This is a genomic window from Streptomyces sp. WAC00040 (genome assembly GCF_056835925.1).
Genome location: NZ_JAKQZE010000001.1, coordinates 4,030,423 through 4,084,745, shown reverse-complemented (window position 1 = coordinate 4,084,745; position 54,323 = coordinate 4,030,423). Strand labels below are relative to the sequence as shown.

62 protein-coding genes and 3 pseudogenes (2 of these 65 only partly in view) are annotated in these 54,323 nt (G+C 69.6%); 29 read left to right on the top strand and 36 right to left on the bottom strand.

Going from position 1 to position 54,323, the window contains the following annotated elements:
* From MDN94_RS18800 to MDN94_RS18780, 5 genes are all read left to right on the top strand, one after another.
* Positions 1-427, top strand: the 3' portion of a protein-coding gene (locus tag MDN94_RS18800; protein ID WP_482726894.1) for a DUF6238 family protein. Its footprint begins 23 nt before the window's first position; only the last 427 of its 450 coding nucleotides appear in the window; its start codon lies beyond the left edge, outside the window; it ends in the stop codon at positions 425-427.
* Between the two features lie 26 nt (positions 428-453).
* Positions 454-1,959 (top strand): ATP-binding protein, encoded by a 1,506-nt coding sequence (locus MDN94_RS18795; RefSeq protein WP_482726893.1) that lies wholly within the window; start codon positions 454-456, stop codon positions 1,957-1,959.
* Positions 1,960-1,991: 32 nt separating this feature from the next.
* Entirely contained in the window at positions 1,992-2,687 is a 696-nt protein-coding gene (locus MDN94_RS18790; protein ID WP_482726892.1) for a hypothetical protein, read from the top strand.
* Positions 2,688-2,817: 130 nt separating this feature from the next.
* Positions 2,818-3,285, top strand: coding sequence for a hypothetical protein (locus tag MDN94_RS18785; protein ID WP_482726891.1), 468 nt, complete (start codon positions 2,818-2,820; stop codon positions 3,283-3,285).
* A 193-nt stretch (positions 3,286-3,478) separates the two neighbouring features.
* Positions 3,479-4,240, top strand: a complete 762-nt coding sequence (locus MDN94_RS18780; RefSeq protein WP_156207563.1) for a hypothetical protein — start codon at positions 3,479-3,481, stop codon at positions 4,238-4,240.
* An 82-nt stretch (positions 4,241-4,322) separates the two neighbouring features.
* Here the strand turns inward: MDN94_RS18780 and MDN94_RS18775 are convergent, their stop codons facing one another.
* The 3 genes from MDN94_RS18775 to MDN94_RS18765 form a co-directional block, all read right to left on the bottom strand.
* Positions 4,323-4,547 (bottom strand): hypothetical protein, encoded by a 225-nt coding sequence (locus tag MDN94_RS18775; RefSeq protein ID WP_482726890.1) that lies wholly within the window; start codon positions 4,545-4,547, stop codon positions 4,323-4,325.
* A 276-nt stretch (positions 4,548-4,823) separates the two neighbouring features.
* Entirely contained in the window at positions 4,824-6,233 is a 1,410-nt protein-coding gene (locus MDN94_RS18770) for an IS701 family transposase (protein ID WP_482726889.1), read from the bottom strand.
* A 91-nt stretch (positions 6,234-6,324) separates the two neighbouring features.
* Positions 6,325-6,792 carry a hypothetical protein gene (locus MDN94_RS18765; RefSeq protein WP_482726888.1) on the bottom strand — a complete coding sequence of 156 codons (468 nt, stop codon included), beginning with the start codon at positions 6,790-6,792 and terminating at the stop codon, positions 6,325-6,327.
* Between the two features lie 76 nt (positions 6,793-6,868).
* On the opposite strand from MDN94_RS18765, the gene MDN94_RS18760 reads away from it, so the two are divergent.
* From MDN94_RS18760 to MDN94_RS18685, 16 genes and pseudogenes are all read left to right on the top strand, one after another.
* Positions 6,869-7,126 (top strand): hypothetical protein, encoded by a 258-nt coding sequence (locus MDN94_RS18760; RefSeq protein ID WP_482727125.1) that lies wholly within the window; start codon positions 6,869-6,871, stop codon positions 7,124-7,126.
* 158 nt (positions 7,127-7,284) lie between these two features.
* Positions 7,285-8,010, top strand: a complete 726-nt coding sequence (locus tag MDN94_RS18755) for a hypothetical protein (protein ID WP_482726887.1) — start codon at positions 7,285-7,287, stop codon at positions 8,008-8,010.
* Between the two features lie 91 nt (positions 8,011-8,101).
* A complete protein-coding gene (locus tag MDN94_RS18750) occupies positions 8,102-8,767 on the top strand; it encodes a hypothetical protein (RefSeq protein WP_482726886.1) in 666 nt (221 codons plus the stop codon).
* Positions 8,768-8,862: 95 nt separating this feature from the next.
* A pseudogene (locus tag MDN94_RS18745) lies at positions 8,863-10,651 on the top strand (type IV secretory system conjugative DNA transfer family protein).
* On the top strand, positions 10,648-10,878 hold the full coding sequence (locus MDN94_RS18740) for a hypothetical protein (RefSeq protein WP_482726885.1): 231 nt from the start codon (positions 10,648-10,650) through the stop codon (positions 10,876-10,878). Before MDN94_RS18745 ends, MDN94_RS18740 begins: the two are co-directional and overlap by 4 nt.
* On the top strand, positions 10,875-12,047 hold the full coding sequence (locus tag MDN94_RS18735; RefSeq protein WP_482726884.1) for a DnaB-like helicase N-terminal domain-containing protein: 1,173 nt from the start codon (positions 10,875-10,877) through the stop codon (positions 12,045-12,047). Before MDN94_RS18740 ends, MDN94_RS18735 begins: the two co-directional genes overlap by 4 nt.
* A pseudogene (locus MDN94_RS18730) lies at positions 12,044-12,310 on the top strand (hypothetical protein); the annotation flags it as partial. The gene MDN94_RS18735 and the pseudogene MDN94_RS18730, both read left to right, overlap by 4 nt.
* A 121-nt stretch (positions 12,311-12,431) precedes the next feature.
* Positions 12,432-13,328 carry a DNA cytosine methyltransferase gene (locus tag MDN94_RS18725; protein ID WP_482727110.1) on the top strand — a complete coding sequence of 299 codons (897 nt, stop codon included), beginning with the start codon at positions 12,432-12,434 and terminating at the stop codon, positions 13,326-13,328.
* Between the two features lie 93 nt (positions 13,329-13,421).
* The gene (locus MDN94_RS18720) at positions 13,422-14,021 is read left to right on the top strand and encodes a DUF4913 domain-containing protein (protein ID WP_482726883.1); all 600 of its coding nucleotides are present in this window, start codon (positions 13,422-13,424) and stop codon (positions 14,019-14,021) included.
* On the top strand, positions 14,018-14,797 hold the full coding sequence (locus MDN94_RS18715) for a glycosyl hydrolase (RefSeq protein ID WP_482726882.1): 780 nt from the start codon (positions 14,018-14,020) through the stop codon (positions 14,795-14,797). Before MDN94_RS18720 ends, MDN94_RS18715 begins: the two co-directional genes overlap by 4 nt.
* On the top strand, positions 14,794-15,270 hold the full coding sequence (locus MDN94_RS18710; RefSeq protein WP_482726881.1) for a type II toxin-antitoxin system RelE family toxin: 477 nt from the start codon (positions 14,794-14,796) through the stop codon (positions 15,268-15,270). The genes MDN94_RS18715 and MDN94_RS18710 overlap by 4 nt, the downstream gene beginning before the upstream one ends.
* Positions 15,267-15,932: a hypothetical protein gene (locus tag MDN94_RS18705; protein ID WP_482726880.1), complete on the top strand. Its 666-nt coding sequence runs from the start codon at positions 15,267-15,269 to the stop codon at positions 15,930-15,932. Before MDN94_RS18710 ends, MDN94_RS18705 begins: the two co-directional genes overlap by 4 nt.
* On the top strand, positions 15,929-16,396 hold the full coding sequence (locus MDN94_RS18700) for a hypothetical protein (RefSeq protein ID WP_482726879.1): 468 nt from the start codon (positions 15,929-15,931) through the stop codon (positions 16,394-16,396). Before MDN94_RS18705 ends, MDN94_RS18700 begins: the two co-directional genes overlap by 4 nt.
* A 116-nt stretch (positions 16,397-16,512) precedes the next feature.
* Complete coding sequence (locus tag MDN94_RS18695; RefSeq protein WP_482726878.1) at positions 16,513-16,755, top strand: hypothetical protein; 243 nt, start codon at positions 16,513-16,515, stop codon at positions 16,753-16,755.
* A 24-nt stretch (positions 16,756-16,779) separates the two neighbouring features.
* A complete protein-coding gene (locus MDN94_RS18690) occupies positions 16,780-17,619 on the top strand; it encodes a winged helix-turn-helix transcriptional regulator (protein ID WP_482726877.1) in 840 nt (279 codons plus the stop codon).
* 115 nt (positions 17,620-17,734) lie between these two features.
* Positions 17,735-18,684, top strand: a pseudogene (locus tag MDN94_RS18685) (SPDY domain-containing protein).
* A gap of 549 nt (positions 18,685-19,233) precedes the next feature.
* Here the strand turns inward: MDN94_RS18685 and MDN94_RS18680 are convergent.
* The gene (locus MDN94_RS18680; protein WP_482726876.1) at positions 19,234-19,497 is read right to left on the bottom strand and encodes a hypothetical protein; all 264 of its coding nucleotides are present in this window, start codon (positions 19,495-19,497) and stop codon (positions 19,234-19,236) included.
* Between the two features lie 214 nt (positions 19,498-19,711).
* Here MDN94_RS18680 and MDN94_RS18675 point away from each other — a divergent pair, with 214 nt between their 5' ends.
* From MDN94_RS18675 to MDN94_RS18665, 3 genes are all read left to right on the top strand, one after another.
* Positions 19,712-20,059 (top strand): SPDY domain-containing protein, encoded by a 348-nt coding sequence (locus MDN94_RS18675; RefSeq protein WP_482726875.1) that lies wholly within the window; start codon positions 19,712-19,714, stop codon positions 20,057-20,059.
* A 100-nt stretch (positions 20,060-20,159) separates the two neighbouring features.
* Positions 20,160-20,372 carry a hypothetical protein gene (locus tag MDN94_RS18670; RefSeq protein WP_482726874.1) on the top strand — a complete coding sequence of 71 codons (213 nt, stop codon included), beginning with the start codon at positions 20,160-20,162 and terminating at the stop codon, positions 20,370-20,372.
* 100 nt (positions 20,373-20,472) lie between these two features.
* Positions 20,473-20,790, top strand: a complete 318-nt coding sequence (locus MDN94_RS18665; RefSeq protein WP_482726873.1) for an esterase — start codon at positions 20,473-20,475, stop codon at positions 20,788-20,790.
* A 299-nt stretch (positions 20,791-21,089) separates the two neighbouring features.
* Here the strand turns inward: MDN94_RS18665 and MDN94_RS18660 are convergent, their stop codons facing one another.
* The 13 genes from MDN94_RS18660 to MDN94_RS18600 form a co-directional block, all read right to left on the bottom strand.
* The gene (locus tag MDN94_RS18660; protein WP_482726872.1) at positions 21,090-21,866 is read right to left on the bottom strand and encodes a TatD family hydrolase; all 777 of its coding nucleotides are present in this window, start codon (positions 21,864-21,866) and stop codon (positions 21,090-21,092) included.
* On the bottom strand, positions 21,863-23,152 hold the full coding sequence (locus MDN94_RS18655; RefSeq protein ID WP_482726871.1) for a 7-cyano-7-deazaguanine synthase: 1,290 nt from the start codon (positions 23,150-23,152) through the stop codon (positions 21,863-21,865). Before MDN94_RS18655 ends, MDN94_RS18660 begins: the two co-directional genes overlap by 4 nt.
* Entirely contained in the window at positions 23,152-23,928 is a 777-nt protein-coding gene (locus tag MDN94_RS18650; RefSeq protein ID WP_482726870.1) for a hypothetical protein, read from the bottom strand. The genes MDN94_RS18655 and MDN94_RS18650 overlap by 1 nt, the downstream gene beginning before the upstream one ends.
* A complete protein-coding gene (locus MDN94_RS18645; RefSeq protein WP_482726869.1) occupies positions 23,928-25,775 on the bottom strand; it encodes a KAP family P-loop NTPase fold protein in 1,848 nt (615 codons plus the stop codon). Before MDN94_RS18645 ends, MDN94_RS18650 begins: the two co-directional genes overlap by 1 nt.
* A gap of 684 nt (positions 25,776-26,459) precedes the next feature.
* The gene (locus tag MDN94_RS18640; RefSeq protein WP_482726868.1) at positions 26,460-26,864 is read right to left on the bottom strand and encodes a hypothetical protein; all 405 of its coding nucleotides are present in this window, start codon (positions 26,862-26,864) and stop codon (positions 26,460-26,462) included.
* Between the two features lie 105 nt (positions 26,865-26,969).
* Positions 26,970-28,742 carry a relaxase/mobilization nuclease domain-containing protein gene (locus tag MDN94_RS18635; protein WP_482727109.1) on the bottom strand — a complete coding sequence of 591 codons (1,773 nt, stop codon included), beginning with the start codon at positions 28,740-28,742 and terminating at the stop codon, positions 26,970-26,972.
* Positions 28,742-29,407, bottom strand: a complete 666-nt coding sequence (locus tag MDN94_RS18630; RefSeq protein WP_482726867.1) for a plasmid mobilization protein — start codon at positions 29,405-29,407, stop codon at positions 28,742-28,744. Before MDN94_RS18630 ends, MDN94_RS18635 begins: the two co-directional genes overlap by 1 nt.
* A complete protein-coding gene (locus MDN94_RS18625; protein ID WP_003972986.1) occupies positions 29,404-29,628 on the bottom strand; it encodes a hypothetical protein in 225 nt (74 codons plus the stop codon). Before MDN94_RS18625 ends, MDN94_RS18630 begins: the two co-directional genes overlap by 4 nt.
* Before the next feature lie 102 nt (positions 29,629-29,730).
* Positions 29,731-30,798, bottom strand: a complete 1,068-nt coding sequence (locus MDN94_RS18620) for a DUF2637 domain-containing protein (RefSeq protein ID WP_482726866.1) — start codon at positions 30,796-30,798, stop codon at positions 29,731-29,733.
* Entirely contained in the window at positions 30,795-31,361 is a 567-nt protein-coding gene (locus MDN94_RS18615) for a WhiB family transcriptional regulator (protein WP_482726865.1), read from the bottom strand. Before MDN94_RS18615 ends, MDN94_RS18620 begins: the two co-directional genes overlap by 4 nt.
* A gap of 117 nt (positions 31,362-31,478) precedes the next feature.
* Positions 31,479-32,183, bottom strand: a complete 705-nt coding sequence (locus tag MDN94_RS18610; RefSeq protein ID WP_482726864.1) for an ATP-binding protein — start codon at positions 32,181-32,183, stop codon at positions 31,479-31,481.
* Entirely contained in the window at positions 32,183-33,202 is a 1,020-nt protein-coding gene (locus MDN94_RS18605; RefSeq protein WP_482726863.1) for a hypothetical protein, read from the bottom strand. The genes MDN94_RS18610 and MDN94_RS18605 overlap by 1 nt, the downstream gene beginning before the upstream one ends.
* Position 33,203: 1 nt before the next feature.
* On the bottom strand, positions 33,204-33,530 hold the full coding sequence (locus MDN94_RS18600) for a transcriptional regulator (protein ID WP_482726862.1): 327 nt from the start codon (positions 33,528-33,530) through the stop codon (positions 33,204-33,206).
* A gap of 431 nt (positions 33,531-33,961) precedes the next feature.
* On the opposite strand from MDN94_RS18600, the gene MDN94_RS18595 reads away from it, so the two are divergent.
* Positions 33,962-34,408: a Secondary metabolite protein gene (locus MDN94_RS18595; protein WP_468833270.1), complete on the top strand. Its 447-nt coding sequence runs from the start codon at positions 33,962-33,964 to the stop codon at positions 34,406-34,408.
* Between the two features lie 43 nt (positions 34,409-34,451).
* Here the strand turns inward: MDN94_RS18595 and MDN94_RS18590 are convergent, their stop codons facing one another.
* A complete protein-coding gene (locus MDN94_RS18590) occupies positions 34,452-35,297 on the bottom strand; it encodes a helix-turn-helix domain-containing protein (RefSeq protein ID WP_482726861.1) in 846 nt (281 codons plus the stop codon).
* 353 nt (positions 35,298-35,650) lie between these two features.
* Between MDN94_RS18590 and MDN94_RS18585 the strand changes: the two genes are divergently transcribed.
* The 3 genes from MDN94_RS18585 to MDN94_RS18575 are packed head-to-tail and all read left to right on the top strand — an operon-like array spanning position 35,651 to position 38,551.
* On the top strand, positions 35,651-36,196 hold the full coding sequence (locus tag MDN94_RS18585; RefSeq protein ID WP_482726860.1) for a regulator component: 546 nt from the start codon (positions 35,651-35,653) through the stop codon (positions 36,194-36,196).
* On the top strand, positions 36,193-37,368 hold the full coding sequence (locus tag MDN94_RS18580) for an MAB_1171c family putative transporter (RefSeq protein ID WP_482726859.1): 1,176 nt from the start codon (positions 36,193-36,195) through the stop codon (positions 37,366-37,368). The genes MDN94_RS18585 and MDN94_RS18580 overlap by 4 nt, the downstream gene beginning before the upstream one ends.
* A gap of 4 nt (positions 37,369-37,372) precedes the next feature.
* A complete protein-coding gene (locus tag MDN94_RS18575; protein ID WP_482726858.1) occupies positions 37,373-38,551 on the top strand; it encodes a cytochrome P450 family protein in 1,179 nt (392 codons plus the stop codon).
* A gap of 17 nt (positions 38,552-38,568) precedes the next feature.
* Here MDN94_RS18575 and MDN94_RS18570 read toward each other — a convergent pair whose 3' ends face one another.
* From MDN94_RS18570 to MDN94_RS18485, 18 genes are all read right to left on the bottom strand, one after another.
* A complete protein-coding gene (locus MDN94_RS18570) occupies positions 38,569-39,339 on the bottom strand; it encodes a 3-deoxy-manno-octulosonate cytidylyltransferase (RefSeq protein ID WP_482726857.1) in 771 nt (256 codons plus the stop codon).
* Between the two features lie 31 nt (positions 39,340-39,370).
* A complete protein-coding gene (locus MDN94_RS18565) occupies positions 39,371-39,931 on the bottom strand; it encodes an NUDIX hydrolase (protein ID WP_482726856.1) in 561 nt (186 codons plus the stop codon).
* Entirely contained in the window at positions 39,928-41,049 is a 1,122-nt protein-coding gene (locus MDN94_RS18560) for an adenosylhomocysteinase (protein ID WP_482726855.1), read from the bottom strand. Before MDN94_RS18560 ends, MDN94_RS18565 begins: the two co-directional genes overlap by 4 nt.
* 31 nt (positions 41,050-41,080) lie before the next feature.
* Positions 41,081-42,079 (bottom strand): NAD-dependent epimerase/dehydratase family protein, encoded by a 999-nt coding sequence (locus tag MDN94_RS18555; protein ID WP_482726854.1) that lies wholly within the window; start codon positions 42,077-42,079, stop codon positions 41,081-41,083.
* A gap of 35 nt (positions 42,080-42,114) precedes the next feature.
* Complete coding sequence (locus tag MDN94_RS18550) at positions 42,115-42,951, bottom strand: aminoglycoside phosphotransferase/kinase family protein (protein WP_482726853.1); 837 nt, start codon at positions 42,949-42,951, stop codon at positions 42,115-42,117.
* Positions 42,948-43,604, bottom strand: a complete 657-nt coding sequence (locus MDN94_RS18545; protein ID WP_482726852.1) for a histidine phosphatase family protein — start codon at positions 43,602-43,604, stop codon at positions 42,948-42,950. Before MDN94_RS18545 ends, MDN94_RS18550 begins: the two co-directional genes overlap by 4 nt.
* A complete protein-coding gene (locus MDN94_RS18540; RefSeq protein ID WP_482726851.1) occupies positions 43,601-44,359 on the bottom strand; it encodes a phosphotransferase in 759 nt (252 codons plus the stop codon). Before MDN94_RS18540 ends, MDN94_RS18545 begins: the two co-directional genes overlap by 4 nt.
* Positions 44,356-45,204: a class I SAM-dependent methyltransferase gene (locus MDN94_RS18535; protein WP_482726850.1), complete on the bottom strand. Its 849-nt coding sequence runs from the start codon at positions 45,202-45,204 to the stop codon at positions 44,356-44,358. Before MDN94_RS18535 ends, MDN94_RS18540 begins: the two co-directional genes overlap by 4 nt.
* Before the next feature lie 31 nt (positions 45,205-45,235).
* A complete protein-coding gene (locus MDN94_RS18530) occupies positions 45,236-45,745 on the bottom strand; it encodes a P-loop NTPase family protein (protein WP_037876755.1) in 510 nt (169 codons plus the stop codon).
* Positions 45,746-45,841: 96 nt separating this feature from the next.
* On the bottom strand, positions 45,842-46,894 hold the full coding sequence (locus tag MDN94_RS18525) for a glycosyltransferase family protein (RefSeq protein WP_482726849.1): 1,053 nt from the start codon (positions 46,892-46,894) through the stop codon (positions 45,842-45,844).
* Complete coding sequence (locus MDN94_RS18520; protein WP_482726848.1) at positions 46,891-48,609, bottom strand: carbamoyltransferase family protein; 1,719 nt, start codon at positions 48,607-48,609, stop codon at positions 46,891-46,893. Before MDN94_RS18520 ends, MDN94_RS18525 begins: the two co-directional genes overlap by 4 nt.
* Positions 48,610-48,617: 8 nt before the next feature.
* A complete protein-coding gene (locus tag MDN94_RS18515) occupies positions 48,618-49,568 on the bottom strand; it encodes a thymidylate synthase (RefSeq protein WP_482726847.1) in 951 nt (316 codons plus the stop codon).
* Positions 49,565-51,412 carry a hypothetical protein gene (locus MDN94_RS18510; RefSeq protein WP_482726846.1) on the bottom strand — a complete coding sequence of 616 codons (1,848 nt, stop codon included), beginning with the start codon at positions 51,410-51,412 and terminating at the stop codon, positions 49,565-49,567. The genes MDN94_RS18515 and MDN94_RS18510 overlap by 4 nt, the downstream gene beginning before the upstream one ends.
* Positions 51,409-52,101 (bottom strand): HAD family hydrolase, encoded by a 693-nt coding sequence (locus MDN94_RS18505; RefSeq protein ID WP_482726845.1) that lies wholly within the window; start codon positions 52,099-52,101, stop codon positions 51,409-51,411. The genes MDN94_RS18510 and MDN94_RS18505 overlap by 4 nt, the downstream gene beginning before the upstream one ends.
* Positions 52,102-52,132: 31 nt before the next feature.
* Entirely contained in the window at positions 52,133-52,615 is a 483-nt protein-coding gene (locus MDN94_RS18500; RefSeq protein WP_482726844.1) for a DUF6082 family protein, read from the bottom strand.
* A gap of 95 nt (positions 52,616-52,710) precedes the next feature.
* Complete coding sequence (locus tag MDN94_RS18495) at positions 52,711-52,965, bottom strand: hypothetical protein (RefSeq protein ID WP_482726843.1); 255 nt, start codon at positions 52,963-52,965, stop codon at positions 52,711-52,713.
* A gap of 130 nt (positions 52,966-53,095) precedes the next feature.
* A complete protein-coding gene (locus tag MDN94_RS18490; RefSeq protein WP_482726842.1) occupies positions 53,096-53,470 on the bottom strand; it encodes a recombinase family protein in 375 nt (124 codons plus the stop codon).
* Between the two features lie 191 nt (positions 53,471-53,661).
* Positions 53,662-54,063 carry an ATP-binding protein gene (locus MDN94_RS18485; protein ID WP_482727108.1) on the bottom strand — a complete coding sequence of 134 codons (402 nt, stop codon included), beginning with the start codon at positions 54,061-54,063 and terminating at the stop codon, positions 53,662-53,664.
* A 248-nt stretch (positions 54,064-54,311) separates the two neighbouring features.
* Here MDN94_RS18485 and MDN94_RS18480 point away from each other — a divergent pair, with 248 nt between their 5' ends.
* A protein-coding gene (locus MDN94_RS18480) for a helix-turn-helix domain-containing protein (protein ID WP_482726841.1) crosses the window boundary here: on the top strand, positions 54,312-54,323 show its 5' portion. Its footprint extends 1,236 nt past the window's final position; 12 of the gene's 1,248 nt are visible here — the first part of the coding sequence; the start codon lies at positions 54,312-54,314; its stop codon lies beyond the right edge, outside the window.

The following is a 54,323-nucleotide window of genomic DNA, read 5'->3' as shown; positions in this document are numbered from 1 at the left end:
CGCGCAGGACTTCGTGCCCTTCGCCACCGCCGCGCTCGACTTCCACCGGGCGCTCAACATCCCGGGCGGCCCGCTGGTCACCAGCCGGGCCGAGCTGGACGCCCTGCACGCCCACCTCGTCGCGCTGTACGGGCTGCTCGACGCCCACACCGGTCGCACCGGGCAGCTTGTCGCGGTCGAGGGCGACCAGCTCCGTACCGCCCGCACCCGCATCTGGCAGGCCGCCGAGCACCTCCACGCCGCCTACCACGCGGCGCCCCGGCCGGACTCCGGCGAGATGCCCGCACCGGAGGCGTGCCAGGCCGGCCTTCCGGAGGGAGCACCGGGACTGACCATCTGCCAGCGCCATCAGCGCACCGCTCATCTCGTCCGGCGGCGCACCACCCCGGCCGACCTGCACGCCCCGTTCACCGGCCTCCGCCGCTGACCCACCCCTCATCTGGAGAAACGCTCATGCCCCGTACCCGCGCCAGCGCCTCCCCTCTGTTCGTGCCCCGTAAGACGACACGCGCCGAACAGCGGGCCGCCCGAGCCGGTTTCACCGAAGCCCGCCGCCAGGCACGCCTCGCCGGAAACCCGCCCAAGCACCGCGCCGAGCAGACCCTCGACCCGGATCTGCGGCCCACCTACCCGCTCGCCGGTCGCCCCGGTCCGGCCTCCGCCCGCGGCGGCAAGCTCGCCCTGCCCGCCCACCGGATGACCACCGCCACAGCCAGCGGCGCATACCCGTTCGTGGCCGAGGGCGGCCTGGGCGCCGAAGGGGTGTTCATCGGCCGCGATGTGCATGCGGAAGCGGCTTTCTGCTTCGACCCTTTCTCGCTCTACAACAGCGGCAGGGTGGAGGGCTTCACCAACCCCAACGCGGTCCTGGCCGGCATCATCGGCATGGGCAAGTCCGCGCTGGCGAAATCGATCGCCACCCGGTCGATCGCCCACGGCTACCGGATCTACATCCCCTGCGATCCCAAGGGGGAGTGGACCGGTGTCTCGCAAGCCCTCGGCGGCTACAGCATCGCCCTGGGCCCGGGGCTCCCTGGACGGTTGAACCCGCTGGACGCCCCGGCCCGCCCCGCCTCCGTGAGCGAGGAGGACTGGTTCACGGAGGTTCGCAAGCGCCGTCTGCTGCTGCTGGCCAGCCTCGCCCGCACCGTGCTGAAGCGCGACCTGCTGCCGATGGAGCACACCGCCCTCGACCTGGCCCTGGATCTGGTCGTCGCTGACGCCGCCGCCCGGGGCACGGTGCCGCTGCTCGGCGAGATCGCCCACGTACTCGGCTCCCCCGAACGCCTCGACCAGGCCCTCGGTCACCAGGCGGGGCACCTCGGTTCAGCCGCCCAGGACCTCGCCCATGCCTTGCGACGTCTCGTGCACGGCGACTTGAGCGGCATGTTCGACGCGCCGAGCACCGTGTCGTTCGACCCGACCACACCGATGCTGTCCATCGAACTCTCCCGTCTCGGCGGCTCCGGTGACGACACGGCACTGGTGCTCGCGATGACGTGCGCGAGCGCGTGGATGGAGTCAGCCCTCAGTGATCCCGATGGTGGTCGGCGCTGGGTGATCTACGACGAGGCGTGGCGGCTGATGCGGCACGTCGGGCTGCTGGAGCGGATGCAGAGCCAGTGGAAGCTCTCCCGAGGGCTGGGCATCGCGAACCTGATGGTGATCCACCGCCTCAGCGATTTGCTCTCGGCGGGCGACGCCGGGTCGCGCGGCCGGGTCCTTGCCGAGGGGCTCCTCGCGGACTGCAGCACGCGCATCATCTACCGCCAGGAGCCTGACCAGCTCGCCGCCGCTGCATCTCTGCTCGGCCTGACCGGCGTCGAGACCCAGGCGGTGTCCGCCCTGACCAAGGGCCGAGGTCTGTGGAAGGTCGCCGGCCGCTCCTTCATCACCCAGCACATCCTCCACCCGGCTGAGCGGGAGCTGTTCGACACCGACGCCCGCATGGCCGCCTAGCCCAACGACCAGCACAGCAACAGGAATCGATCATGTCTGCTTCCTCCACTCCTTCCTCCGGTGACAACCAGCCGTCGCAGGCCACCGACCCTTTGGCGTGGCGACGGCACCTCCCGGCACTGGCCTCGGCCGCCGCCGGGATCAACGAGGCGCGCGACGCCTGGGACGCGGTTTCGGACTCACTCTGCGACGCGGACGGCTGGCCGCTGGACGACAAGGTCTACGGGGACGGGAAGGTCAAGCGGGACGCCGAAGCGTGGAAGCACGCCGAGGTGTTCCTCGACCACGGACCCGAGGTGCTGGCCGGGGTCCGCGCCGCCGCCGACGGCCCCGACTACGTCGAGGGGCCGATCAGTGACGACCTCCGTCGGATACGCGGGATCGACACCATCCTGTTCCGGGCGGAGGAGCTGCGGCACGAATGGGACGGCGTCATGGCGCTTATGGACGGTTCGCAGCCGAGCGTGCTCCACCTCTACAAGGAGCGTGCCGAGGAGCACCGCAACACCGAGGGCTGGCACTACTCACACGAACTGGGCTCCAAGGGACCGGCGTTGGTGCGCGCCGGCGAATACCTAGCTCACCGGGCGGACACCGAACGGCCGGCGCAGACCGAGCGGGCTCGCGTCGCCCTGACCCTCTCGACGCACAACACCCCTGCCGTATCACCTGCTTCGCCCCAGGCCCCGCCGGCATCGCATCCGCCGGCTCCCGGTCGCTCGCGGTGATCCCTAGCACGCAGTCACGGCAGCGCCAAACTGCCCGATCACCGGATCCTCAATGGACCCCGCACTCCTTCAAGCTCCACGCCCCCGGCGGCTCCCGCCGTGCGGCGGGGCGTTCGCAACGGAGAACTCCATGCACCACGCAACCCCGCCCCCGACCGCCGCGTCCGATCCGCGTCGCCTTCAGGCCGCCCTCTGTTCCGCGCTCGGGCAGCGCGGCCTGGAGTGCACCGTCGAGTACGGCCTCAGCGACTACATCGTCCACGCCGAGCTTCCCGACGGCAGTTCGCTGATCATCTCGCCCCCGCAGGAGCCTCCCTCCGAGCACCCCGAGTCCCCGGAAAGCTGGATGGTCACCCGCCACCGGTCCGTCGAGCCTGCCGTCTACGAGGTGATCTACGACTCCGAGCCGGACGGTCCGCATGCGCGCCACGGCGGCAGCGTGCCGGTTCTCCTCTCCGCTGTCGACGCCCGCCTGGACCAGCTTGGCGTACCGCCACGCCAAGAGCAGGAACGTTCCGGCAAGGCGCGCGCCGCCACCGTGCTCCCGCCCGACTCCGCTCCATCCCGGGCGAGTGTCGCTCTCGCCTCTTCGCCGTAAGTCGGCCAGCGCGTGCTGCCGACCGGTCCGCCGCCGGAGTGTTCCGCGCGAGCCGCGCCGCCGTCGGCTAGTTCCTCATCCGCTCCCCGGCTCTGACCGACCGCGATCCAGGAGTCCTCCGTGCACCGCACCCTCAGAACTGATCCGCCCGGCGCCCGCACCTGTAACCGCACCCGCCTCGGATGGATCTGCCATGCCCAGCCACTACGACGTGCTGCCCGACCTGGCCTTCGGCCACCACCCCGTCCACGGCATCGTCGCCGCGAACCCGAAGAACCTCGCGGCCAGCACCTGGATGCTCAAGGGATTCGACTTCCATCCCGTCCCCGACCAGCCGACGTTGTACGCGCTGGCCGACCAAAACCGTGACGGACACGGCCGTACGAGCCGGGCCATCGAGCTGCTGCGCAAGGCCGGCTACCAGGTCGATGTGGACGTCGCACTTGACCCTGCACTGGCGCCCGACACGGCACAGGTACGCGACCGCGGTCCGCTCGGTGAACCAGACGTCGCCTTCGCCGATCACCCGCAGCTCGGCATCGTCGCAGCCCTCGACGACCGTGTCTCCGGCCTCAGCGGGCTCGCGCTGGTGGAGGACGGCTGGCGGCACAACTCGAGCCTGGACATCTACACGCTCCCCGCGACCACCGATCGCGTCGAGGCGCTGGGGAAAGTCGCCGACGCCACGGTGGCCCTGCACCGTTCGGGGCTCCAGGTCGCAGTGCAGCCCCGCCTCGCTCAAGAGGTGACGGCTCGGCCCCGCCCTGCTGCCACGCCGGCCGTCGGCCGTGAGCGCGGCCGTGGTCCCGCTCGCGCGTCTCCGTTGAGCGCCGCCGCGCTCGCCGCCAGCCCGGCCCGTGCCGGTATCCCGGGCAGGGCGCCGGTCCCCGCCGCCGTCACCACACCGGCGGTCCGGCCGGTTGACCCTCGCATCGCGTACTCCCGCGACCGCTGATCCAACTCCTCAAGGAGGCCCTTCCATGGCCGTTATTGGTAACTGCGGCTAAAGCAACTTGATGAATGCCTCTGCCGAGGAGCTAGCGACCTCTGAGGAAGTCCTCGTCGGGCTCCCAGTCCTCCTCAGGGATCTTCTGGGTCTCAGGTTCGAAGTCGAGGAAGACTCGGCGGTTCGTCTCCACCAGCGTCTCCTTCCCAAGGTCTCCCAGTTCCTGGAGCTCTTCGCCTTGGACCTGTAGGTCACAGGCAAGGCACCAGAAGGTGCCAGGGGTGAATCGGGCTAGCTTCGTCTCCTCGTTGAGCATGGTGGTGCCGTGCAACCACGCCCTCGAATGACAAGCGGGGCAGGGTTTCTCGACGCAGTCCCTTGCGCGAGCGGGACGGCGGGTTGCGGCGGCCAGGACCGCGATGCGCTCCTGAGGGCCGAGGTGTCCGAAGCGGTGCTCGAACGTGGTTCGTGCTTGAGCAAGCTTCTGCTGCAGCTGAAGGGTCGTGTCCTGGATCCGCTCTCGGATCAGTTCGTCATGAAGATCCTGGTAGGGGCCCCAGTAGCGGTAGTTCGTTAAACCCGGCGGTAGAGATCAATGCCGTGTCCGGTGGTGACCGCGTCGATCAGAGCCTGGAGTTCGGAGGGCGGGTCCTTGTCCGTCCAGGCTCGCCACCAGCGGTTCAGGCTGGTGGCCGGGGTGAGCCAGGAGCGGATGGAGCGTAATGCCCTGGGCCAACAGGGCGGTTGGGGCTGGTGGGGCGAGGCTGGGCCCCCTCTCTGGCCGGTCGTTGGGGCACGGGTCCGGCGGGGAGGCATCCACGGGTCCTGGTGGGGCGAACCACTGGTCCCAGCAGAAGGAGAAGGCGCAGTTGACCAGTGTCTGGTGGCGGCGGATGGCACGGTCGGAGCGGACTTGGAAGTCGGCCCAGCCGAGTTCGTCCTTGATCTGCTTGTAGCTCTGCTCGATCCACGGCCGCAGGCCGTAGAGACGGACGATTTCGGCGAGGTCGGCCGGCGGGTGGGGGCTGGTGGCGGCGTGGGGTGCGTCGGGGTGGGGCAGGTTGGTGGCCAGGTACCAGGTGGCCTTCGGCGGCAGGGTGGCCGGGTCGGTGGTGGCCACGATCAGGCGGCAGGGAGAGTGGGGGCCGTAGCCGCCGAGGCGGGCGTCGGCGGCCCACCAGGTCTCGGTGTGCCCGTCGCGGAAGTGGCGCTGCACGGGCGCCCAGGCGCCGGGATGGTCGGCATCCCTCCAGGTCAGGGCGCGGGCGGCGTCGATGGGGGTGTGCGGCTGGTCGGCCGGGGCCCAGGTGCCGTTGCGGGGTTTGAGGGCCACCACGTAGGCCAGCTCGGCGTCACGCAGCGCGAGGTACCAGTCGTCGCTGACGGAGTAGGCGCAGTCGGCGACCACGGCCCGGCAGCCGAAGCCCATCTCCTTTCCCCGGGCCGCGAGGGCAGCGGCCAGCTGAGGCTTGGTACGAAAGGCTGGATCGGACCGGCGGCGGGCGAAGTGATGGGCGGGCGTGTAGGGCTGTGCGTGCAGCGGGTAGTACACACGGCCGTCGGTCCACACGGTGGTCACCGTGACGATGCCGTTGTCCGTCTTGCCCAGCCGACCCAGCCACTGCCGGCCCACATGCGCGGTGGCCTTGCCGTCCTTGCGGTCCCCGGAGTCGTCGATCACGATGACTCCGCCGTCGTGCGGAGCGGTAGCCGTCTGCTCGCGTAGCAGCTCAAGTCGGCGGTCGTTGACCTGCTCGGCGTCCCAGGTGGACTCGGACAGGAAGTACTGCAGCCGTTGCACCGCCGCTGTCCCTGCGGCGGTTACCGGCTCCGCCCCTGCCAGGCAGGTGACCGTCTTGTTCCGCTCCCGCGGCGCCAGCAGCCCGGTCAGGTACTCGCGAAACCCCCGGCGCTGGGCGAGACTGACGAAGAGGTCATCGAACCGGGCCGCGTACTCTTCCAACGGTCCCGGCGCGGGCGGACACGGACGGCGGCCGGTCATCTCTACTCCCCAGCAATGCAGTTGACTCCTACCACCGCCCTACGACCAACCCGCCCTACCGTCAACCCCCGCTACCGCCGGGTTTAACGAACTACCGGTAGGCGGCGGGAGAGATGTTCAGCTCAACCAGGAGCGGGTCTAGCAAGCGCAGGCAGGTGGTGAACACGGTGCGGACGTCCGTGACCTCATGGAGGCCGCTGTGCGCGACTCCATTTCGTGCGTTGGCTAGGGGAAGCAGGTCCTGCTGGCTAATGGGGATCTTGTTCCGGAGGATCCGGTAGGTGCGGGAGTGTGCCTCGACCAGCCCAATTGTCTTGACCTTGGTGATTGGTGCAGAAGCATGTCCACCCTGCCCAGCGGCGTGCAGAAGGGAGTCGAAGTCCTTCCCCTCGACCACCAGACTTGGGTGCAAAGAGACGAGGAATGCCTTCAGTAGGTGCTCGGCGGCGATCCCGGCATGGTGGACCGCGAAGTCGTACGACTCCGAGCCGTGGGAGAACGCAGCAAGAGCCGCTGCCATCCATCTCTGCGAAGAGACCTGAAGTCGTTCAGCATCCATGCATTGGACCCTAGGACCCCTGGTGCCGGTGGGGCACCGGGTTTCTTGATCAAGGGCTTGAAGATCATGTCCGAGGATGAGGCCGGTCGGGGAGTTCTGCCGCGTATCGAGTCCAGTTGCCGCCGACCTTCGTCCAGGCTGTGGCGGTCTCGATGCTGATCCCGAGCAGGGCACGACCAGCGAAGCGGAGTGGGGGGAGATCGAGGAGAGCGCCCGTACGGTGACCCGCGCCGAGTGGTGGATAGACCAGAGGTCGTCCGAGCCCGAAGACCTCACCGAACTGCTCCGAGCCGCCACCGGGGCCGACCGGCCGACAGAGAATCCCTTCTTCTGACCGACCGGGTGCCCTGCTGCGGCGGGGCACCCGGCTGACCGCCACCGTGCGGCCTCTACCAGCGATTCTCGGCCGGACCAAACCCCGGATTTGCCGGACGCTCTGCCCACTGGCCCACCTCCAACGGGTCCTTCGCTCCCTCTGCCCCGGAGACTTCCGTGCCTACCTCGATCACCATCACGTCCGAGTTCAGCGGCAGCGTCGTTGCCAAGGGGGCTACTGATGACCTCTCCGCGCAGTTCCTCCGTCACGCCGGTTTCAAGCAGATCGACGACTGGCACGGCCGACGCCATCGCCTGCCCACCACCACTCCGCTCGCCGACCAGGTCGCCATCGCCAGCCATGCGGCCGAGATGCTTCGAGCCGCTCGCTATGACGTCACCCTTCCGCCGTCTCTCGACACGGCCCGGATGAGCCCTCCGGTGCATGCGCTGGGGCCCTACGCCGCCGGAGCCGAACTTCTCAGCATCACGGACCAGATCCGTGCGGCCGAAGACGGAGCCAGCCTTCAGCGGGCAGTTGACCACCTCCTTCACCCCGAGCATGGTGCGCTGGAGCGTGTCCGGGAGGCGCTGGAAGCGGCGGGAGAACAGGTCAACGACTTGGACGACGACGCGTATGCGCTCGCCGACCGGTTCGGCTTCGCCTCTGAGTTCGTCAGCTCGGCCCAGTCTGAACTTGTCGATTCCGAGGCCGAGCTACGCCGCGTCGGCGCCGCTTCGACGAGTTACTCGGCAGCACGGACCGTCCGTGATCACCGTAGTGCCGCTCTGGCCACTTCTCCTGCGGCGAACCAGGCCAAGGTCTCCTCGGCGTCCAGTTCCCAGACGGCGCCGCTCACTACGACGGGTCTCCCGCCGCGCGCCGCAACCCCCCGACGGTGACCCCGGCGGCTCTCTTCGCCGTCGGCCACCAGTACGTCGCGCGTCCCCGCTCGACTCACCCGTCAAAGACCACTCACCCGAAGAGGTAAACGTGCCCGAGTACTACTCCAGCATCGGCGAGGCCGTCGGTGCGGCCATGCAGCACAACATCCGGCTCGCCCACCGCAGCGCGGCATCGGGCTCCGACAAGCCGCTGCAGGTCAGGCGCCTGCCCAGCGCTTCCGCCGATCCGTACTCGGTCCGCGGAATGATCTCTCGCCTCCACGAGGACGCCTCGCCCGATGAGGTGGCGGGCATCATCGAGGAGGTCAACGGCGCACTGGTCGGGGCTCTGCCCGAGCTGACCGAACTCGTCACCTCTGCCGCCGACTGGACTCGCGCCCGTCTCGACTTCGACGACCCGCATCACAATCCGACTTTCGAGACGTGGACACGACTGGCAGCCGCGTACGGGATGCTCCAGGACGTCCGTGAGCAGTTGGAAGTCGCCGAGGACGGTCTCGCTGCCTGTCCCGCAGAGCGCACGGACCCCCGGCACCACCAGATGGTCAACGTCTTGCGCAGCCGGGAGTTGCTCGACGATGTCCTCGGTGCCGAGGCTGCTCCTGCGCCGTCCTCTGCCCGGAACGTCGATTCAGACCGGCAGCGGGCGGCCCGCGCCTCCTCGCCGCGCGCCGGAACATCGCCGTCGACCGGCAGTCCGCCAACCACCGCAGCACCTCCGCCCGCGCCTCGTTCTGCCGGCCGACCCCGCTGAAACGTTCCGCCTCAGACGTCCAGGAGTACCCCCATGAGCTGCACGAGAGCCGAGCGCGCCCCGCCCCTGCCCGCTCGCACACCCAAGGAACCGCCGTGCCTTCCCCGCGCACCAGCGCGCCCTCGACCACCACCGGGTCGGACGCGCTCCTCTACCTCCTGTTCGGCATCCTCGGCGCCGCCATGGCCTTCGGCTCCCTGGCCTGGCTGACCGGAAATCTCACCAATACCTTCGTCGGGAGCGGGACATGGGCCCCCTTCCGCGTCACGGACGCGCTGCTGCACCCGGAGGTGCTGTGGCCGACCTTGAGCACCAGCATGCTGCTGGTCGGCGCCCGCGTCGTCCCCGGCTTGTTCACCGTTGCCCTGGTCGTCACCGCTGCCGTGCTGTGGATGCGCTGGCGTGCCGGGTCCAAGTCCGGCCTCGCCCGCAAGGCGGACCTGGCGCCGCTGCTGGACAAGGAGATCGTCGCCAAGGCGAAGAGCCTCCGCCCGAGCCTGGGCGGCCGGGAGAGTAAAAGAGGTCCTGCCCGCTGACCGCGGCATCCTGCTCGGCACCCTCGATCCCGGTCGTGCGGAGGTCCGCGCGTCCTGGGAGGACGTGATCGTCGCGATCATGGCCCCGCGTTCCGGCAAGACGTCCGGGCTGGCGATCCCCGCGATCCTCTCGGCACCGGGCCCGGTCCTGCTCACCAGCAACAAAGCCGCGAACGATGCCTTCACCACCACGGTGGACGCCCGTGCCGAGGTCGGCACGATCTGGACCCTCGATCCGCAGCAGATCGCCCATCACCCGCGCGAGATGTGGTGGGACATCCTCGCTGACGCCCGCGATCTCGCCGGGGCGAAGAGGTTGGCGGGGCACTTCGTGACGGCGAGCGTGGACGAGTCCAGCGGCTCCGACTTCTGGTCCACTGCCGCGAGCAACACCCTCGGCGCCCTCTTCCTCGCCGCAGCGTCCCACCGGCGGCCGATCACCGACGTCCTGGCCTGGCTCGCGATGCCGGCCGACCGCACCCCGGTGGACCTGCTCACCGACGCCGGCCACCATGCGGTCGCCGCCCAGCTCCAAGGCACCGTCTCCGGCGCAACCGAAACGCGTGACGGGATCTACGAGACCGCGAGGCAGTATGCGAGCTGCCTGCTCGACCCGGACGTCGCCGCCTGGGTCACCCCGAACGACGACCTTCCCGAGTTCCAGCCGTTCGCCTTCGCCACGTCCCGCGACACCCTGTACCTGCTGAGCAAGGACGGCGGCGGCAGCGCGTCCGCGATCATCGCGGCGGCGGCCGACGCCGTGATGCGCGCGGCCGTGATCGTCGCCGAGCGCTCCGGCGGGCGACTCGACCCGCCCGCTCTGTGTGTCCTCGACGAGGCGGCAAACGTGTGCCGCATCTCGGATCTCCCTGATCTCTACAGCCACCTGGGCAGCCGAGGCGTCATCCCGATGACGATCCTGCAGTCCTACCGTCAGGGCCAGCGGTGCTGGGGCGAGGCCGGTATGGACGCCCTGTACTCCGCCGCCACCATCAAGATCATCGGATCTGGCATCGATGACGCGGACTTCGCCGACCGGCTCAGCCGTCAGGTCGGCGATCACGACGTCCAGACCACCTCGGTATCGACCAGCGAGGGCGGCAAGTCCACCTCGGTGAGCATGCGCACGGAGCGGATCCTTCCGCCGGACGCCATCCGCGCCCTGCCCAAGGGCAAGGTACTGCTGCTGGCCACCGGCATCCGGGTCGCCATGCTCAACCTCAAGCCCTGGTACAAGGAGCCCTCCGCCAAGGTGGTCGGCCCGGCTTCCGCTCGCGCCACGAAGGCCATCACCGAGCGTGCCCTCGCGAAGAGCATCGGCCAGGACGATCTTGGACTGTCGGCATGAGCGCGCCCACACCACAGCAGGGGCGGTTGGCCCACGCTCCGGTCGTCCTGCGCGGTGGCCGGTGGTGGCTTGACGGCGGGGCCCGCTCGGTTCCCGCCTCCGATCCCGCCTTCACCGCCGTCCTGGACGACTTCGCGCTGTCGATGGCCGCTGCCGACCAGGCAGTCGCCAACCTCCTCGTCCGGCAGGACAAGGCGGCCTGCGTTGATCCCGGAGGCCGGCGGTGAACCCGCTGATGAGTGCCGAGCAGGCGGTCCTCGGTGCCGCACTCCTCGACCCCGAGCAGCTCACGCACCTGGAGTGGCTCGCTGCGGACCACTTCTATCGGCCCGTCCACCAGGCGCTGTTCGCCGCGCTCCGCAAGCTGCGCAACGACGGGCATCCCGCGCTCTCGGCCGCTGGTCCGTTGCCGCTGTCGTGGGTGACCGACGCGGTCGAGGAGGCCGGACAGCACGTGCGCGGGCTGACCGCGGCGTACGCCCACACCCTGATCCAGGCGTGTCCCCGAACAGAGCACGCCCCGGTGTACGGACGCATGGTGCTGGAGGGGGCGATTCACCGCACCGTCGCCCAGCACGCGATCCGTCTCCACCAGGCGGCTCGGGCCGACGCCGTCCAGGGCGAGGTCGAGGGAGCCTTGCGCACGGCGGACGTCCTGACCGGCGTACTCACCGACCTTGCACGACGCTGGGGAACCGACCCTCGACCGGTCCCACCCACCGCTGGGCCCTCTGCCGCCACGGACATCCCGCCTCCGGCGCAGAGCGGCCAGGTCGCCGAGGACGAGCGGTTCCTCCTGGCCGTTCTCGCCGAACAGCCGGGGGCCATGGGCGAGGTGGTGGCCTGGCTGCGGCCGGGAGACTTCGCCGACCCGACCCACGGGCAGCTCTACCGGTGCCTGGGCGCGCTGCACCACCGAGGCGAACCCATCGACCGGATCACCCTGCTCTGGGAGGCCCAGCGACGCGGTCTGCTGGCCGACGGCACTGTGTCGAGCGAGCAGCTGACCGCCGTCTGCGAAGGCATGGTCCCCGGAAGCGCTGACTGGTTCGGACAGCGGGTGATGCGCTCCTCCGTCACCCGCACCGCCGCCGCCTCCGCGCGAGCCATCCGGACCCTGGCCCAGGACGAGGTTCTGGGGCCCGGCCGGCTGATCAACCACGCCCTGCACGAACTCGGCCCGCTCGACGAGGTACGTGCCCGCTGGGCCACCGCGAACAGCAGTCCGGCTCCGAAGACCACGGCATCCGCTCCGTCGGCGGCCGAGCCGCCGCCCGACCGAGTGAAGGCCGCCCGCGCCCGCAGCACACCCCGCCCAGGCGCGTCACCCCCAGCCCCGGCCAGCCGTCTCCCCACGCTGTCAGCAGCCCGACCACCCTCGCGCGGCCACTCGTGAGATCCCCTCCCCACCAGCCTCTTCTGCCCCTGGAACTCGCCTTGATCTACTCCATCTCCGCACCCGCGCCGGACCTACGCGCCACGGCCCCGAGCCTCGCCGCCCCGTTGATCGGGTCTCTCTGCTCGGGGTACGGCGGCCTCGACCTGGGCGTGCAGTCCGCGCTCGGCGGCACGCTGGCCTGGCACGCCGAGGTCGACCCGAACGCCTCACGCATCCTGGCCCGCCACTGGCCTGGCGTCCCGAACCTGGGCGATATCACCGCCGTCGACTGGTGCACCGTCCCCCGGGTGTGCGTCCTGACGGCCGGCTTCCCCTGTCAAAGACGTCTCGGTCGCCGGCCGCCGGGCCGGACTCAACGCCCAGACCCGCTCCGGGCTCTGGCTGCACGTCGCCCGTGCGGTCTCAGCCCTCCGACCCTGCCTGGTTGTGATCGAGAATGTGCGCGGCCTCCTCACCTCCCCCGCCGGTTCCCCTGGCGACGTGGAACCCTGCCCGTGGTGTCTGGGAGACACCGCAGGTCAGCCTGCTCTGCGGGCACTCGGTGCCGTACTCGGATCCCTGGCCGACCTCGGGTACGACGCGAAGTGGCTCGTGCTTCGCGCCTCCGACGTCGGGGCCCCGCACCGCCGCGAGCGGACCTTCCTCGCCGCATGGCCCGCCGGGCACCCTGCTGAAGACTCCGACCAGCAACATCGGAAAGAACGGCGGCAGCCAGCATCCATCGAAGCGGAAGAGCGGGGGGCACGGCCCGAACCTGGCCGACGAGGTCGAGTGGCTGCTGCTGCCGACACCGAAGGCGTCGGACGGAATCAAGGGCTCGCCGAACCAGCGGCACGGCAATGGCGACATGACCCTGCCCAGTGCCGCGGCGTCTCTGTTGCCGACGCCGAGGGCCAGCGACACGGGCACCCCGGGCCGCCGCCCCGGGAAGGGATGGCGGCCTCCCTTGTCGGCGGTGGTCCTGCCCCTCTGGGCGGAGGAGACGCCGGAGGCGGGGGCGCGGACCGGCGATGGGGAGCGTACGGATCCGCCATCACCCGATGGGAGAGGCTCACCCGTCCTGCCCCGGCTCCCACGGACGCGGCCGGTCGGCTCCGCGCGGACTTCGTGGAGTGGATGCAGGGCCTCGACGCCGGCTGGGTCACCGCGACTCCGGGGCTCGGCCGTCCAGCGCAGCTCACCGCGCTCGGCAACGGCGTCGTCCCACAACAGGCTGCGCGTGCCTTGCAGTTGCTGGCCCCGCCCTTTCCCCGCTGTCCCCGCTGCGCCGACCGATAGCGCTCCACTACCGCGTTCTTCCGGCCGGACCAAATCGCTGATTCTCCGGATCCTCTCGGGCATGTCGCCGTCTCACAGATGGAGCACACCCCCATGGCCGACACCAGCCCGACCTCCCCCGGCCCCGAGCCGTACCGCGTCCCCGACGCAGACCTCGATGACCTCGCCAGCACCCTCGCCAAGACCATGGCCGAGGTCAGGCAGCACGGCGTCATCCTCGACCGCCTCGGCTCCGAGCCCGAATCCGTCGCCATCCAGCCGCCGGACGGCGCTCCGGAAGCTGAGGCGGCTGACGGGAAGAAGCCCGACGGCCCCGCCTCGGTGTTCATCCTCGCCGCGGGCGGCAAGGAATATGCCGTCGAACTCGCTGCCCTCAGCGACTGGGTGAACTACCTCTTCCTGCCGGTGTACGGCCGGGAGATCAGCACGAGCCGTCCCTGGTGCGCGCGCTGGCACGAACACCCCGAGGCCGTCGCCCGGCTCCACGCACTCTGGCTCGCCTGGCAGCAGTTCACCGACACGGAGGCTGGCCTGTCCGGCCCCTCGACCTGGCACCGCGACCACCTGGACCAAACCCTGGCGCACCTGCGTGCGCCCGACGGACCGTTCGCGGCCTGCACGACCAGCGCAACTCGCCCCAATCACCGGGTGCTGGCCACCCCGGCGCCCGACCAGGCGGGGGTGGCGGCGTGAACGACATTCTCGACTTCGACCTCGACGATCTCTCGCCGGTCGACGACGACTCCGAGGAGGCGATGGAGGCTCTCTGGGCTGGCGACTTGACGGTGCTGTCCCAACACCACACCACGCCCAACGGTTCGCACAGCTTCGTCCTCGCCCACGACCGATCGGTCACCTGGGGGATACCCGGCGAGCCACAACTCGTTGCGATCGCGGTCGCTCGGGATCTGCGGCAGTCCACGTTCACGTTCGAGACGAGTCACCACGCCACGGCGTCCTTCGCACAGAACTGGCTGGCAGAACGCGGCTGCCCGCTCGAACGGATCGCACTGCGCGGTGGCGACTACATCGAGCCCGCCGACGACCTCACCCTCCAGGTGGAACAGCAGATCCAGAAGTCGGGCACCCGCTACGAGGTCCTCGACACCTACACCTCTGACGACAACCCCAGCGAGGCGTGGACACTCGTCAACGACTCCCAGGCCCCCCAGGCACCGGTTCGCCTCTTCTACGAGGAGTGGAACCACGATGCCGGCACGTACACGATGCGCGAGGGCGCCTTCCCCGACATCGGCGTCGCCCAGACCTGGCTGGACGAGCGCAGCGAACCGCTGCCCGAGCCTCCGGAGTACAGCGACCACAACGGTGCTGTCGTCCGGGCCCGCATCGCCCGCATCGCCCTTTCACGGTCCGCCGGAACCTCTCCGACACCGCAGACCGGGCTCGACGCGCCCCGCGCGTCAGCGGCGGTACCGGTCCAGCGCGCGGCCCAGGGGAGGCTGCTGTGAGCCGCGCCCGCTTCGCCTTCGCCGCGCACCCTGACGCCATCGCCGACCTGCGGGAACTCCCGCCCGAAATGCGCGATTTGGCCTTGCTGGAGCTGCAGAACCTGGTCCACGGAAGCGACGACTGCTTGCCGTTGAAGGGCCGTCTCGCCGGCTTCCACAAGGTGTACGTCGACCCGGAGGTCTCTTACCGGCTGGTCATCCAGTTCCGCCAAGCGCCACCTACCTCGACCCACAAGCGCGAGATCTACCTCGTGGCGGCTGGCAGCCGGAAGGACTACGCGGTCTACCGCGCGGCCCACCTGCGGACCGAGCCCCAGCAAGGGGTCGGTCCGGACTCCGCCACGGAGGCCCGCGTGCAGGCCGCCCGGTCTCGCTCGACGCTCACCACCGAACGGCCGACAACGGGCAGCGCGACTGCCCCGTCACCAGCGTCGCCCTCAGCCACTGCTTCTCGAAAGGCCGCCCAGCGATGATCAACGACCGTACTGCGCTGACCCGTTCAGAGCTGGCGGATCTCCTCACAGAGGCCGCTCAGAACGTCGGCGGCATCCCTGCCGCCGAGTATCCGACGGCTGCCGCCCGCTCCTACCTGCATCCCGTCTTGGGTCCGCTGGCCGCTGGGCCCCGCGTGATCACCGAGCTGAACGACCGGTTCGAGGGCTTCGTGGCCACCGAGCCACGCCCCGCTGGGTCGGCGGGCCTGTTCGCTCTGGCCTCCTACGCCTCCGCGCTGGGGTGGCTCACCGAGTCGTTCGCCGAGCTGACCTCCTCGGTCGACGAGATCTGTACCCGTGTGGGCATCCCTACGGAACCTTGCGCCCCGATCGTCGCCGCGTCCAGTGGTACGGAGCGGGACGACGAGTTCGACTTCGCCTTCAGCGCGCTTGAGTTGGAGGCGGTCCGCAGCGCAGCCGAGGCCGCCGGCCTCGCGCCGGACGACTACTTCGAGGTTCTCTCCCAGTCGTTGCTCGCCGCGGCCCGGATCACCGACGCCTGCATGGAGATCTCCAGTGGTCTGCTCGATGACGCTGATCTTCTCCGCGAAGTGAGCGACCGCCCTCGGCTCGGTAATGATCCCGGGAGCCTGCCCGCTCTGGTCCGCTCCCTGCTCGCCCGGATGGAGGCGACGGAGTGAACCCGTACGACGCAGACACACACCCTGGGCCTTATCTCGTCGTCGAAGTGCTCGGTGTCGGGGATGTCAGCGTGCACGCCCTCGCGCATGGTCCGGAGGAGCCGCTGCACCAGGCCGCTACACGCGTCATCGAAGCCGCAGCGGCGTTGGACGAGCGACACGAGAGCGTGCTCGACGCGGTCCAGCGGGCTCAGCGGCTGCTCGAAGGCATTGGTCGCGGTGAAGTCGGCCGAGCCCAGGTGTCGTACGCGCTGCTGCGGACAGCTCTCCCGGACCTCGGAGACGGCCTGGCGCAGCAGGACCGGGCATACAGCCAGCTCGTCGAGTCCCTGTCCGCCTACCGCCGGCTTCTTTCCTCGCCCGAGCCTGCTCAACGCGCGAGCAACAAGAGCCACGGGCAGGGCCAGAAGACGAGGCCCCACCGGGACGACGACTGGGCCGTCGCCGGGGGCGCGGGCTGGTAGCCCTCGAAGCGGTTGCGGCCGGAGGTGTTCGCTTTCGTCGCAATGCGATCGGCGAGGACCCGTACATCTCGCGGGAGAAGGCCCAGTGGCAGGACCCGGCGGTCTTCCCGCAGACCGTGCAGCGGCTGGTCGCCGACGGGCTACTGCATCAGGACATCACCGAGAACGTGTACCGGCCCGGCCAGCTCCTCTCGCTCACTGCGCAGGGGGAAGCCGCCCTGCGTGATGGTCGCGCGACGACCTCCCGGGTGTCCGCCGCCCTCGGCCGCACCACCACGCGGACCACGTCAGGCGCGCTCTCCGACTCGGCCGCCGCGCCCGTCGCCAGGACCTCCCTCGCGACCCCCCGCTCACGCTGACCTCATCCCGATAAGGACCCCACCATGGCTACCCCCGGCCTGCCTCCCACCTTCTCCATCGCTTCCATCGACGCCCAGCGCGTCGAGGAGGCTCTCGCCCGGATCGGGCCCAAGTGGACCACCTGGACCGCGATGACCCTGGCCCAGGTGAACGGCCCCGTGCGCGTCCGCGACGTCGCTGCGCAGCTCCCCTTTGTCAGTGAGCAGTTCGTCGGCAAACGGCTGGCCACGATGCACGCTGACGGACTGGTCATCCGCGATGACCACCGGCGGGGCGCGCCGTACCGACTTAGCGCGCTCGGCACGTCTCTGGCCCCCGTCCTCCGCACGGTCTCGGACTGGTCCCACACCCACCTGACACAGGAACCGATGGCCGAAGCCGAGCGTGTCGAGGACGCGCTGCGCCGCTTGCATCTTCGGCATTCGACTGCCGTGATTCAGGCCCTCGACTCGGCTGACGGCCAGATGCGGTTCGTTCGCATCGCCGAGGCGGCCGGTCTGGACAACGGCCTCGCACGGCAGCGACTTGTCCGGCTTCAGACCGATGGCCTGGTCACGCGGACGGGCTCCCGGCACGGAGACCCGTACGTGCTCACCGATGCCGGCCAGGCGTTGGGGGCCGTCTACGCGAGTGTCGAGTACTGGAGCCGACCCTTCGCGCTGCGAAGTGGAACAGCGCCAGTGGCAGCAACGCGCTCCCACGTCGGTATTCCGCTGGGGGCGGGGGCCGACAGCGCCCGGACCACGGCGGCCCTACGGCGGAGCGCCGCCGCGTCGAACGTCATGTTCAGCCACGCGCCTCAGCCGGAACCGCGGGTGCCGGCAGCCGTGACCGCTCAGTCGGCACCGGGCCGGGGCCGGTGACGGGGGTAAGAACTAGAGGCCACTCGCCGCCACTACGGCATCCGCGTGCGCTCCGGCGGCTCCCGCCGCTGCGCACGCGGATCCGTTCTCCTCCTTCGCTTCCGGAGACTCGACCATGTACGCCCCTGATGACCCGACCCGGTACCAAGAGGTACTGGTCAGCCCCATGTATCTGGCTGGTTCCAACGGGACCGGCAAGGCTGGCTTCGCGCCCGTCGCCCACTGGCCCCATCAGTACCTCGATGAGGCCCCTGCCAGCTCCTCGTAACCTCTCCCGACCAACGGATTCGGATCGGCTGGTTCGGCGACGACTTCGAACTGTGGAAGATCAGCGCAGCCGAGGACGCCTTCTCGGCGCCTCGGTGGACGGCGACGTTCAACCACGTCACCCCGGCCGAGATGGTCGCCGGACTCACCGCCGCACTGGTCCAGGACTACGACGAAGCCATCGCTTCCGACACCCTCGGCCGCTTCTTGACGGGGCCAACCGTCCCCTGGCGGGACACCGTCCGGCCGCTGACCGATGCCGGCTGGAACCTTGACGGAGGTGCTGAACTCGGCACCGTCGAGATCATCGCTCCTGACGACCAAGCGGGCATCCTTATCGATCGGCGCGGCTACGGCTCCGACCGCACGACCGTTGAGCTGTGGGCTGGCCCGCCGGGCTGGGGCACTCGTGCCGCAGCGACCTTCACGGCCCGCACCCCATCGCATTTGATCGCCGCAACCGCCGCTGTGATGGCGAAGTCGACCCCGGTGGTCCGTGAACGCCACCAAGTCGACCGGCGTATGCAGCACCTGGTCACGATGACCCCCGTCGCTTCGGCCACGCCGATCGCCGAGGCTCAGGTCTCGCGCGCTCCGACACCGCTGGACGTACGCCGCACCGCGGTCACCCAGGCCGTACACCGTGCCGCGCGGGCACCACGCACAGCAGCCGACCTCCGGGTGATGGCCGCGCAGAGCCGCTCCACGGGGGCGGCGCAGAAACGGACGGGACACCCCGCGCCCGCGACCTCTGCCCGGCTGCCGGCCAGCTCGCCGACGCCCCGGCGCGGACGCTGACTCCCACCCCAGGCCGCTCCCCACCCGCAACCGTCCCCGCCCAACAGGAGTTCCACCATGCCCACCACCACCATGCTCGACCAGGCCACGGCCATGAGCGAGAACGCCTGGGGCCAGCCCATCGAAGCTCTTGAGGTCCTAGGGGTCCGCCGCCCCAGCGAGGACCCGCTCCTGCGCTGCGCCATGCACACCCGCGCGGCCCTGGCCATCACGGACAGCGCGGTAACCGTTCAACAGAACCGTCTTCACGCCCTGTCCCGGCATGGGTACGTGCCTGACTTCTCGAACTCGACCGGATCACCGAAACGGCGGTCAGCCTCCGTGTCGCCCACGCGGAGAGCCGTGCGTACCTCCAGGCGATCCGGCGTGTGGTGGAGGCTCGGGAGGCCGCCGCACCCGAGGTTGAGGTACCGGCGGTTCGGCTGGCACAGGCCGCTGTCGCCCGCTCCGGGCAGACGCGGCACGCCCCGGGGGCCGTGCCCGAACCGCCCTCTCCGGCGGCTGTCGTCGGGCCGTCGGCGCCCACAACGGGGCTCCGACGTTGAACGCTTAGCTCCGATTCTCGTCGCGGTGGCCCTCTTCGGCCCGGGGGCCCACCGCGCGGGCCAGCTCCTCCATCGTCAGCTCCACTCGCCGGCCTTCGGCGACCCGGCGCTCCACAGTCTCCTCGTCCGGCCACCGGTCGGGCTGTGCGCCGACTCCCCACTGGCCGTCGGCGACCAGCGCGATGTCGCCCACGGTCCACGGCCGCCCGGCCGCCCGGACCTTGCGCTCCAACCCGGCACCGTCCCAGTGTCTGCTCGCCTCGGCCATCGCTGTCCCTCTTCTCTCGCCTGCGGCCCCACCGCAACCCATTTAGGACAACCACGGTGGCCTGTCCATTCCCCGGTCTCCGTCACCTGCCGACGACCCCGAGTTCGCCCACGGCAGACGTCCTTGCCGGGAAACGACTACGCACTTCGGCATGCCGCATGCCAACGTACAGGTGCCGGGAAAACCGCAGCTCAACGAAGGGATCCATCCAACCGTGAGCCCCTCTTCCACCCTCCTTCCGGCCGTTATCCGCCCCGCAGCGGATGCTCTCAACTGGCTCTCCGCCGACCACGGTGCTGGCCCGGTGCTCGATCTCCTGGACGCACTCGGGTGGGCGATCGTTGACACCCCCGAGGCCAACGTCCACGCGACCAGCCCCGACGGTTGTGTCTACGTCGGCTGGCTCCCCGAGGACCCGTCGGCCTGGCAGCGCAACATCGTCTGGCACGTCCGGGTGCAGCCCGCCGTTGGTGACGCATGGGTCCAGGAGTTCGGTCTCCACACCCCCTCCGAGGCCGTTGCCGGATTCCTCGCCGCCTTGGTCACCAACTCCTCGTGCTGACTGCCAATCAGGCTCCGCTCATACATTCACCGACGGCTCGACGACTCCCCATCGTCCGGCCGACCAGCCCCGTCGATGTCCATCGTTCACGGAGACTCCCTTGCCCCAGTACCTGACCGTCGGCCACCTGCTCCGCCAGCTCCAGGATCTCGACCCCAACCTGCCGGTCCGTCTCGCCGTCAACCCCGACTTCCCCTTCGCCCACTTCGTGGGGACCGAGGTCGTCGTCCGCGACGGCAAGGCGTACATCGCCGATGACGGTCAGGAGGACTACCTCCCGGTAGGGGCGCGCGACGCCCTCACCTGGGCCTGATCGCTTCTTCACCACCACGGAGGCTTCCATCTCTTCACTGTCGCGACCCGCTCCTCGACTCGCGCTGCACGATGTCGCGGCGCGCCCCATGCCGCATGGCGTGCACAGCGCGCTTCTCCAGCGCATCTCCACGCGCCCCCACGGCCCTCTCGACATCTCCTGGCTCGCTACCGAAACTCCCAGACTCCCCCTCGGGCGCATCCAACTGCGCTGGGAACCCGCATCGCTCAGCGGCTGGGACGTCACGGTGCATCTGGGCCTGGCCTCTGCCGACGTGCTCCTCGGTTCCTGGCCCGCCGTCCCGGACGACTGGCCGCGCCTGATCCGTCCAACCCTCTACGAGGTGACCGGCCTGTGCGCCGCCCTCGCTTTCGCCACCGACGCCCTCGACCTCTCGAACAGTCTCGCCGGAGTCTGATAGGCCACCGAACGCGCAGGCCGCTGACCTGTACCGCGGCTGGGGCTCGTCAGTGATGCCCTACGGCGTGCTGACTGTGATCGACGCTGATGAGCTTGCCACTGGCTCTTAGCCGCTCCCACGCCTCTGTGGCATCGAGATTGTTGTACATGTCCGGCGACGCTATCGGCTGAGGGGCAGGGCTGCTCCTGGGATGACAAACCGCATGCTGTAGGGAACTCCAGGCCTGGATCCCGGAGGGACCTTCCTCGCTACAAGGCAGTGCTCTCCGCCGGCTGAGGCACCCACCCGCTGAGGGCTCAACGAGGCGGGAGCGATGCAAGATGAGACCGTACGCGCCGGCTGAAGTGTGCTGCACAACGCGTGTCTCTCACGAGTGCGGCCAGGTTGTGCCATACGGTCTGGCGAATATCCCTGGGCGTTGTCCGATGATGGCGTGCCAGGGTTTGCTCCACGGCAGCGACGTTGCCGGGCAGTGGCTGAGCGGAGCTGCGGTCGCCGAAGGGGTGATCGGTCTCGGTCAGCACACGATCGAGCGGGATGGTCTGCAGCAGAGCCGTCTTGCGTGCGGCGGAGACGTTGACGGAGAAGTAACAGCCCAGACGGACGGCACGGGCGGTCTGTTCCGGGGCACCAAGCCACCAGTGGAGGACCATGCCAGGGGCCGGGGCACGTTCGAGTTCGTCGAGCACCTGCTCGCAGGCGCCGTAGCTGTGGATGCTGGCGATGCGCGGGGTGCGCTCCAGGACGCCGAGGACACTGCGGAGAGTGGTCTGCTGGCGTTCGAGCGGGACTCGGCTCTTGCCGTCGAGTCCGATCTCGCTGACTAGGGGGGTGCGGGCAATCAGCTGGGTGAAGGTGTCGGGGTCGAATGCGGTGTGGCTGCGGGCGAGTCCGGGGTGAGCGCCGACTCCCCAGATGATCCGGTCGTCGTGCCGCTGGACGGCCTCAGTGGCCTCGGTCAGGGAGCGGGTGGCGGCGAAGATGACGGCGCCCAAGCCGGCGAGGTCGTCGGCCGGGACGCTGGTGTCGATGTGTGCGTGCAGGTCCAGCGGCGGCAGTGCGCTCGTCCTCATGGGTACAGCAGCTCCAGTTCTGCGACGCCCCGCCTGCACAGGTCGTAGGCCTGGCGGGTGGGGTAGTCGGAGGGCAGGTTCAGGGTGGTGATGTCGGCTAGGCGCAGGCCGCGGGCGAGGAAGGTGCGCAGTGAGGGTTCGACCGACTTGCCGGTCAGGTAAGCGCTGAGGTTCGAGTCGTGGCGGGTGTGCAGGTAGTCGGTCGTGTCTTCGATCTGGGCAGCGCGGAAGGAAGCGCGGCGCAGCAGGCAGCCGAAGCACACGCCGCAGTGGGTGCGTACGGGAATGCGGTGGGTGCGGTGTCCGGTGTGGGCGCAGGAGTGGGTGTTACTGAGCAGCCGGGTGGCAGCGGTGGGGCCGACCAGTTCGGCGGCCCGGGTGAACATTTCGCCTTTGGTGTGGGCGGCGAAGGGGTTGTGGATGTGTGCGTGGGCTCCGGCGTTGTGGGCGATGGTGGCCAGGGTCTGCAGGAAGAGTGGGTGGGTGGTGCGGGTGGATACGGCGCCGCGCTGGTCGGCAGTGAGCGGCACGTTGAGGGAGGCGAAGCCGTTCTCCGGGATCCACAGCGGGACCTTTTCCACTGCTGCGGCGGCCAGGCCGAGGGCGAGGAAGAGCAGGGAGCGGGTGCGGGTGGAGTACTCGTTGGGCAGCTTCGTGCCGGTGGGCTGATGGCTTTTGCGGGAGAAGCGCAGGGCCTGGTGGGGTTGTGGGGGGCCGTCGATGAGGTGGGCGATGGTGTCGGCGACGGTTCGCTGGATGGGGGCGAGGGTGGTGGCGCCGACGTGGGAGAGCAGTAGATGCTGCTCGGGTCCGAGGTCGTGGCGGGAGTGCAGGGCGCCGACGGCGGAGTCGGCGCCGCCGCTGAGCAGGACCACTCGCCGGATCCCGGAGTGCGGTGTGTCGTGGATGGTTTCTTGCGGGGTCTCGGCGGTGTGGAAGCGGATCGACCATTGGTCTCCGGACAGGAACGCCAGGAGGGCTTCGAGGCGTTCGCGCACCGCAGTCCAGCGGGCCGGGGCGTAGACGGGGACGTCCAGTTCGAAGGTGCGCTGGGTCCAGTTGGAGCGGGCGGCGCGGCGGGGAGAGGTGCGGTCAGCGGCGTAGACCAGGGTAGCCAGGCGGACCAGTTCGATGTTGGGTTCGGGGACGGGGCCCAGGGCTCCCAGAGACGGTCCGAGAGTAGAGACGAAGGAGCCGCCCGCCCCGGCGGGCCACCAGAACACGGTGGTGTCGTCGGGCACGGGGCGGGTGGTATCCGCGTCCAGGCGCATGGTGAAGGCGGGCATCAGGGCTCCATCCAGATGGACCGCATCGCGGTGATGCCCTCTTCGACGGCCTGAGTGATCTCGGTGGTGCTGGGACCGGTGATCGTGAGGGAGGCGCGGTCGGCCAGGGCGCGTGCAGTCTCGCGCAGTTGGCGTTCGCCGTCGGCAGTGGCCCAGGCGGGGCGGGAGCCGTCGTTCATCTTCGCCGCGGTCTCGCTGATGACCGCTTCGAAGATGATCAGGGCCAGGGTTTCCCGGACGACTTCGTCGGGGCTGGGGGGTGTGCTGTCGGTGCCGGCTTCCAGGACCCATTGGGCTACCTCGCTGGCGACGAAGCGGCGTTCCTGGTCTTCGATGGTGCCGTCGGCAAGCGGCCCGCAGGCCGCGTCCACGATGCGGCGGGTCCAGTCGATCGGGTCGTCGGCGGCGGCCTGCAGTTGTGCGTAGTCGAGGCCAAGTTCCTGCAGAGCCTGTGCGTTGCCGGTGCGGTAGGCGTAGGCCGCGGCCGCGGCACGGCCTGCGGTGCGTGAGGACCGGGCGACGCTGCGCTGCGCCCCTCCCCCGCTACGGCCTTCCCCGGCCCCTCCGGATCCGCCGCCTACACCGCCGGGGCCGTCGGCGTGGCCGCCCGAAGGGCGGAAGAGGCCGAGGGCAGGGATCAGCTGATCGGTGTTGAGCTGGGGTGGGGGCGCGCCGGGACCGGAGCCGGCCAGAGCATCGAGCCACTGGGTGATGTTGTGCTGCAGTTCTTTGCTGGCCGGTGTGCCGTTTCCGGTGTAGGAGCCTTTGGTGCCCATCAGCGGCGGCTTCCTGTGGCCAGGGCGATGTCAAGGGTGCGCCCGATCTGATCCTGGCCGGCCGGGACATGGCTCTTCCAGTGCTCCAGCACTCCGCGGAAGACGGGGACGCCGGACGGTAGGACCAGGATGGTGGCCGGTTCCAGTTCTCGGGCAGGGATGGACTGCAGGAGGCGAGTGGCCCGCTCGGTGGTGGCCGGGTAGGCGGTGGCAATGCGGACCAGACTGCGCACGGCTGCGGTCTGGTCGGTGGGGCGGTCCCGGCCGGCCCGGCCGAGGTATTCGACCAGGCTCAGGGCGTCGTCCTCGCCGAGCGCGGTGATGTCGGCGTCGGTGACCCGGCGCTGGTCGAAGCGCACGCCGGACAGCAGGTTGGCCGCGATGTCGCGCAGCCGACCGGGCAGTCCGGCGTCGAGGAGCTGCTCGCCGGTGAACGCGGCTGCCAGGTAGAGGTAGGGGGCCAGGTCCACGTCGCCGAGGCTCGGGGGGAGTTTGGCCCATCGGATCAGGTCGTCGTCGAAGGCGACCGGCTCGCTCCCGCCTTCGTCCGGCGTCGGCCTCGGTTCCTGATCCGGGGAAGCAGCGTTGTCGGGAGTGGGGTCGGCGTCCTCAGCGGTGGGGGGTTCGGGGGCGGGTCGGCCGGCGGCTGTCTCCAGTTTGGCCATCCGGGAGCGCAGTTCACCGCGGGCCAGCCACCCCAGGACGATGGCGAAGGCGTCGGGCAGTAGTTTCTCCAGCACCATGAGCTTGGCCACGATGTCCGGCTCGAGTTCGATACCGCGATGGCCTGCGACGGACTGGCGCACCCGCAGGTCGTTGAGGAAGCGCTTGATACGGCGGGGGCTGCCTTGGAGCTTCTCGTAGAGGATGGGTGTCATCCGTGAGGCAAAGGCCATTTCGGCGAGGATGTCATTGCCGTTCACGGCCTCGGCCAAGTCGTCCAGCAGGCCCTTCTCCAGCCGCAGGTGTACGCAGGCCTCAATGTAGGGGGTGAGTTCCTCGACGGTCAGGCGCTGAGAGAGCTGCAGCAGGACGAGGAATGCCTCGGTGTCGAAGCGGCTCAGGGTGGGCAGCGGCACCGTGGTCTGCACGATCTTGTGCAGGTAGAGGCTGGCCGGTTCCTCGAAGTATCTCTCTTGTGCTGCCTGTTGTCCGCTGCCGGGGTCGGGGAAGCGGGCTCGCAGGGCGTCGGCAACCCGGTGCTCGTCAGCGGCGACGACGAAGGCCATCTTCGGCACGGCCAGGAACAGCCGGATGGTCTCCAGCGTGTCCACGACCGTGTCGGGCAGGCAGCGGTCGAGATCGTCGACCAGCACGACCACGCGCCTGAGGTGGCTGAGTTCGGCGGACTCCATCAGTGTGCGGAACTCACTGCGGAACTCGCCGAGTCCGCGTGAGGGCGGGTCGCCTGCGTCGGCATCATCGTTGCTGGGCTCGGTGTTGATCAGGCTGGTGAGGTCGTCGACGGAAGGCAACTGCAGGGTAAGGGACGTCTTGGCCGCCACTTGCAGGGCCTTGGCCCAGTCGACTCGCTGGCGCAGCTTGGTCAGCATCGTCCGGGCGCGGCTGATGCGGCCCTCTGGCTGTTCCTTCTTGGCGAGCTCGGCGGCGACGGCGCTGAGCACCTCGCCGATCAGGGTTTCCTTGGCGCCCACACCGGGGTCGTAGCGCCACGGGTCTGTGCTGATCACGAGAATGGTCGTGTCCGTTGCGGGCGGCTTGGGGGCGAGTTCGTCCTCGATGAGGCGGAGCACGGTGGTCTTGCCACTCCCCCAGGCGCCCGAGACTCCGACGGTCACCGGGTCAAGGGCGTCGTCGAGGACTGCCTGGACCACGGTTTTGGCCACCGCGTCAAAAGACAGAAGATCCAGGCGTGTCGGCTCGTCCGACCACAGCTGTGCAGACATATTGCTCTTGCCCATCCCCAGGGCCTGTGACTATCTCGTCTCAGGCGATACCCGCACCAGCACTGCGCATACGGACGCTCCCGAGCGTGCAGCAAACACACACAATAGTGCTCACTTCATCCTCAACAATAGAAACAGGCGCATCCGTTGCGGCCGCCGACGTGGCCGACGCCGACCCGGGGCAGGCGGCGGATGACTGCATCCTCGGTCTGCCCGTGCCGACTCGATTCGGCCATTGCGTGCGTGAAGCCGGGCGCGCCACAGCCGAGAGAGTAGCCGCCAGCCCGCACCCAGTACGCCAGTGCGTCGATCAACTCACGCCGCGATGCTTGCGCGGGCGCTCGCCCGGCATCGCGGGCGGCACCAGCGGTTCGAGCACCGCCCATCCGACATCGGAAAGATCCGTAGGGTACCCCCCGCCGTTCGGCCACACCCGCCTCCCCATAGTGCAGGGCCTGCTAGCTAGCCTGCCCTTGCTGGCACTTAGCAGATACCTACTAACTCCATTGCTGTTACGGTCTGTTACGCGACAACGCTCAAGGTGCAGCGCCAGTCTGTCAGCAAAACGGCACGGTGGGTTAGGCGCCACTGTCACGCCGGCGGCGCCTCCAGCCCGTTACCTGCCTACTCCAGGTAAATTCCGGCGAACGCACCGTCGAAGCCGAGCGCGGCCAAGCCCGCCTCGACACTCGGGTAGGTCGTCCCGTGCGGGCCGCCGACCAGGACGTCGAAGTCGGCGCGGCTGATCTCGGGCTCGAGCCACTGGTTGCCGCACCGGCAGCGGACCCAGACGTTGCGCCCATGGTTGATGAGCAGCCAGTCGCGTCGGGCACGGCAGGCGGAGCACATCACGGGGATGCCGCCGAGAGCGAGTTCGCGTGAGTGGCCGACGCAGCGAATCGCCCTGGGTCCGTCGGCGGGCCGGGTCTCGGCCTGGAGCCGCAGCAGGGGGTCGGTACCAGTGGGGAGGACGGGCAGCGCGGGTGCCGGCTCCGTGGTGCGGGCGGTGGTTCTGAGCACGAGCGTCATCTCCCGGTTGTCGGTCCTGTCTTCATCCGTAACAGCCGGTAGGCCGGCTGTCCATACATTTCGCGGCGTCCGCTCGGTCGGTGGTCGACTACCGGTTCGACCTGGTCAGCGACCCGGCGAGCGGTGGTTGGAGTCTTGAACAGCCCCGAGCGGTGCGGCTGCCGTCGCGTTCCGTTCGCTGGTTCGGCTGCTCGGCGTGGCGGCCTGGCGAGTGGCGACCCGCGGACGACGGGCACCTTCACCCGGGTGTGCCGGGAGCTGGGCGATGCGCCGCAGACGCCAGACCAGGACGTCGTTCACGTCATCGGCGCTGTCGAGTTCGCGCATGTCGATGGCCTGGCGCAGGAGGGCTTCGGAGTCGTGGCCTGCCCGCTCGGCCTGGGCGAGGGTGGCGATCAAGGCGTCGGTCCTCGCTTCCATGCCCTCTGCCCGTACGACCTTCTCCGGCAGGACGGCGCGAAGGGTGGCTTCGTGCGTGCGGCGCTGGGCTTCTGGAAGGGCCTGACCTTGGTCGTGCAGCACCCGCATCGGGGCGGCAGCGGCCTGCCGGTAGGCGGTGCGCAGGTGCGCGGCGGCTTGTCGGGAGGCGTGGGCCTGCTGGGCATGCCCACGCGCGGAGTGCCAGCGGGCGGCGGCGAGCGTGACCAGGACGAGGGTGGAGACGAGCATGGCGGTGGTACCGCCGTCCTCGCCTCGACCGAGCGCTCCGCCGGCCTGAACAATGCCCCGAGCTGCTGAACGGAGAGCCCGAGTGTCAGCGCGTTCGGCGCGGACATGACTACGGGTCGCCCGCTCGAATGCACGAGCCGCGGCGGCCAGCTGGGCGCGGGTGGTGGCTGGTGAGGTCTGGGCCACCGCGTCGAGCAGTTCTCCGACGCCGACGAGCTGGGCGGCGGCCTGGCCCTCCTCGTCGCGTTCGAAAAGCGTGACCGAGCGCTCGGCGATGACGACCGCGTTGCGTCGTTGACGGGCGGGCGGTGACCAGTTCGTCCGGTCAACGGCGACCGCGGGCGCGCTCGGCTCTGCGGCACCGTCGGTGAGGCGTAGGCGGATCTTCGGAAGGGAGAGGTCGGGGCCCAGTTTGGATCCGGGGTACCAGACCGGGGCTCCGTCGCGGTTACGGTCGCCGGGCAGGGCCACGTTGTAGCCGAGCGCGTCACCGGACGGAGCGTGCCGCAGCTTCACCCGCACCCCCGCCTCTCGGAGCCGCGTGAAGAACTCCTCCTCCGAATCCGCTCCCGCCACGGCTCGACGAACGGCCTCCCGGAGCGTCTCGCGCGAGGTCTCCGGTCGGCCGGTGCGCTCGGCCTTGAACTTCTCAGCGCTGCTGGGATTCTTCGCTGCGGTTCCGTCGCCGGCGTTGAGGCGCCGCAGGCCCATCGCCCTCTCGATGCGGCGGCATTCGGCCTGGGCCTTGTTGAAGTCGTAGTTCAGGCGCGGGTTGCGCAGGTCGCCGCGTACGAGGGTGGCGACGATGTGGATGTGGTCCTCCGCGTGGCGGACGGCGATCCACCGGCAGCCGTCGGGATCTCCGTCCGGTGCGATGCCGGTGGCGTGAACGATGCGCTGGGCGACGGCGTTCCACTCCTCGTCGTCCAGCCGCCGGTCCCCCGGGGCGGTGCGGACCGAGCAGTGCCAGACGTGCTTGGCGGGCGCGCGGTCGCCGGCCTGCTTGACTCGCAGGTCCAGGGCGGCGGTGAGCCGGGCGAGGGTGACCTTCGGGGCGGGGTCGAGGCCGGTGTCGCGGCCGGGGTCAGGGGCGAAGCCGTCCCAGGAGCCGACGAGGTGCGCATCGGTGTGCTCCTCGCGCCGTCCGGGGCCATACAGGTAGACGAGGAGGCCGTGGGTGCGAGAGCCGCGCCCGATGTCGGGAACCATCACAGCCGCCGAGTCACCAGGTCGTTCGCCGCGTCATCGACTCGGGCGAGAAGCCCGGTCAGCGCGCCCAGCGCGTGTTCGAGTTCACCGGCGCGCGGGTGGCCACCGCTGTTGAGGACGAAGGCGATCTGGTTGATGTTGTTGCCGATCCGGGCCAGCGCGGTGCGCAGTGCGGCGAGTTCGTCGATGGCGGCGTCGAGCTGGTCGCTACTGTGCACGGCGGCGTGTCCGCGGGCGGCGCTCAGGCCGGCGGTGGCGAGGAAGCGGGCGACGGTGACGCCGCGCTGGGTGGCGGCGTCGCTGATCTCGGCTTTCTCGGTGTCGGAGAGGCGGGTGGTCGTCTTGCGGGCGCGCTCACTCGGGTTACGGCTGCGGCGGCGCGGGGTGCGGTCGGGGAAGGCGGGCGCGCTCGGGCTCGTCTGCTGGGGGTCGGCAGGGTCATCTGCTTCTCCCCCGGTGACCGGCGCCCCCTGGTGCCGGTTGCCCGGCTGGTCCCCGAGCGAGGGCGCTCGGGGACCAGCCGGGCTTCCCCCGCCCTCCTGGGCGGGGGCAAGTGCGTACGACGGGCCGTAGGACCGTCGTACGCGATAGCTTGCTCCGCCAGGAGCCGCGGTGGGGTCACGCTGCTGTCCAGCGGAGGTGGCCACCGGGTCGTTGGTGTTCACCGGCTCGTCTCCGGGTCCTGCTGCTGGATTTCGCGGACGAGTTCCTCGATCCAGTCCATGGCCAGGACGGGGTGGTGCAGGGTCCAGGGCCGGTCGTGCTGCTCGCGTTGCACGATCCAGGTGGTGTCGGGGCCGGACTGGGCGCGGTGGAGGTGTCCGTGCTGGTGCAGGACGGTCAGCCAGGAGTCGACTTCGGCGGGCGTGGCCGGGTGAGTGCGCATCGGATGCTCTCCGCTTCTGCTGTGGCGGGATGTCTCGGAGACATGCGGAGCGGGTGACCGGCCGGGGTGACCGACTCGGTCACCCACTCCGTGGAGGTTCGGTCAGGGCCGGGAGGAAGTGACCGGCTGGCGGTGCTGCTCGCGCAGCTGGGCCATCAGCGCGGTCAGGGTGTCGCTGGACAGCGGAATCTGCTGACCTCGGATCGCCTGGGCGACCACCTTGCGGGTGAGTTTGTCCTCGGCCCTGACCGCCGACCGGGCGATCTTCAGCAGCTCCTCGGTGTCCGGGTCAGGTCGCCGGTCACCAGTCGGCTGAGCAGCCCGGTCAGTGACCGGCGGCGAGGTGACCGGCGGGGCACTGACCGCCGCCGGGCTGCCCTGGGCATCACCGACCGGGGCAGGGCCGTCGGGGCGGTCAGCGCCCGTCCGCCCCTTGTCCACCTGTCCCGGCAGGTCAGAGGCACCGTGACTCCGGTTGTGGTGGTCGGTGACCGACTGGCCGCTGGCCGCCGGGGTCGAGTCTCCGGTCACTGACCGGGGGGCGGTGTCCTCGTTGGTCGGGGACAGCGGCAGCCGGTCGGTCAGAGCGGTGACCGACTGACCGGGCTCGACCTGACCGACCGCTGACCGCTGCTGACCGGCCCGGTCGGTCCGGGTGACCTCGATGGCCTCGCCCCGGTCAGTCTGACCGAGGTGACCGGACTCACCGAGGTTCTGTCGGTCAGCGTCCGTGACCGGGCCCCGGGCGATGAGGATGTAGAGGTGGACCGCTCCGGCCAAGGCCAGCGGGGCGATGGTGGAGAGCACCGCAACCACCGCGTCGCCGAGCCGGAGGCCGGTGCCGGCGACCGTGTCCTGGTTGATGCGGACCGCGTGGAGCGCGTTGGCCCAGATGCTGGCGGCGGTGGCCGTACCGAAGAGGGCCCAGACGTAGAGCCGGGCGCGCAGGGGTGCGTTGCGCAGGACCAGGAGGGCTCGGATGCCGTAGGCGATGAACCCGTCGATCACCAGGGGGAACAGGTAGGTAAGGAAGCCTCGGATGTGGATGGCGACGGCCATCTGCTGCAGGGCGTCATACGACAGCGCGCATCCCGCGCCCCCGAGGGCCACGACAGCCGCGCGGTCCCACCCGGATATATGCGCCGTCTTCGGCGCGCTTGCGGTGTTCATGCCGCCGTCCCGAAGTCGTCGCGGACCAGGCGCTCGCCGCTGGTCTCGGGGGGTGGGGTGTTCGTGGTGGGCTGGTTCAGGGTTCGGTTGCGCTCGGCCCGGCGGATCTCGCGGTATCGCTTCTTGGCGTGCTCCTCGGTGACCTTCAGAAGCCAGGCCAGGCGCTGCTCGCTCACCCCGTGGCGGTAGGCCGCGTACTCGACCGCGCGGCGCTCCGCATGGGTGAGGTGCACGTCGCGCCCGGCGATGGTGGCGTTGACGCGGCTGTAGTCGAGGCGGCTGGCGAGCTTGTCGTGCAGCGGCCCGCGCTCCTCTTCCGTCAGGCCGCCACGGATCCCGTCGGTGTCACCCCCTTCGAGAGCGGCGTCCAGGCAGGTGCGGCGGACCGGGCACTGGCCGCACAGCGCCTTGGCCGTGGCGATCTTGGCGGTCTCGTCGGGTTCAGGGAAGAAGACTTCGGGGTCCACCGGGTTGTACTCGGTGCTCTGGCAGATGGCATCGGCCTGCCAGGTCTGGTCGCCGAGCTGACGGTGGTGGGCGGGGCCGTTCATCGTGCTGGTCATGCGGGGTGCTCCGATCGCTCTCCGCGCGCAGGGGCGTCGGCGGAGAGGTGCGCTGGCGGTAGGCCCCCTCGGACGGCGCTGCGGGGGCGCGGTCCGGCGGGGTGGCCTGTGGGGGGGTCAGGCGGCGGCGCTGTGGCGTCTGCGGTCGACGGCCTCGAACTCGACTCGGGCGGTCATTTGCGCGAGCCTGCTGGCGACGCGATCCCCGAGGTACGAGCGCAGGTCCTTGATCGCCAGGTTGGTCGTGATCAGCGTGGGGAGTTCGTAGTTGTACCGCCGGTTGATCAGCCGGTACGTCACTTCCTCGACCCACTCGCTGGCCTTGGCCGCGCCGAGGTCGTCGATGATCAGGAGCGGGCACCGACTGACGGCCGCCAGCTCCCGCTCGCTGTCGACCCCGGGCCGGGGGCGGAGATCGGCGTAGAGGTCGGCAGCGGTGGTCGCGCGCCAGCGAACACCGACCCCGCTATTGACCAGCGCTCGGACTGCGCCGTACGCCTGGTGTGTCTTGCCCGCGCCGACGACCCCGGCCATCAGCAGGCTAGGTCCGGTGGTGACCTGTCGTCGGGCTCCTCGGCTGGGGGCGACGGCCGCGTCGGTGACCTTCCGGACCCACTCCAGGACCGTGGGGTGGTCGGCGACAGCCGCTTGATAGCGCGGGGGCATCCCGGCGAGCAGGGCGTCCAGCGGCGAGAAGGGCTCGGCGTCGTCCGGCAGGGCGGCGTCGGCCGGGTCGATGTTGCGGGCGGCCAGGATCCTGGCCATGCGCTCCAGCGTGGCTTCGTTGCCGAGGAGCTGCGGCTCGCGGTGACGGGTGTGCATCACAGCTCCTCGGCGTAGGCGGCAGACGCGTTGGCCGGGTTGGTCCACGCCTGGTGGGCAGGCACGTTAGGCCGGATTCCCGGCCGCACCAAACCGCTGGAGCGAGCGTTCATCGCCTCGTTGACCATGCTGGTCAGCACGCTCGGGTGCTTCGGGTTGGCCGCGAAGTTCGCCAGCCCGGCCCGGATGTGCTCCGGCGCGATGCCCTCGCCCAGGAGCTTCTTGGTGATCCGCCCGAGGTGCCCGATCACGTCGCTCGGCGGGCGTTCGTCGCACCCGGCGACGTACTCCCCGACGAGGTCCTTGGCGGAGACGCCAGCTGCGGGCGCTGTGCGCCCCGTAGGGACAGGAGATCCAGGATCCAAGATCCTAGATCCAGGCCCCGAGCCTTCGGGGAGGCTTCGGGGAAGGTTCGGGGAGCCTTCGGATACAGCCCTCTGACCTGGACTTTTAACCTTGTTCGGCCCGGGTGCGCTGATGGCTTCGGCGGCGGCCTCCGGCCGGTCGGCGGCTGGCCCATCTGACTGGTCCGGCACCGTCGAGGCGGGTACGGCAGGCAGATCGGGGGCTCGGGGTGCCCTCGCCGAGGTCTCGGCGAATCCTCGGGGAGTAGTGGGCGAGCCCTCCGCCCTCCGGGTGCAGGAGCCCTTGCACGGTGCGCACCGGTCGGCAGCCTGGTGCTGCGGGCACGAGGGCAGGCGGGACTGGCTCGGCTTGTCGATCTTCTGGTGCTCGGACCAGGTCACGACGTGGAGGTAGAGGCGGCCGTCGCATCCGGTGTACCGGCAGATCAGTTCGGCGTTCGCTAGCTGGTGGAGGTCGTCCTCGACGTGGACCGAGGTGTGCTCGGCGCGCAGCGGCCAGAGCAGCCCAGCGATGATCGCGGCGTTGTCCCGGTGGCGACCGTGGTCGTCGGACTGGGTGAGCAGGCCGAAGAAGGTGCGCTCTGCCTCGACGCTCACTTCGGCGAGCGACTCGGAGACGAACGCCTCCGGCTTGATGGTTCGTATCCGCGCCATGTCAGCAGCCCCGACCGGCGGCGACCAGGTCGCTGCGGGTGAGGGTCGCGGCGGCGACGTCGAAGGTGTGCGGCCGAGTCCAGTCCGCCTCCGGCCAGGCTCGCAGGATCCAGCGGGCTGCGACCCTTGCGGTCGTCGGCCCCAGCTCCAGGGTCTCCCCGGCCTCGTCCTTGACGATGGCGTGCGGGTGGGGCCACGCCTCCTTCGGGTCGTTGAGGCTGACCCGGACAGTGGCCGCGCCCAGGATCATGTCTGCGAGCTGGGCGGCGAGGCGGCGCTGGCGGTCGGTATCCGGGCAGGCTGGGGTTCCACTCGGCATGGCGAGCATGCGATACTCCGTTGTTCGTAGGAATGCGGTGCGGCGGTTCTCGTGCAAAAGCCCCGCCGCCCGCGAGATGTGAATCGGCACTCTTCGGGGTGCCGGCCCGGCGCTTGGGAGTTGGTAGCTCCCGGGCGCCGCTCTCATCCACCCCGGTGGGCGTCATGGCCCCTGTGGGTACATCGCCCCTCCCCTCCTGGCCAGTCCCCGGCCGGTGATCCGCTTGTGCAGGGACCAGAACCGTATGGCGACCGCTGGCACAAGTCCAGCTTCTCCACACCTGCTCCGACCAGGCATGGAACACTGAACTGGACGAACTCCTGGGTCAACGTACACCGCAGTGGCGCCCTTGCGTCAACTGCAATGTCGGCGCGCGAGACGACGCTAGTCATGATCACCACTGGAGTGGATAGGATGGTCGTCATGACGAAGGGTTGGGGATGACCGAGAAGAACGAGCGCACCTTCGCGGAGCTGCTCGACTACCTGTTTCGGGAGGTACATCCGAAGGGGCGCGGTCCGTACACGTACGCGGAGGTGTCACAGGGGATCCGCGACACCTCGGGCGTGGCCATCTCCGCAAGCGCCATCCAGCAGCTTCGCACCGGAACCAACACGAACCCGAAGATGCAGACCATCCGGGCGTTGGCCGGATTCTTCGGGGTGAACCCGGGCTATTTCTTCGACGGGGAAGAGGCCGAACGGCAGCGTGCAGAGATCCAGGTGATTGCCGCCATGCGCGACCAGGGGGTGCGCCGGGTCGCCTTGCGCGCCAACGGGCTCAGCACGTCGAGCCTGCACATGCTGAACACCGTGATCGACCAGGCTCGCCGGCTGGAGGGAATGCCGGAGGAGTCGGACGACTCCGGGCTGCTCGACGACGAATGAGTTCAGTGCCGCCCGAACCGCGGCATGCGGCCCTCCGTCGCGGTCAGACGGCATCGCTTCCGTGGCGGCCTTCCAGCAGCACGATCACTCGGAGGAGGTCGCTGCGCATCGGTCGCAGGGCGACGATGCGGACAGCAATTTCCCGACCTTGGTGATACGGAATCCTGAGCCGGCGCAGAGCACCGTGGGAGTGCTCGACCATCTCGCGACGATCCCACATCTGTCGCGCGGCTGGCGATCCCGCGAGGATGTCGCGCTCCAGTTGCCGCAGGGCCTCGCTCTTCGGGTGGTGAGCGCGCTCATAGCGGATCTGCCCGAGAAAAGGGCGGGCCCAGTCCTGTTCCCAGTTCACGAGATGCTCACGAGCCTCCGGCTCCAGAAAAGCCCATCGCATCTGATTGGCCTGGTAGGCAGCCCACGGAAACCAATCAAGCAGCGGCTCGTTGTAGCTGATCACGTTCCATGCGAGATCCGTGGCGAAGGCGGGAGCGGGGGACTGATTGTCCAGGAACTGCTGGAGCAGCACCTCGTCCACATCTGTTGCCGCGTCCACATCCGGCGTTGAGGCAAGTGCCGGCGGACGACCGACCGCCCTCAGGTACAACACGCGACGCTCTGCCGGGCTCAGCCTCAGCGCCGACGAGAGCCGATCGAGGAAGTCGGCCGAGTACTTGGCCTCGTTGCCGCGCTCCAGTGCGCCGTACCAACGTTCGCTCACTCCGGTCAAACGAGCCACGTCACGCTGCGTCAGCCCTTTACTCCTGCGCCCTGAGGCTGCCAGGCCCATAATCGCGCGCGGATCCGTGCGGCTCCGCCATGATCGCAGCAGCTCAGGCAGGGACTCACCGTCAGGTTCGTCGCCCTCGACCTGCCCACCCCGAGAGTCCATGGCCCGAAATTAGATCTCATGATGAAGTGACATGCATCACGACACGCCCCGAAACAGCATCAAGAGATCACGAAACGGTCATCCAGCGTAGTCAGACATAGCGGGTAGTCGACCGTTCAACCATCTGTGTCGTGCGCCACAGCGGCCCGCGATCACGGGCTTCACCCACTGTCGATCAAGGTCGAAGGATTCCTCCAGCCTGGCACTCTTCCATCCTCCTCACAGGGATCGAGTCACCATCCGTAACCGGAACTCACACTTCCGGGAAGCGTGAGTTCCGCCTTCTTCTTGGCATCCTCTTGGCTGTCACTCAGCAGCAAGTTGGTGCACAGCCGAGGCCGAGGGGGATTGCCATGCCCTTGCCAGAAATCGACGAGAGTCGACTGCGCAAATCATGTGAGGAGCAGGTCGATCTCCTGCACCTACCGCATCGCTTCAGCACGCGCGAACTGCGCGAGGCGATAGCCACCCTTCGCGGGAAACCGATCATCCTGAAACCGTTGAGCACGCTCGACGCTGTCGAAGCGCCCTGTGGCATAAGGATCGAGACGCCGTCCGCCGACCTCCTCTATTACGAGGAAGGCACGTCCGTCCACCACCAGCGACACATTCTCACGCACGAACTGTGCCATGTGTTCTGCGACCACCCCGGAAGCCTGCAGGTCGACGCGGATACGGCACAGGCTCTCGGGGTGAACCCCACGCTGGTGATGCGCATGTCGGGACGCACGAGTTACTCGACGGCCGACGAACGCGAAGCGGAAATGATGGCGACGGTTATCCGCCAGCGCATCTACCGTGAACGCGAATCCCCTTCTCATCAGCCGACGAGGGGATCGGACAGCTGGGACGCGCTTTTCTCCCAGCCCATTAAGAAAGCTCGGTTCCGCTCACGATGAACTCCGTCTTCCTTGGCATGGCCTGCCTGCTCGCAGTGGCTGCCGCCTACTGGGTCCTCGGTCGAGGGGCGCCCCGTCCGACCGGCACATGGGCCATGGGCGCGCTCCTCGGCTCATTCGCCCTGGCCTTCGCCACCTACGCCCCGCTGTTCGAGAACGCCGTTGAGGGCGTCGTGCCGCACGTCGCCCGGCTGCTGAGCAACTGTGCTTCCCTGGCCGCCGCCACAGCGGTCCTGGCTGTCTCCTTCCAGCTCAACCTGGAACCCGCGGAAGCGCAACGGCGAGTCCGGCTGCGTCTCGTCCTCTTCGCCACGTCCGCCCTCGGCATGATCGTGCTGTTCACGTACGAGCAGATGACGCATCGCTCTCCGCAGGTGTATGCGCTCTATCTGCTGCTTTTCATCTCCTACCTCGGTTTCGCCATCGTCGACTTCCTGGTGCAGGCCGTAAGCCAGTCGAGGTCGACCCGCCGCAGCAGCGTCCGGATAGGTCTGCGCATGGCGGCAGCAGGGTGCGTCTTCGCACTGGTCTACGCGGTGTACAAGCTGACGGTCCTCATCTCCCTGGGCCTGGGCTTCCACCTGGTGTCCGACCATTCGGAGTGTTCGTCGCTCGTGTCTACGCCGTGCGTCTTCAGCGTGACGTCTCCGGCGCTCGCCGTCCTGTTGATCTGCGTCGGTCTCACCCTGCCGGCTGTCGTCTACCCGGTCAGCCAGGCCCGACGTCGCCGCTGGGAGGCACAATCCTTCGAAGCCCTCGGTTCTCTCTGGCAGGACCTATCCGCCGCGATGCCGAATATCGACCCGGCCTTCGACGAGGCCGCTTCGAACGACTCGGACTTCCTGCTCCAACGTAGGGTCATCGAGATCAACGACGGCATCCTCGCCCTTCGTCCGTACCGGTCCCGCAGGGTGCAGGAGGTGGCCCAGGGCACGTTCGACGCTGGAACAGAGGCGGGAGCCGCAGCGGTCGAGGCGGCTGTCGTGAAGGCAGCGCTGGCCGCTTCGAAGGCCGGCCGGTACGCCGACAAGGTTGCCCTGCCGTCGGCGGAGGCAGCCTCCCGCAAGGACCTCCGTGCGGACACGGAGTGGCTCCTCCTGGTGGCCGACGCCTACGCGCACCGGGTTGGGCGTGTCGCCGATGACAGTCAGCCAGAGCCGGTTGGAGCCTGATGGCATGACCGACCCGACTCAAGACCCCCGCTTTCTCCAGGACCCCTACCCCACCTATGCGGCCATGCGGTCCAGGTGCCCGGTGCAGTCCGTGCCCACTGGGTCCGGTGGGCACATCAGCTACCTGGTCACCGGCTACGCGGAAGCGAGGGAAGCTCTCCGCGACGCACGGCTCTCGAAGGACACGGCCGCCTTCTTCGCGGGCAAGGGGTCACGGCGTCGACTACACCCTGCGGTGGCGCACACAATGCTGGCCAGCGACCCGCCCCAACACACCCGCCTCCGCAAGCTGGTGACCAAAGCGTTCACGACCGGGGCCGTCGCGGAGCTGCGTCCGTTCATTGCCCGGGTCACCGACGAGCTGCTGGATCAGTGGCCCGTCGGCGAGCGGTTCGACTTCGTGGCCGGCTTGGCGGTACCGCTGCCAGTCATCGTGATCTGCGAGCTGCTCGGAGTCCCAGAGGGGGACCGACCCGACGTCCAACGCTGGTCAGAAGAACTGTTCGCGGCAGGCAAGTCCGACGTCATCGACGCGGTCTCGCATTCCATGGCTGAGTACATGACGAGCCTCATCGCCGCCAAGCGCCTGGACCCTGGTGCTTCTCTTCTTGACCGACTCATCTCAGCGCGCGACGGAGACGACCATCTAAGCGAGGAGGAGCTGGTCTCTCTGGCGGTGCTGTTGTTCGTGGCCGGGCACGAGACCACCACCAACTTCCTCGGAAACGCCGCCCTGGCGCTGCTCCAGCACCGTGCCGAGCTGGATCGCCTTCGGAAGAATCCGGACGATGTCCCAGCCGTGCTGGACGAGCTGCTTCGGTTCGATTCCCCCGTCAGTACAGCAACCTTTCGGTTCACCACGGAGGCCGTCACGCTCGGCTGTACCGATATCCCTGCCGGTGTCCCGGTGCTGGTCGCCCTTGGAGCCGCCAACCGCGACCCAGAGCGGTTCCCGTCGCCGGACCTGCTCGACTTGGACCGAGACGCCGCCGCTCATCTCAGCTTCGGCCATGGCATCCACCGCTGTGTCGGTGTTCCCCTGGCCAAGGCCGAGGTGGAGATCGCCCTCCGAGCGGTACTGACTCGGTTTCCCGGAATCCGGCTTGCCGCGCCAACTGACCAACTGGACTGGCGGCGCACCCGTCTCGTTCGCGGACTGGCAACTCTTCCTGTCCTGGTGTAGCAGGTGGTAAGTACAAGTCATGCTTCTGCGTACTGGGCGAGCAGGATGCTGGCTCGCGCGAGATGGTCTGGAGTGTCCACCGCGACGCCGTCGTCAGTGACAGGCACCATCCGTACAGCGTGGCCGTGCTCGATGAAGCGCAGCATCTCCACTCCTTCTGCGCGCTCCAAGGGCCCCTGCCGAAGTTGCCGGAAGCGCTGGAGAGAGTGGCCAGCGAATCCGTAGAGGCCCAGCTGGCGTGCGTACTTCGGCCGCTCCCCCTTCGGATAGGGAATGGGGTGGCGCGAGAACATCAGGGCGTCGCCCTGAGCGGCGACGACGACCTTGACGACGTTGCTGTCCAGGGCTGCGGCGATGTCGACCAGTTCGGTGTAAGCGTTCACGGCCAGCGTGCCCGGAGGCAGGTGCTCCAGAGCTTCCGAGATGGCGTCGATCGCACCGGGTGCGATGAACGGCTCGTCGCCCTGCACGTTGATGTATCCGTCGGCTGACAGACGTTCGGCGACCTCCGCGACGCGGTCGGTGCCGGTGAGGTGCTCCCCGGTACGGATGCTGTCGATGCCGAGTTCGCGGCACGCTGCTTCGATGCGTTCGTCGTCCGTTGCGACGACGGCCCCTGCGAGGCGTTCGGCCTCCAGACAGCGCTGGTGGACGTGCCATAGCAGCGGCTTGCCGCCGAGGAGGGCCAGTGGTTTGCCGGGGAAGCGGGAGGCACCCCAGCGGCAGGGTATGACGGCGATGTGCCGGCGCCGTTCGGCGTCGGTCGGTCGGGCTGTGGTGGCGGCCACGGCGTCCTCCTGGTGGTCGGGTTCGGGGGCTTCAGGTGAGCTGGGCGAGCTTGGCGCGGACGGTGGGTGAGGCGGTGGTCGCGAACGGCCGCCACTGGTAGCCGTCGACCTCCTCCTCCTGCAGCGTCACCGCGTGATCGTCCCCGAGGTGGAAGGCCCAGCGGAAGTCCACGTGGTGATGGGCCGGCTCGTTCTTCGACGGGTTCGCGTCGATCGCGTGCACGTCGATGTCGAGGGGGATGTCCTCGTGGCCGGCGAGGGGAACGACGGCGCTCGGCGGGATGCCGGCCTCCTCGTGCAGTTCGCGCAGGGCGGCGTCGCGCAGGCGCTGGTCGGACGGTTCGATGTGCCCGCCGGGCGCCAGAAGTTTCCCGGACGCCTTGTGCAGGATGTGGAGCACGTGCCGTTCACCGTTGATGACGATGGCGCTGCAGGTCACGTGGGCGGGGAAGGTCTTGCGGCTGGTGGGATCGTCTGCGCCCGCGAGTACGTCGAACAGCATCGTCAGGGAGGCGCGCTCGTCCGGGTGGCGGGCGAGGTACGCCTCGGTGACGGCGCGGACGTGTCCGGTGGAGGGTGGCAACGAGGTCACCTTTCGAAGTGGCGGAGCCAGGTTCTGGCGATGGTGTCGCGGTCGGCCGCCGGCATCTCGTGCAGGCCAGGCTGGAGCCGCGCGTGGCTGAGGGCGGCGGTGGCGGCGAGTATCTCGGCCTGGACGAGGTGGATGTAGGTGCCGACGGCGGCTCCGTGCACGAAGTTGACGGCACCGCCGTCGGCGAGAACGTAGAAGTAGTGGCCGGTGACCTCGTACCGGGTCAACTGGGGTCCGACGGGCTGACGTTCGTAGAGGTCGTCGAGGCTGCCCAGTTCGAGTTCGTCCTCGGAGGAAGTCACCGATCCGAGGTACGCGCCGTTGCGCAGGGCGGCGAAATCCTCGTGCCGGAGGGCGAGATTGCCGGTGGCGCACAGGACGAGATCCGCGTCGTGGACGGCCTCGGCGGTGGACGCGCTGGTGCGGAAGCCGAGGGCGTGCGCCTGTACCCGCTTGACCGCGTCGTTGTCGTACACGGTGACGCGCAGGTCCTGGGCACGTAGGGTCTGCGCAATCGAGCGGCCGATCTTGCCGAAGCCGATGACGCAGGCGCTGCGGCTCGTGAGAATGTCCCCGCGGGTGCGGACGAGGGCGTCGGTAGAGAACACGATGGATCGGCCGACGAGGTGGTCCTCGCAGTCCTTGAGCGGTGAGCGGGCCACGGACACGACCGGGCACGGGAGCGGCCCGAGGGCCGCGTACCGCTGGTGTCCGTTCTCGGTGTCCTCGACGACGCCGAGGATGCGGCCGGAGAACTTGTCCACGAGGGTGTCGAGGCTGGCTGCGAAGTAGCCGCCGATGTCGACCAGGACGATGTCCTGGCCGCCGGCCGTGTCCTCCAGGTAGTGCAGGGCCTGGGTCTCGTCGGTGAACCGCTCGCGGCTCAGGTCGTGGACCGGCAGGGTGCGGCGGACGGTGTCGAGGGTCGGCTGGTGGATCGACCGGGGCTTGGGGAGGACGGCGCCGATCGTGGACACCGCGGTCATGGCGCGCAAGAACGCAGGTCGTTCCTGGAGCAGGTGCGTGATGACCAGCGTCGTGATCGCCTGGCCAGCGGGGAACTGCGCGGTGATCCTTCGGAAGAAGGCGTCCAGCCGCGCTCGCTCGGGGGTCTCCATGAGCACTCCTCTCATGATCCGACGGGTGCGCCTAGGCGGCACGGCTGTAGTCAGGCACCGGGGCGGCCAGCGCCTGCATGTGAGCGCGCAGTCCGCTGTGGAGGTCGACCCGCGGCTGCCAGCCGAGGACCTCTCCCGCACGGCCGGGATCGGCACGCGTGAGGAGGACGTCCCCGTTGCGCACGTGGTCCTGGTGGAGCTGGATCTCGCGGCCGGTGAGGCTGTTGGCGATGTCGATCACGTCCAGCAGGGACGCGTTCGAGCCACCGCCGACGTTGATGGTGCCGTGCGCGTTCGGGACGGTGCCGGCGGCGATCGTGGCGGCGACCACGTCGTCGATGTAGGTGAAGTCGCGGCGCTGGTGGCCGTCTCCGTAAAGGCGCAGGGGTTGTCCGGTCAGGGCGGCGTACAGGGCGCGGTGGGTGAACATGTCGGCACGCTGCCGGGGGCCGTAGACGGTGAAGTACCGCAGGGCGACCACGCTGGGGCCGACGGGGCGCTCGGCGTAGGCGAGGCAGAGCTGCTCCTCGGCCAGCTTGGTCACGGCGTACGGGGAGGCGGGGTTGGGGCGGTCGGTCTCGCGGCTCGCGTCGCCTTCGGCCGGGCCGTAGACGCTGGAGGAGGAGGCTACGACCAGCCGGGATACGCCGATCCGGGTGGAGGCTTCGAGGACGCGGTGGGTGGCCAGCACGTTGGACGCGAGGTAATCGCCGAACTGCGGTCCCCAGGAGGGCCGTACGCCGGGGATGCCGGCGAGGTGGAAGACGGTGTCGGCGTCGATCAGGAGCGGGTCGATCGCGCAGTGGAGGAGGTCGGCCGTGACGTGGTGGTATCCCGGGCGACCCCGCAGCGCGGCGAGGTTGGCGGCGGCCGTCGGGTCGGTAGATGGATCTCGGCGGTCCACGCCGATCACGGTGGTGCCGGCCTTGACGAGGGCGTGGGCGAGGTGCGAGCCGATGAAGCCGGCGGAGCCGGTCACCACGGCCCGTCGAGGGGAAGCATTGGTCGGGGGCAGGTCGTGCTGTGGCACGGGGGTCTCCAGAGGGGTGTCGTCTAAGGGGCTGGTCAGGTGAGCCGGGACAGGACGGTTCTGCCGTGCGCGCTGAGGGCGGCGTCGTTCTCCTGGTGGCCCTTGACCAGGGCTGTGGCCGCCTCGATGGCGCCGAAGGACTCCAGGAGGCAGCGTTCGGCGTCGGTGGGCGAGCGTCCGTAGCCGTCGAAGAAGGCGGTGCGGAGGTGGGGTGCGGCCTGCCAGCGTCGGAATTCGAGCCGGGCGAAGTCGCGGACCCGGGCGTCGCGTCGCATGTGCTCGAAGTCGTAGATGCCGAAGGTGTCGCCGAGCAGCCAGTTGCGCGGCTGGTAGTCAAGGTGGCAGATCGCGCTGTCCATGTGGCTGGTGCCCAGGATGACCGCGTGGTGCTTCAGCAGGTTCTCCTCGGCGGCATCGAGCAGGTCGGCGTGGACTGCCCGGTCGATCCACCCCTGGAACCGCTCGGCGAGCGAGGCGCCGACGGCGCCGCCCTGGGGCATGGCCGTGGCCCGGTGCAGCTTGCCCAACACGTGCCCGGCCTCGTGGTGGGCCAGCTCCTCCTCGGGCGAGCCCGGAGCAAAGGCATCCGCGCGGTCGCCTGCGAGCGCGGTGAGCAACAGGGTGCGGGTGGCGTTGTCTCGGCCGACCAACACCGGTGCATGTCCGGTCAGATGAGTGACCCACGCCCCGTAGGCATGGAGCTCTCCGGCGTACCGGTCTCGCTCCGCGTGCTGCTTCGCGATGAACTGACGCCCGTCGCCGGCCACCAGGCGTACGACGCGGGGCGGGAGCGCGGGGTCCGCTGCGATATCGACTGCGCCGAGGAGGAGGTGCGCCAGTTGTATCCGAGGGTCGCGCGAGGTCGCGATCACGGGGTCGGCTCCGGCGTGAGGAGGCTGAGGTGCTCGGTGTCGTTGTGCCGGTCGAGCATCCAGCGGGTCTGGCCCAGGCGGTTACGGTGGTGCTGCCAGCGGGTGATGGAGGCGTGGTTGTGGGTGAATCCTGCGGGCGAGCCGATCGGGATGCCGAGCAGCAGGGTGTGTGCGGTGATCACCGTCTCCCCGTGGGCGGCAAAGACGACGCGCTTGCCGTGGTTCTCCTCGATGAGCTGGCTCAGGTTCCTGCTGGCGCGCTTCAGGAACCCGGTCCAGGTGTCGGAGCCGTTGGCCCAGGGTGTGTCGGGGTGGGCGTGCGGCCCGCCATCGGCGGCCGTCTTCACCGCGTCCCACGGCCGGCCGTCGGCGTCGCCGTGGACCGGGCCGTCGAGTCGGTCGTCGTGGTGCACGGGGATCTGGAGCGTCTGGGCGATGATCTCGCCGGTCTGGACGAGACGGATCCGCGGGCCCGTGTAGATGACGTCGAACGGCTTCTTCAGGTGCTCGGTGGCAAGGCGGCGTGCAGCCTGTTCGGCCTGGGCATATCCGAGGTTGGTCAGGCCGGTGCAGGTGCGCGGGCCCCCGACCAGGCCGTCGGCGTTGCACTGGGCCTGGCCATGCCGGACGAAGACGAGTTCGGTGGTGATCATGAGGCTCCTCGGTGGCTGAAACGGAGGGGCAGGCTGTAGTGGTAGCCGTTGCGACCGACGTACGGGGCGGTGAGCACGGCGTGCAGGGCCAGAAAGCTGTCGAGCTGGTTTCGGTCCGTCGTGCCCAGCCGGGCGTCGTGTCGTAGAGCTGCCGCGTTGTACGCGAGCAGGGCGGTGGTGACGGCTTGGTCCGGGAGCGGCCCGTAGGTCAGGTGGAGCGTCGCGACGAGCTTGGCGAGGTCGTAGCCCATCGGGGCCAGGGACAGGTCGTCGGTGTCGACGGCGACGATGTCCCTGCTGGTGACGATGAAGTTCCGGGGGTTGCTGTCCTTGTAGAAGGCGCAGGGCCCTTGAGCCGTCATTTCCAGCAGGCCGAACATCGCGTGCAGGGCGGCCCTGTTCGGCAGGTAGCCCTGTTCGTGGCGTTGCCGCAGGGCGCGCTTCCGGGGGCCGAGGTAGTCGTCGAACCTGGTCCCGTCCCGGAAGTGGTGCGGGGTGTCCAGCGACGCGGACCGCAGGTCGCTGGCCCAGGCGGCACCGTGGGCGTGGCCCAGCAGTGCCGCGACGCGCGGGAGGTCGTCCGGGCGTACCGAGCGGCCTTCGATCCGTTCGAACGTCAGGCTGTTCGCTCGGACGGTAAGGAGCGCCGGCTGCCGCAGTGGCTTGGCGTGCTCGGTGAGCCACTGGTAGTGGCTCACCGCCCCCGCCGCACGCTCCGGTTCCGCGTAGGACTTGGTGAAGGGCGCGAGGGTCATGCCGACCGCCCATCGTTCGGCTGGGCGACGACGAAGGTGATCCGGGACCGGGTGGTCAGCGGCTGGTCGGGAAGGAACTCGTGCAGGGTCGCCGCCAGGGCACCGGGGTTGCCGTACAAGCCGGGCGCCAGGTCGTACTTGGGGTTGGTGGCCAGGTACTGCGCCGAGTGGTCGTGGCCGTCGAAGGTGAAGACGTGCTCCTCGTCCAGGACGGCGATCACGTCGAGCGAGGAGGCGGCAATGTCGGCCAGGCTGTCGCTGTGGGCTGCGGTGTACAGGCTCTCGTGCTGGGCGGCACGCGGATCGAGACCGGCGCAGGCGACCAGCTGGTCCATCTCCCGGTAGCTGTCGAGGCCCTTGGTGACGAGCACGGCCACACCACCGGGGGCGAGGACCCTGGCGATCTGTCCGACGACGTCCTGGGGGCGCGGCGAGTGGTAGAGGCAGAACGCGGCGACGACGACATCGCTCGACCTGTCGGGCAGAGGGAGGTCGTGGAAGTCGCCTTCGACGAACTCCACCGTGCTGTCGGGCAGGTTCTTGGCGCGCTCGCGCGCCTGGGCGAGCAGGGCGGGGGCGGCGTCCAGGCCCACGACGCGCTCGGGCCGGAGCTGCTCGGCGAGGATGAGGCTGCTCGTGCCGCGACCGCATCCGATGTCGAGCACCGCGCCGAGCCGGTCCGGCCGGGCGTGATGGGTCTGCACGAGGCTGACGATGGTCTCGGGCACCGGGTGTCCGGCGGTCTTGGCGCGCATCAGGGCGCCGGTCCGCCCGGCCAGCCGCGAGGCGTGTCCGTACAGCTCCGGCTGCCGGACGGGGTCCAGGAACGGGTTGGGCTCGTTCATGCCGCACCCCCTGACCGGGGGCGCGGGCCGGTCAGGACTGCTCGGCGGCGACCTTCCGCAGCCAGCGGCGCGTCTGACGCCGGTTGGCCAGCAGCACCACATCGGCGCCGGAGCCGAACTCCTCGATCTTCGCCATCACGCGGGGCCGCATCTTGCGCCGGTACGTGGCGACGTACTTGATCACGCCCCAGTGGATGCGGTTGTGCACCCCGTTGCCCTTGTGCCCCGCGCCGTGCCGGATTTGCCGGGAGAAGATCCCGTACAGCGCCGCCACGGTCGACACGTCCATCAGGACCACCGTGTCGCAGGCTTCGAGCCGTACCTGCAGCGTCGAGTTGTAGTTGCCGTCGATCACCCACCGCGGCTGCGCGACCAGCTCGCGCTGGACGTCGGTGAACTTGTCCATGGGCAACGCGTTCCACTCGTCGTCGTAGAACGCGGCGTCCAGGTGCGTCACCGGAGCGTCGAGGATCCTGCCCAGTTCGCGGGCCACGTGGGATTTGCCGCTGCCTCCGCAGCCGACGATGGCGACCTTCTTCATGGTGCTCCAGCGTAGAGAGGTTCGGGTGTCCGGCGAGCCCATCCTCCGGGACGCGCCCGGAGGATTCGCGCGCCGTGGTCGATCGAGCGGTCTGCATCAGGCAGCCCCCCGCTTGGTCGCGGTGGTCTGAAGGAGGCCGTGCAGGACGGACTCCAGGGTGTTGACCTGCTTACACAGACCGAATAGACGCAGCCGGTCCACGCACGCGGCGATCAGGGCGGCGTGCTGCTCGGTGCCAGCGATCTCGCGTAGGTAGGAAAGGCGTTCGAGCACGTCGCTGCCGGAGTGCACGACCAGCTCCTTCGGGACGAACCGGTCGGCGAAGTGGATGTCCGCCGGGGCAAGCGGCAGGCAGCCGGCAAGCACGGCCTCGAAGATGCGCTGGGTCATCTGCCCGACGGCGGCGTATCGCTCGGGCAGCATGAGCACCGTGGCCAGGGACCGGCCGTAGACGTTGGCGGCGTCCTCGAACGGGATCCGGCCCGCGAAGCGGACGTGCGGCCAGCGGCCGGTCTTGGTCCACTTCCCGGCGACCAGGTGCTCGACGTGGGCGGCTGCCGGGGCGAAGAAGCGGTCGAAGGGCTCGTCGCGGTCGTACTGGTTGCCCACGTAGCCGAGCGCGAGATCCCGGGGCCGCGCCGCCAGGGTGGGGGGATCGGCCTGGGCGAGGAGGTCCTCGGCGACAGGGAAGAGCAACGAGTGCGCGCCGAGCGTCGGGGCGAGCGCGGCCTCGCAGACGCGGGCGTGGGCCGTACGGCGCCACACGCTCTCGTCGCGCAGGGTGCGGTCCTTGTCCCAGATGACGGTGGGCGTCTGGTAACGGGCCGTGTAGTGGTTGATGAGCTGGGCCTGACGGTGGAGGTCGCAGGTGTGCCCCTCGCTGCCGCACACGGTGGTGTTGCGGCCGGGGATGGCCCAGCGCCACTCCAGGAACAGGACGTCGATGCTGGGCAGGCCGTCGTCGAAGGTGTACGCGCCGCCGAGGTCGTCACCGGCTTCGAGGCGGTCGCGGTCGGGCTGGAGGAAGACGATCTCGTGACCGCGGGCAAGGAGGGCGTCGATGAAGGGGCGGCGGTGGCTGCGGCCTCCGTCGGGGGTGTCGGTGACGCCGTTGCTGAGGAAGCCCCAGAAGCTGTATCCGATCTTCATTTGGTGATCCACCGTCCTTCGAGCAGCAGGGCGTCGAGGCCGGAGTTGGCCAGGCAGTCCAGGGCCATATCGGGTGTCCCGCAGATCGGCTTGCCCTTGACGTTGAGGGAGGTGTTGATCAGCACGGGGATGCCAGTTCGGCGGCCGAAGGCGGTCAGCACCGCGTGCATGAACGGGTTCTGCGACCGGGTGACGGTCTGCAGGCGGGAGGTGCCGTTGGCGTGCACGATGGCCGGCACCCGCTCGTGCGTCAGGTCCGTCACCCCGGAGGCCATGGACATGTACGGGGCCGGCTGGCCGAGGGTGAAGAACTCGGCGGCGCGCTCGGCCGGGACCATGGGGGCGAAGGGCCGGAACGGCTCGCGGAACTTCACGGTGGCGTTGAGCCGCTCGACGACGCCGGGCTCCAGCGGGGAGGCGAGGATCGAGCGGTTGCCCAGGGCACGCGGCCCGGCCTCAACCCCTCCCTGGAACAGTCCGGCGATCATGCCGTGGGCGAGCTGGTCGGCGAGGAACTCGGCGGTCTCGATGCCGAGGGTCTTCTGGCGGAGGCCGGGCCAGGGGGTCAGGTCGAGGGGCTGGTCCTCGTAGGAGGGGCCGAGGTAACAGTGGCGGGCGATGTCGGCGACCGGGCGAGGGCTGCGACCATCGACATGCACGGCGAGGGCGGCCCCGATGGCGGTTCCGGCGTCTCCGGGCGCCGGCGGGACGAACACCTCGTCGAAGATGTCAGCCTCGATGATCTTCCCGATGCTGACGCAGTTCGTGGCGACGCCGCCGCCCACGCACAGGCGCCGGGAGCCGGTGAGCACACGGGCGCGGCGGGCAAGGTGAACCATCACCTGCTCGGTCCGCTCCTGGAGGGCAGCCGCCAGGTCTCGGTGGACGTCGGTGAGCGGCTCGCTCGGGTGCCGCTCGGGGCAGGTCTCGGCGACGAACCGCCGGGATGTCCTCGGGTATCCCGAGGTGAGGGTGCGCGTCGGGAAGTAGCCGGGGTGGATGCGAAAGCCCGTGGCCGTCGTGCGAACGGCCGTGGTGAACAGGTGCCGGAAGCGGGCGGGGTCGCCGAGGGCGGCCAGCGCCATGACGGTGCCTTCCTCGTCGCCCCGCCGCCAGCCCAGGTGCTCGGTGACGGCGCCGTACACGTAGCCGAGGGAGGCTGGGTCGTTGATCGCTTCCACGGGCTGGAGGCGGGGGCGCTGGATGCCGTGGCCGTGGGCGATGGTGGTGGTCTGCCGCTCGCCGAGGCTGTCGACCACGAGTACGGCGGCTTCCTCCCAACCGGAGGCGGCGAAGGCCGTGAGCTGGTGGGCTCGGTGGTGAAGGACCGGTGTGACGCGGGCCGAGGGGAACTGGCTGCCAAGGACGCGCAGTCGCCGCCGGGTCCGCAGGGCGACCTTGGCGAACCCGTGGGCGCGGGCCAGGCTCCGGTCGCGTGTCATTGGCGAGAGCGCCATGCGCAGGGCGGCGGGCGACTCGGCGAGGTAGCGAGCGGGCTGGAAGTTGTAGGCGACGGCGTCCACGTCGGTGGCGCTCAGCTTGGCCTGGTCGAGGAGCCATCCCACGGCGCGGGCCGGGTAGAGCTTGGTGTGCTTCTGCTCGGAAAGGCGTTCCTCCTCGACGAAGCCGACGAGTTCACCGTCCACGAGAAGGGCGGCCGACGAGTCGTGGGTGTACGAGCACAGGCCGAGGATCACGGAGGGGGTGCGCTTCATGACGGCGGTCACCTTGCCCCGGCCGTCGCGGCGCGATTGGTCGAGCGCCGTTCCAGCTCTCCGTACCAGGCGGTGAGGGCTTGGCCGAGGGGCCCGTCGATCGTGTCGGCCGCCCGCCACGCCTGCTCGCGCTTGCCGTCCTTCCACAACCGGTAGCTGCGCAGCGTCTCGGCCATCGCGTCCCAGCCGGGGTGGCCGGTCACATCACGGGCCTCGACCTGGTCGAGCAGGCCGCCGAAGCCGTTCCAGGGTGTTCGCAGGTCGGGCATGATCTCGCTCGCCGGGAGCGAGGTGAGCGTGTCGGCCTGCTCGATGTGCTCGTCGTAGATGTGCAGCGAGCCGATGTGCAGGTGAAACTCGCCGAGTTCCGCGTCGAGCCATCCGGCGACCAGCTCGTGCAACACGGTGTAGAAGAACACGTCGTACGGCATGCCGATCCATACGTCCTGGCCGCGCATCGTGGTCGCCATGTGCAGGCGGCCGGCGCGCAGGTGGAACCTGAACCCAAGGGTGCACGGCACGTCCTTGTGCCCTGCGGCGTCCTGGGCCGGGTCGTAGAGCTGGATCAGGGCTCGCCGGGAGTCGGGGTCGGCTTGGAGGATCTCGACGACGCGGGCTAGCTGGTCGACCTTGCCGGCCCAATTCCGCATCCTGGGGCCGTACGCCCCCAGGAGGACGCCTTCGTCGGCGAACTGCCGCAGCCGGTTGTTGTAGTCGAAGATCCACGGGGCGTCGGAGCCGGACAGGTGCCAGACCGTCTCGGCCACGGCGAAGGCCGGATTCACGATGCGGGCGGGCGGGGCGTAGAGCAGGCGGGCACGCGGCTGGGTGAGCAGCAGGTGCACGTCGCGGACTTCGTGGGTGGCCATGCCCCGGGGGCTGATCTTCTCGCCGGACTTGGCCAGCGTGACGGCGCCGGAGAACAGCTCGGCGATGCTGTCGGCCGTGAGGGATGTCATCGGACGGATGCTCCTTCGTCCTTGGGCGACGCACCGGCGCCCGGGTGGTGGTGGGTGGAGTCGTCGGCCCTCGGGCCGGAGGTGGCGCGGTCGGTGATGAGCCGGGCGATCCGAGTGGCGCTGTCGCCGCGCCACCGGCAGACCGCGTCCAAGGCCGCCCGCGGGATCGGCGCAGGGCCCGCGCGCAAGCCGGAGAGTGCTTCGGCGACCTCACCGGCGGCCTCGCACCGGGTCGCCAGTCCGTGACCGGTCAGGCCCAGGGTGCGTTCGCCCGGCGGGCCGATTTCGAGGACCGGGATGCCGAGCAGCGCGGCTTCGATCCCGCACGTCGAGTACGCGCTCGCCAGGACGTCAGCGCCGGCGAGGCAGCCTCGGGCTCCGACTCGGGGATCGGCCACCGCGATGGGCGGCCCGGCGTCCCGCTTCACCAGAGCGGTGAAGGCGTCGGCTCCCTGCGCCGGGTGTGGAGCGATGACGAGCCCCCAGTCGCCGTCCGCCTCGGCGAGCCCGTCCAGGAGGAGGTCCGCGTGGGACTTGAGGTGATCGGGGTTGAAGGGCTGGCAGGCCCACACCGCGATCCGGGTCGGCGCGCGTCGGCCCTCCGGAGCGAGCAGCTTCTCCAGGTACCGCCGTTGTGCCTGGCGGCTCAGGCTGGTGAGGACGTCGAAGCGGGGCTGCCCGAGGACGTGCACCTCGGCCTCGGGGTGGCGCGCCCACCCTCGGCCCAGGGGGAGGTCCCGCTCGCCCATGACGATGATGTCGCGGCTGTGCAGGGCCGGCCAGGCGACCGACTCCGGCGTCCACGCCCCGTGCTGGACGTGCACCGAGTTCGCTCCGTGCCGCTCGGCGGCGTGCGCGGCCAGCGCGCCCAGTGGGCTGGTGTCGTTGCTCAGCAGGACGGTGTGCGGCCGGGTGGTCGACAGGATGTCGTCGAGCCAGCTCTCCGCCCGCACGACCGTCCGCCACGACGGCTGGGTGCAGCCCCCGCTGGTCTCCAAGAGCACGAACAAGAGCCTTACGAGCCGGGCAAGTTGGACGCCGTGGCCTTCCACTTGGACGACGTGCTCGTCGTCGGGGCGGTGGAGGCCCTCGGCGGTGCCGGAGACGGTGAAGAGGTCGCTCGGAGCCGAGCGCAGATCGAAACCCATTGCCGGTCCCGCGCTGCATCGCTCGGCGGCATCAGTGGCGAGATCGAGCAGGAGGCTCCTCTGCCCGCCTCGCGCCAGCTCGGCGAGAACGGGGGTCAGCGTGGCGGCATGGCGGGTGGTCCACGACAGCGCCAGAACGTCCTGCCGTCCGAGATCCGAGGGGAGCGAACTCGGCTCCGTGTTCGCCGTACTCGTCCGGGCGCGGTTCCGGAGCTGGGCGGAGCGGGTCGGGTTGTGCGGTGCCGCAGCACCGAGCACGTACGCGACGCCGGACCATGTCACGGTGTAGGCCAGGTACTCACGCGAGCTGCTCGAACGCAGTCCCACGAGACCTTCGTAGGGGGCCAGGATCAGGGGTCCTGGGGCGGAGGCGAACGGTGCCCAGGAGTTCAGGGCCAGGAGCTTGCGCACGATCTCGGCGACGAAGCGTCGCACGGGGACGTGCTGAACGTGGAGCCAGTCGGCTCCGCCCGGGGTGGCGGCCCACTTGGCGCTGTAGCGGTCGACGGCCTCCATGACCTCTTCGACGCCGGAGCGCAGTGACTGCTTGTCGACGGCCGTCGCATCAAGGTCCGTCGTGTGGATGTGGTCGGTTCGCGCGTGCGCCAGGGCGCCGGTTCCGACGAGAGTCCACGTCGGCTTCCCGACGTTGGAGGAGCGGACCAGGCCGAGGCCGCCAGTGGTGCGGGGGCTCACACCGTGCTCCCCTCGACGAGCTGCTTGACGGGGAGGAGGCTCAGCAGTTCCCTGGGGGACGAGACCGCGTCCGGGGCGGGAGCCGTCGGCTGCCCGTAGCCCCACCCAGCGTGCACATAAGGGACGCCGGCGCGTGCGGCCGACTCCTGGTCGACCGCCATGTCACCCACGTAGACGGCGGAGGCGGGGTCGACTCCCAGGTCGACCAGCGCCAGGAGGAGCGGGTCCGGGGCCGGCTTCGTCCGGCCCGCGCCGGCGGGCGTGCGGATGGTCGCGAAGGGACACCCGAGGCGCGCGAGGAGCGGGGCCGCCCGGTCGACGTGCTTGGACGTCACGACGCCCAGCCGCCAGTCGGCGGCCACGAAGGCGTGGAGCGTCTCGACGATGCCGGCGAACTCCTTCGCGAGGTGCGCGGTGGCCACGGACTCCGCCTCGTACGTCTGGCGGACCGCCTCGGCATCGGTCACGCCCAGTCGCTGCATGATGTCGCCGAACTCTCGGCCCAGGTGGCGCTCGTAGTCACGGAAGGGGAGCGCGACGCCGTGGATCTCCTGGACCCTCTGCCACGCCTTCCTCATCACGGGACGCGTGTCGAGGAGGACCCCGTCGAGGTCGAGGAGAAGAGCGCGCGACCCGTGGTCGCTCGGCGCGGCCGGAGCGGGTGGCGATCCGCAAGCGGGAACGGTCATGATCATCCTCTCGTCAGGGTGTCGCCGTGCCTCAGAGGGCCGAAGCCGGGGCAAGTTCCAACTCGGGGTACTGGGCCGGACCGCCGGCCTCCTCGAACGCCGCGTCGAGCAACGCCACGTGCAAGCGGTCCCATCGCTCTCGGGACTGCAGAGCACGCCCGTGGCGGGTCAGGGCCCACGCCTTGAGGGCCGTCGGGTCCTGCATGAAGTTCCGCGCGTTCTGCCGCAGGACGGCGGGGGCGAACACCCTGAGATTGAGGCCGGTGCGCCAGAACTCAAGCCACCACTGGCACATCAGGAGCGGACCCGATTCGTCGTCCTTGACGTGATCGGGATGGTTACGCACCCAGATCGGGTCCAAGCCCGGGTGTGTGGTCGCGACTTCGAGCATGCGGCCGTGGGCCTGGTGCACTGCCAACTCCAGGGACTGGCGGTGCTGCAGGCGACGCTGGGCGATGTGCACCGCGGACGCGAGGGCGATGGTGGTGGCCAGAGCGAGAACGGGACGGTTCATCTGCGACCTTTACTCGAGGATGGATGGGACGGTGTAGGCAACCGGCGGCGGCATCCGGGGCAGTGGTGGTCGCCGTCGTGCTCGCTTGAGGAGAGTCAGGCCGCGTCCGGCGGGCCGTCAGCCGAAGGCGAGGTCGATCCGTCCGGCACGGCCGACAGGCGCGAGAGCCGGTGAAAGCGCGAGAGTTCGAAGCCACGCCCCTGAACCTCACCAGCGGGCACGGCGAAGAGGTCGATCCCCTCTTCGCTGGGTGCCGAAGGGGCGGCCTCCCTGATGGCGAGGAGCGCTTCGCCCTGCTCGCGGTGCGGAAGGAGGCGCGGCGCACGATCGATGTGTCCCTCGAAAGTCATGGTCAGCCCTCGGTCAGGTGTATTTGAAGGTGAAGACGAGCACGACGCTCACGGTGACGATCAGGGCGATCTGGGCGCTGATCTGCCGCCAGCCCCAGCCCTTCCTGTCCATCCAGCGCAGTGGACGCCTTCAAGTCGGCGCTACAGGCTCCTCGGGGATCACGAGGTGGAGAAACGCCCGGCAGTGCTCGCCCAGGTGTTTGATCACGGCGTGGTACTCGTCGTCATCGGAGCTGATGTTGTGCCGGTCGAGGACGAGCACTCCGTCGGCCAAGCCCTCTCGGAGCTGCCGCTCGGCTTCCCGCCAACCAGGTCGATCCCAAGGCGGCGTGTAGACGCCCTGGCTCGCACTGGATGCTGGGAAGTACGTCGTGGTCAGCGGGACCGCCACATCGTGGAGCCGGGCGGCGATCGCGTAACCGAGCTGGTCGGCCGCAGCCTGTAGCGTCCCCCAGTCCTCGTCAGGTCGGGCCCTCGGACTCGGTACCAGGCTGTACGCCAGCACGCGCAGCGGCTGATCGGCCTGCGCGTTGACGGCCTGACGGTAGAAGTGCTGACGGAAGCCTCGGAGTTGGCCAGCTCGGGACTGGCGCTTCGCCTGGGCAGAGGTGCGAGGCCAGCTGGGGTGGTCACGGCCAGCGGTCGGCGCCCCACCGCCCGTATGCTTCTCTCGCCCCCGATCAAAGGCGACGAGGCTCAACACGTCGGCTCCGTGCTTGACTGCGTTGTGCGGCGACATGGGGGTGCCTCCGTGAGAGTGGGGATGACCGCGTACGTCGTCCGGCCGCCGTCCGCGACGCCCCACCGCAGCGACAGGCAGGCGACGAGGTGCAGCCCTCGACCGCCGAGGCCAGCGGCACTTGCACGTCGTCGCCTCGCCGGTGCCGTGCTGTCGTCGGTGACTCGGATTCGAAGCTCGTGCTCGTCGTGTCGCAGTCGCAGTCGGACGTCCCCGGAACCGTGGGTGATCGCGTTGGACACCAACTCCGAGACGACGAGCCGGGCGTCCTCTGCCGGCGTCTCCGGCAACGACCAGTGCTTCAGCACGGTGGCCGTCGTTCGTCGCGCTTGAGCAACGTGCACATCTACCGGCTCCATGGCCATCTCGAAGACGTGAGAGGCCAGCGGACACCGAGCGGTCGCGGCGCCGACGACGTGGGCGCCACCGTCGTCGCCCCGAGGTCGGGGCGGCATTGCTGTCCGGTGCGTGGTCATGAGCACATCGCACCGTGGCTGCGCGATCCGGGACAGGGGAAACCGGAGGGGGGAAATCTTTGTCAAGGGGGGAAAATCAGGGGGGAGTTGAGGGGAGTATTGGCTTTCTCCCACGGATAGGGGTCAGACTCATGGCAGTGGAT

Bases quoted from the DNA above. Each gene is read 5' to 3' on its own strand.
- MDN94_RS18640 (WP_482726868.1), bottom strand. From the start codon at position 26,864: ATGACGCTCGTGCTCAGAACCACCGCCCGCACCACGGAGCCGGCACCC.
- MDN94_RS18540 (WP_482726851.1), bottom strand. From the start codon at position 44,359: ATGACCCTCGCGCCCTTCACCAAGTCCTACGCGGAACCGGAGCGTGCG.
- MDN94_RS18635 (WP_482727109.1), bottom strand. From the start codon at position 28,742: ATGGTTCCCGACATCGGGCGCGGCTCTCGCACCCACGGCCTCCTCGTC.
- MDN94_RS18790 (WP_482726892.1), top strand. From the start codon at position 1,992: ATGTCTGCTTCCTCCACTCCTTCCTCCGGTGACAACCAGCCGTCGCAG.
- MDN94_RS18740 (WP_482726885.1), top strand. From the start codon at position 10,648: ATGAGCGCGCCCACACCACAGCAGGGGCGGTTGGCCCACGCTCCGGTC.
- MDN94_RS18785 (WP_482726891.1), top strand. From the start codon at position 2,818: ATGCACCACGCAACCCCGCCCCCGACCGCCGCGTCCGATCCGCGTCGC.
- MDN94_RS18585 (WP_482726860.1), top strand. From the start codon at position 35,651: ATGCCCTTGCCAGAAATCGACGAGAGTCGACTGCGCAAATCATGTGAG.
- MDN94_RS18605 (WP_482726863.1), bottom strand. From the start codon at position 33,202: ATGGCGCGGATACGAACCATCAAGCCGGAGGCGTTCGTCTCCGAGTCG.
- MDN94_RS18690 (WP_482726877.1), top strand. From the start codon at position 16,780: ATGGCTACCCCCGGCCTGCCTCCCACCTTCTCCATCGCTTCCATCGAC.
- MDN94_RS18505 (WP_482726845.1), bottom strand. From the start codon at position 52,101: ATGACCGTTCCCGCTTGCGGATCGCCACCCGCTCCGGCCGCGCCGAGC.
- MDN94_RS18765 (WP_482726888.1), bottom strand. From the start codon at position 6,792: ATGGATGCTGAACGACTTCAGGTCTCTTCGCAGAGATGGATGGCAGCG.
- MDN94_RS18485 (WP_482727108.1), bottom strand. From the start codon at position 54,063: ATGGAGCCGGTAGATGTGCACGTTGCTCAAGCGCGACGAACGACGGCC.
- MDN94_RS18500 (WP_482726844.1), bottom strand. From the start codon at position 52,615: ATGAACCGTCCCGTTCTCGCTCTGGCCACCACCATCGCCCTCGCGTCC.
- MDN94_RS18760 (WP_482727125.1), top strand. From the start codon at position 6,869: ATGAGGCCGGTCGGGGAGTTCTGCCGCGTATCGAGTCCAGTTGCCGCC.
- MDN94_RS18580 (WP_482726859.1), top strand. From the start codon at position 36,193: ATGAACTCCGTCTTCCTTGGCATGGCCTGCCTGCTCGCAGTGGCTGCC.
- MDN94_RS18495 (WP_482726843.1), bottom strand. From the start codon at position 52,965: ATGACTTTCGAGGGACACATCGATCGTGCGCCGCGCCTCCTTCCGCAC.
- MDN94_RS18545 (WP_482726852.1), bottom strand. From the start codon at position 43,604: ATGATCACCACCGAACTCGTCTTCGTCCGGCATGGCCAGGCCCAGTGC.
- MDN94_RS18525 (WP_482726849.1), bottom strand. From the start codon at position 46,894: ATGAAGATCGGATACAGCTTCTGGGGCTTCCTCAGCAACGGCGTCACC.
- MDN94_RS18625 (WP_003972986.1), bottom strand. From the start codon at position 29,628: ATGCGCACTCACCCGGCCACGCCCGCCGAAGTCGACTCCTGGCTGACC.
- MDN94_RS18770 (WP_482726889.1), bottom strand. From the start codon at position 6,233: ATGACCGGCCGCCGTCCGTGTCCGCCCGCGCCGGGACCGTTGGAAGAG.
- MDN94_RS18560 (WP_482726855.1), bottom strand. From the start codon at position 41,049: ATGGAGACCCCCGAGCGAGCGCGGCTGGACGCCTTCTTCCGAAGGATC.
- MDN94_RS18680 (WP_482726876.1), bottom strand. From the start codon at position 19,497: ATGGCCGAGGCGAGCAGACACTGGGACGGTGCCGGGTTGGAGCGCAAG.
- MDN94_RS18600 (WP_482726862.1), bottom strand. From the start codon at position 33,530: ATGCTCGCCATGCCGAGTGGAACCCCAGCCTGCCCGGATACCGACCGC.
- MDN94_RS18530 (WP_037876755.1), bottom strand. From the start codon at position 45,745: ATGAAGAAGGTCGCCATCGTCGGCTGCGGAGGCAGCGGCAAATCCCAC.
- MDN94_RS18780 (WP_156207563.1), top strand. From the start codon at position 3,479: ATGCCCAGCCACTACGACGTGCTGCCCGACCTGGCCTTCGGCCACCAC.
- MDN94_RS18590 (WP_482726861.1), bottom strand. From the start codon at position 35,297: ATGGACTCTCGGGGTGGGCAGGTCGAGGGCGACGAACCTGACGGTGAG.
- MDN94_RS18515 (WP_482726847.1), bottom strand. From the start codon at position 49,568: ATGACATCCCTCACGGCCGACAGCATCGCCGAGCTGTTCTCCGGCGCC.
- MDN94_RS18655 (WP_482726871.1), bottom strand. From the start codon at position 23,152: ATGCCCGCCTTCACCATGCGCCTGGACGCGGATACCACCCGCCCCGTG.
- MDN94_RS18720 (WP_482726883.1), top strand. From the start codon at position 13,422: ATGGCCGACACCAGCCCGACCTCCCCCGGCCCCGAGCCGTACCGCGTC.
- MDN94_RS18650 (WP_482726870.1), bottom strand. From the start codon at position 23,928: ATGGGCACCAAAGGCTCCTACACCGGAAACGGCACACCGGCCAGCAAA.
- MDN94_RS18595 (WP_468833270.1), top strand. From the start codon at position 33,962: ATGACCGAGAAGAACGAGCGCACCTTCGCGGAGCTGCTCGACTACCTG.
- MDN94_RS18795 (WP_482726893.1), top strand. From the start codon at position 454: ATGCCCCGTACCCGCGCCAGCGCCTCCCCTCTGTTCGTGCCCCGTAAG.
- MDN94_RS18660 (WP_482726872.1), bottom strand. From the start codon at position 21,866: ATGAGGACGAGCGCACTGCCGCCGCTGGACCTGCACGCACACATCGAC.
- MDN94_RS18520 (WP_482726848.1), bottom strand. From the start codon at position 48,609: ATGAAGCGCACCCCCTCCGTGATCCTCGGCCTGTGCTCGTACACCCAC.
- MDN94_RS18620 (WP_482726866.1), bottom strand. From the start codon at position 30,798: ATGAACACCGCAAGCGCGCCGAAGACGGCGCATATATCCGGGTGGGAC.
- MDN94_RS18615 (WP_482726865.1), bottom strand. From the start codon at position 31,361: ATGACCAGCACGATGAACGGCCCCGCCCACCACCGTCAGCTCGGCGAC.
- MDN94_RS18775 (WP_482726890.1), bottom strand. From the start codon at position 4,547: ATGCTCAACGAGGAGACGAAGCTAGCCCGATTCACCCCTGGCACCTTC.
- MDN94_RS18705 (WP_482726880.1), top strand. From the start codon at position 15,267: ATGATCAACGACCGTACTGCGCTGACCCGTTCAGAGCTGGCGGATCTC.
- MDN94_RS18535 (WP_482726850.1), bottom strand. From the start codon at position 45,204: ATGAACGAGCCCAACCCGTTCCTGGACCCCGTCCGGCAGCCGGAGCTG.
- MDN94_RS18610 (WP_482726864.1), bottom strand. From the start codon at position 32,183: ATGCACACCCGTCACCGCGAGCCGCAGCTCCTCGGCAACGAAGCCACG.
- MDN94_RS18575 (WP_482726858.1), top strand. From the start codon at position 37,373: ATGACCGACCCGACTCAAGACCCCCGCTTTCTCCAGGACCCCTACCCC.